The organism is Pelobacter seleniigenes DSM 18267 (genome assembly GCF_000711225.1).
Lineage (GTDB): Bacteria > Desulfobacterota > Desulfuromonadia > Desulfuromonadales > Geopsychrobacteraceae > Seleniibacterium > Seleniibacterium seleniigenes.
The window spans coordinates 689,377-746,522 of sequence record NZ_JOMG01000004.1; the positions used below are offsets into that span (position 1 = coordinate 689,377).

Annotated in this window: 59 protein-coding genes and 1 pseudogene (2 of these 60 only partly in view); 54 read left to right on the forward strand and 6 right to left on the reverse strand. The window is 62.1% G+C overall.

The genetic code is table 11. The annotated features are described in order from the left end of the window. The 3 genes in view from N909_RS0120130 to N909_RS0120140 are tightly spaced (at most 34 nt apart) and all read right to left on the reverse strand, a layout consistent with a single transcriptional unit that may run on beyond the window. Window positions 1-1,206: the 5' portion of a recombinase family protein gene (locus N909_RS0120130; protein WP_029917930.1), read on the reverse strand. 381 nt of this gene lie to the left of the window's left edge; 1,206 of the gene's 1,587 nt are visible here — the first part of the coding sequence; its start codon is at window positions 1,204-1,206; the stop codon falls past the left edge of the window. Beyond that, window positions 1,199-1,723, reverse strand: a complete 525-nt coding sequence (locus N909_RS0120135) for a DUF2924 domain-containing protein (RefSeq protein WP_029917931.1) — start codon at window positions 1,721-1,723, stop codon at window positions 1,199-1,201. The genes N909_RS0120130 and N909_RS0120135 overlap by 8 nt, the downstream gene beginning before the upstream one ends. Window positions 1,724-1,757: 34 nt before the next feature. Beyond that, a complete protein-coding gene (locus N909_RS0120140) occupies window positions 1,758-2,000 on the reverse strand; it encodes a hypothetical protein (protein ID WP_029917932.1) in 243 nt (80 codons plus the stop codon). 296 nt (window positions 2,001-2,296) lie between these two features. Here N909_RS0120140 and N909_RS0120145 point away from each other — a divergent pair, with 296 nt between their 5' ends. From N909_RS0120145 to N909_RS0120215, 15 genes are all read left to right on the forward strand, one after another. After that, window positions 2,297-2,530, forward strand: coding sequence for a LexA family protein (locus N909_RS0120145; protein WP_029917933.1), 234 nt, complete (start codon window positions 2,297-2,299; stop codon window positions 2,528-2,530). A 33-nt stretch (window positions 2,531-2,563) separates the two neighbouring features. Beyond that, entirely contained in the window at window positions 2,564-3,352 is a 789-nt protein-coding gene (locus N909_RS0120150) for a hypothetical protein (protein WP_029917934.1), read from the forward strand. Beyond that, complete coding sequence (locus tag N909_RS0120155) at window positions 3,342-5,444, forward strand: 7-cyano-7-deazaguanine synthase (RefSeq protein ID WP_029917935.1); 2,103 nt, start codon at window positions 3,342-3,344, stop codon at window positions 5,442-5,444. The genes N909_RS0120150 and N909_RS0120155 overlap by 11 nt, the downstream gene beginning before the upstream one ends. Before the next feature lie 173 nt (window positions 5,445-5,617). Further along, entirely contained in the window at window positions 5,618-5,944 is a 327-nt protein-coding gene (locus N909_RS0120160) for a hypothetical protein (RefSeq protein WP_028577538.1), read from the forward strand. Window positions 5,945-6,139: 195 nt separating this feature from the next. Continuing rightward, window positions 6,140-6,724, forward strand: coding sequence for a sigma-70 family RNA polymerase sigma factor (locus N909_RS0120165; protein WP_029917936.1), 585 nt, complete (start codon window positions 6,140-6,142; stop codon window positions 6,722-6,724). Between the two features lie 104 nt (window positions 6,725-6,828). Further along, window positions 6,829-7,164, forward strand: coding sequence for a hypothetical protein (locus tag N909_RS0120170; protein ID WP_029917937.1), 336 nt, complete (start codon window positions 6,829-6,831; stop codon window positions 7,162-7,164). After that, window positions 7,161-8,177 (forward strand): PD-(D/E)XK nuclease family protein, encoded by a 1,017-nt coding sequence (locus N909_RS0120175; protein ID WP_029917938.1) that lies wholly within the window; start codon window positions 7,161-7,163, stop codon window positions 8,175-8,177. Before N909_RS0120170 ends, N909_RS0120175 begins: the two co-directional genes overlap by 4 nt. 26 nt (window positions 8,178-8,203) lie before the next feature. Beyond that, window positions 8,204-8,974, forward strand: a complete 771-nt coding sequence (locus tag N909_RS0120180; RefSeq protein WP_022661692.1) for an ATP-binding protein — start codon at window positions 8,204-8,206, stop codon at window positions 8,972-8,974. 12 nt (window positions 8,975-8,986) lie between these two features. Beyond that, window positions 8,987-9,460, forward strand: coding sequence for a DUF669 domain-containing protein (locus N909_RS0120185; protein WP_011367844.1), 474 nt, complete (start codon window positions 8,987-8,989; stop codon window positions 9,458-9,460). Then, the gene (locus N909_RS0120190; protein ID WP_029917939.1) at window positions 9,460-9,942 is read left to right on the forward strand and encodes an ERCC4 domain-containing protein; all 483 of its coding nucleotides are present in this window, start codon (window positions 9,460-9,462) and stop codon (window positions 9,940-9,942) included. The genes N909_RS0120185 and N909_RS0120190 overlap by 1 nt, the downstream gene beginning before the upstream one ends. Continuing rightward, the gene (recD2, locus tag N909_RS0120195) at window positions 9,894-12,122 is read left to right on the forward strand and encodes an SF1B family DNA helicase RecD2 (protein WP_029917940.1); all 2,229 of its coding nucleotides are present in this window, start codon (window positions 9,894-9,896) and stop codon (window positions 12,120-12,122) included. Before N909_RS0120190 ends, recD2 begins: the two co-directional genes overlap by 49 nt. Further along, on the forward strand, window positions 12,119-15,433 hold the full coding sequence (locus N909_RS0120200) for a CHC2 zinc finger domain-containing protein (RefSeq protein WP_029917941.1): 3,315 nt from the start codon (window positions 12,119-12,121) through the stop codon (window positions 15,431-15,433). The genes recD2 and N909_RS0120200 overlap by 4 nt, the downstream gene beginning before the upstream one ends. A 488-nt stretch (window positions 15,434-15,921) precedes the next feature. Continuing rightward, entirely contained in the window at window positions 15,922-16,692 is a 771-nt protein-coding gene (locus N909_RS0120205) for a hypothetical protein (RefSeq protein ID WP_013219079.1), read from the forward strand. Window positions 16,693-16,695: 3 nt separating this feature from the next. After that, window positions 16,696-16,974, forward strand: coding sequence for a hypothetical protein (locus N909_RS0120210; RefSeq protein ID WP_029917942.1), 279 nt, complete (start codon window positions 16,696-16,698; stop codon window positions 16,972-16,974). Window positions 16,975-17,064: 90 nt separating this feature from the next. Continuing rightward, a complete protein-coding gene (locus N909_RS0120215) occupies window positions 17,065-17,565 on the forward strand; it encodes a hypothetical protein (protein ID WP_029917943.1) in 501 nt (166 codons plus the stop codon). 600 nt (window positions 17,566-18,165) lie between these two features. Here the strand turns inward: N909_RS0120215 and N909_RS0120220 are convergent. Genes N909_RS0120220 through N909_RS0120230 form a run of 3 tightly spaced genes read right to left on the reverse strand, consistent with a single transcriptional unit; the run spans window position 18,166 to window position 19,663 of the window. Next, window positions 18,166-19,080, reverse strand: coding sequence for a tyrosine-type recombinase/integrase (locus N909_RS0120220; RefSeq protein WP_029917944.1), 915 nt, complete (start codon window positions 19,078-19,080; stop codon window positions 18,166-18,168). Continuing rightward, window positions 19,061-19,435 (reverse strand): hypothetical protein, encoded by a 375-nt coding sequence (locus N909_RS0120225; protein ID WP_029917945.1) that lies wholly within the window; start codon window positions 19,433-19,435, stop codon window positions 19,061-19,063. The genes N909_RS0120220 and N909_RS0120225 overlap by 20 nt, the downstream gene beginning before the upstream one ends. A gap of 33 nt (window positions 19,436-19,468) precedes the next feature. After that, window positions 19,469-19,663, reverse strand: coding sequence for a hypothetical protein (locus N909_RS0120230; RefSeq protein ID WP_011367833.1), 195 nt, complete (start codon window positions 19,661-19,663; stop codon window positions 19,469-19,471). Between the two features lie 82 nt (window positions 19,664-19,745). Here N909_RS0120230 and N909_RS0120235 point away from each other — a divergent pair, with 82 nt between their 5' ends. The 39 genes and pseudogenes from N909_RS0120235 to N909_RS0120425 form a co-directional block, all read left to right on the forward strand. Further along, a complete protein-coding gene (locus N909_RS0120235) occupies window positions 19,746-20,075 on the forward strand; it encodes a hypothetical protein (protein WP_245613644.1) in 330 nt (109 codons plus the stop codon). Then, window positions 20,072-20,350 carry a hypothetical protein gene (locus N909_RS0120240; protein ID WP_029917947.1) on the forward strand — a complete coding sequence of 93 codons (279 nt, stop codon included), beginning with the start codon at window positions 20,072-20,074 and terminating at the stop codon, window positions 20,348-20,350. Before N909_RS0120235 ends, N909_RS0120240 begins: the two co-directional genes overlap by 4 nt. Next, a complete protein-coding gene (locus N909_RS0120245; protein ID WP_029917948.1) occupies window positions 20,350-21,873 on the forward strand; it encodes a terminase large subunit domain-containing protein in 1,524 nt (507 codons plus the stop codon). The genes N909_RS0120240 and N909_RS0120245 overlap by 1 nt, the downstream gene beginning before the upstream one ends. 114 nt (window positions 21,874-21,987) lie before the next feature. Continuing rightward, entirely contained in the window at window positions 21,988-23,496 is a 1,509-nt protein-coding gene (locus N909_RS0120250) for a phage portal protein family protein (protein WP_029917949.1), read from the forward strand. Continuing rightward, the gene (locus N909_RS0120255) at window positions 23,496-28,085 is read left to right on the forward strand and encodes a minor capsid protein (protein ID WP_029917950.1); all 4,590 of its coding nucleotides are present in this window, start codon (window positions 23,496-23,498) and stop codon (window positions 28,083-28,085) included. The genes N909_RS0120250 and N909_RS0120255 overlap by 1 nt, the downstream gene beginning before the upstream one ends. After that, window positions 28,082-28,594, forward strand: a complete 513-nt coding sequence (locus N909_RS0120260) for a hypothetical protein (RefSeq protein WP_029917951.1) — start codon at window positions 28,082-28,084, stop codon at window positions 28,592-28,594. Before N909_RS0120255 ends, N909_RS0120260 begins: the two co-directional genes overlap by 4 nt. Further along, window positions 28,591-28,944: a hypothetical protein gene (locus N909_RS0120265; RefSeq protein ID WP_029917952.1), complete on the forward strand. Its 354-nt coding sequence runs from the start codon at window positions 28,591-28,593 to the stop codon at window positions 28,942-28,944. Before N909_RS0120260 ends, N909_RS0120265 begins: the two co-directional genes overlap by 4 nt. 103 nt (window positions 28,945-29,047) lie before the next feature. Then, window positions 29,048-31,444 carry a DNA adenine methylase gene (locus N909_RS0120270; RefSeq protein WP_029917953.1) on the forward strand — a complete coding sequence of 799 codons (2,397 nt, stop codon included), beginning with the start codon at window positions 29,048-29,050 and terminating at the stop codon, window positions 31,442-31,444. A 12-nt stretch (window positions 31,445-31,456) separates the two neighbouring features. Continuing rightward, window positions 31,457-31,819, forward strand: coding sequence for a hypothetical protein (locus N909_RS0120275; protein WP_027182227.1), 363 nt, complete (start codon window positions 31,457-31,459; stop codon window positions 31,817-31,819). 18 nt (window positions 31,820-31,837) lie between these two features. Then, the gene (locus N909_RS0120280) at window positions 31,838-32,701 is read left to right on the forward strand and encodes an HK97-fold major capsid protein (RefSeq protein WP_022992997.1); all 864 of its coding nucleotides are present in this window, start codon (window positions 31,838-31,840) and stop codon (window positions 32,699-32,701) included. Window positions 32,702-32,719: 18 nt separating this feature from the next. Continuing rightward, entirely contained in the window at window positions 32,720-33,079 is a 360-nt protein-coding gene (locus N909_RS0120285; protein ID WP_013258624.1) for a hypothetical protein, read from the forward strand. Then, the gene (locus N909_RS0120290; RefSeq protein WP_029917954.1) at window positions 33,066-33,530 is read left to right on the forward strand and encodes a hypothetical protein; all 465 of its coding nucleotides are present in this window, start codon (window positions 33,066-33,068) and stop codon (window positions 33,528-33,530) included. Before N909_RS0120285 ends, N909_RS0120290 begins: the two co-directional genes overlap by 14 nt. Beyond that, window positions 33,517-33,876, forward strand: a complete 360-nt coding sequence (locus N909_RS0120295; protein WP_029917955.1) for a hypothetical protein — start codon at window positions 33,517-33,519, stop codon at window positions 33,874-33,876. The genes N909_RS0120290 and N909_RS0120295 overlap by 14 nt, the downstream gene beginning before the upstream one ends. Beyond that, window positions 33,866-34,351 carry a phage virion morphogenesis protein gene (locus N909_RS0120300; protein ID WP_029917956.1) on the forward strand — a complete coding sequence of 162 codons (486 nt, stop codon included), beginning with the start codon at window positions 33,866-33,868 and terminating at the stop codon, window positions 34,349-34,351. Before N909_RS0120295 ends, N909_RS0120300 begins: the two co-directional genes overlap by 11 nt. 59 nt (window positions 34,352-34,410) lie before the next feature. Continuing rightward, window positions 34,411-34,959 (forward strand): hypothetical protein, encoded by a 549-nt coding sequence (locus N909_RS0120305; RefSeq protein ID WP_029917957.1) that lies wholly within the window; start codon window positions 34,411-34,413, stop codon window positions 34,957-34,959. Window positions 34,960-34,971: 12 nt separating this feature from the next. Beyond that, window positions 34,972-35,229, forward strand: a complete 258-nt coding sequence (locus N909_RS0120310) for a hypothetical protein (RefSeq protein ID WP_028320587.1) — start codon at window positions 34,972-34,974, stop codon at window positions 35,227-35,229. 2 nt (window positions 35,230-35,231) lie between these two features. After that, window positions 35,232-36,761, forward strand: coding sequence for a phage tail sheath C-terminal domain-containing protein (locus tag N909_RS0120315; RefSeq protein WP_029917958.1), 1,530 nt, complete (start codon window positions 35,232-35,234; stop codon window positions 36,759-36,761). A gap of 15 nt (window positions 36,762-36,776) precedes the next feature. Beyond that, entirely contained in the window at window positions 36,777-37,238 is a 462-nt protein-coding gene (locus tag N909_RS0120320) for a phage tail protein (protein ID WP_011366977.1), read from the forward strand. Window positions 37,239-37,253: 15 nt separating this feature from the next. Then, window positions 37,254-37,931, forward strand: a complete 678-nt coding sequence (locus tag N909_RS0120325; RefSeq protein ID WP_029917959.1) for a T4 family baseplate hub assembly chaperone — start codon at window positions 37,254-37,256, stop codon at window positions 37,929-37,931. A gap of 329 nt (window positions 37,932-38,260) precedes the next feature. Continuing rightward, window positions 38,261-39,274, forward strand: a pseudogene (locus N909_RS26595) (phage tail tape measure protein); the annotation flags it as partial. Between the two features lie 2,444 nt (window positions 39,275-41,718). Beyond that, window positions 41,719-42,030: a DUF7768 domain-containing protein gene (locus tag N909_RS0120335; RefSeq protein ID WP_013219048.1), complete on the forward strand. Its 312-nt coding sequence runs from the start codon at window positions 41,719-41,721 to the stop codon at window positions 42,028-42,030. Window positions 42,031-42,033: 3 nt separating this feature from the next. Further along, a complete protein-coding gene (locus N909_RS0120340; protein ID WP_011366981.1) occupies window positions 42,034-42,504 on the forward strand; it encodes a CIS tube protein in 471 nt (156 codons plus the stop codon). Continuing rightward, the gene (locus N909_RS0120345; RefSeq protein ID WP_029917961.1) at window positions 42,501-42,791 is read left to right on the forward strand and encodes a LysM peptidoglycan-binding domain-containing protein; all 291 of its coding nucleotides are present in this window, start codon (window positions 42,501-42,503) and stop codon (window positions 42,789-42,791) included. The genes N909_RS0120340 and N909_RS0120345 overlap by 4 nt, the downstream gene beginning before the upstream one ends. A 66-nt stretch (window positions 42,792-42,857) precedes the next feature. After that, on the forward strand, window positions 42,858-44,141 hold the full coding sequence (locus N909_RS0120350; protein WP_029917962.1) for a phage late control D family protein: 1,284 nt from the start codon (window positions 42,858-42,860) through the stop codon (window positions 44,139-44,141). Beyond that, window positions 44,134-44,508 (forward strand): YcbK family protein, encoded by a 375-nt coding sequence (locus N909_RS0120355; protein ID WP_022993007.1) that lies wholly within the window; start codon window positions 44,134-44,136, stop codon window positions 44,506-44,508. The genes N909_RS0120350 and N909_RS0120355 overlap by 8 nt, the downstream gene beginning before the upstream one ends. Next, window positions 44,505-44,924 (forward strand): DUF1353 domain-containing protein, encoded by a 420-nt coding sequence (locus tag N909_RS0120360; RefSeq protein WP_029917963.1) that lies wholly within the window; start codon window positions 44,505-44,507, stop codon window positions 44,922-44,924. The genes N909_RS0120355 and N909_RS0120360 overlap by 4 nt, the downstream gene beginning before the upstream one ends. Further along, the gene (locus N909_RS0120365; RefSeq protein ID WP_011700611.1) at window positions 44,917-45,966 is read left to right on the forward strand and encodes a phage baseplate assembly protein V; all 1,050 of its coding nucleotides are present in this window, start codon (window positions 44,917-44,919) and stop codon (window positions 45,964-45,966) included. Before N909_RS0120360 ends, N909_RS0120365 begins: the two co-directional genes overlap by 8 nt. Window positions 45,967-45,978: 12 nt before the next feature. Beyond that, window positions 45,979-46,353 carry a hypothetical protein gene (locus N909_RS0120370; RefSeq protein WP_015721232.1) on the forward strand — a complete coding sequence of 125 codons (375 nt, stop codon included), beginning with the start codon at window positions 45,979-45,981 and terminating at the stop codon, window positions 46,351-46,353. Next, the gene (locus N909_RS0120375; RefSeq protein ID WP_011366988.1) at window positions 46,350-46,613 is read left to right on the forward strand and encodes a PAAR domain-containing protein; all 264 of its coding nucleotides are present in this window, start codon (window positions 46,350-46,352) and stop codon (window positions 46,611-46,613) included. Before N909_RS0120370 ends, N909_RS0120375 begins: the two co-directional genes overlap by 4 nt. Window positions 46,614-46,623: 10 nt before the next feature. After that, window positions 46,624-46,932, forward strand: a complete 309-nt coding sequence (locus N909_RS0120380; RefSeq protein WP_029917964.1) for a hypothetical protein — start codon at window positions 46,624-46,626, stop codon at window positions 46,930-46,932. Further along, window positions 46,929-47,939 (forward strand): hypothetical protein, encoded by a 1,011-nt coding sequence (locus N909_RS0120385; RefSeq protein WP_029917965.1) that lies wholly within the window; start codon window positions 46,929-46,931, stop codon window positions 47,937-47,939. Before N909_RS0120380 ends, N909_RS0120385 begins: the two co-directional genes overlap by 4 nt. A 12-nt stretch (window positions 47,940-47,951) precedes the next feature. Continuing rightward, window positions 47,952-48,842 (forward strand): hypothetical protein, encoded by an 891-nt coding sequence (locus N909_RS0120390; protein ID WP_029917966.1) that lies wholly within the window; start codon window positions 47,952-47,954, stop codon window positions 48,840-48,842. Continuing rightward, window positions 48,842-49,759 carry a GPW/gp25 family protein gene (locus tag N909_RS0120395; protein WP_029917967.1) on the forward strand — a complete coding sequence of 306 codons (918 nt, stop codon included), beginning with the start codon at window positions 48,842-48,844 and terminating at the stop codon, window positions 49,757-49,759. The genes N909_RS0120390 and N909_RS0120395 overlap by 1 nt, the downstream gene beginning before the upstream one ends. Window positions 49,760-49,858: 99 nt before the next feature. Then, a complete protein-coding gene (locus N909_RS0120400) occupies window positions 49,859-51,268 on the forward strand; it encodes a baseplate J/gp47 family protein (protein WP_029917968.1) in 1,410 nt (469 codons plus the stop codon). After that, on the forward strand, window positions 51,268-52,842 hold the full coding sequence (locus N909_RS0120405) for a phage tail protein (protein WP_029917969.1): 1,575 nt from the start codon (window positions 51,268-51,270) through the stop codon (window positions 52,840-52,842). The genes N909_RS0120400 and N909_RS0120405 overlap by 1 nt, the downstream gene beginning before the upstream one ends. A 10-nt stretch (window positions 52,843-52,852) precedes the next feature. Further along, window positions 52,853-53,446 carry a hypothetical protein gene (locus N909_RS0120410; protein ID WP_029917970.1) on the forward strand — a complete coding sequence of 198 codons (594 nt, stop codon included), beginning with the start codon at window positions 52,853-52,855 and terminating at the stop codon, window positions 53,444-53,446. 9 nt (window positions 53,447-53,455) lie between these two features. Next, a complete protein-coding gene (locus tag N909_RS26225; RefSeq protein WP_245613645.1) occupies window positions 53,456-53,959 on the forward strand; it encodes a hypothetical protein in 504 nt (167 codons plus the stop codon). Window positions 53,960-53,971: 12 nt separating this feature from the next. Next, window positions 53,972-54,505, forward strand: coding sequence for a hypothetical protein (locus N909_RS0120420; RefSeq protein WP_029917972.1), 534 nt, complete (start codon window positions 53,972-53,974; stop codon window positions 54,503-54,505). 15 nt (window positions 54,506-54,520) lie between these two features. Then, window positions 54,521-57,146, forward strand: the 5' portion of a protein-coding gene (locus tag N909_RS0120425) for a DUF4815 domain-containing protein (protein ID WP_029917973.1). The gene runs 923 nt beyond the window's last position; 2,626 of the gene's 3,549 nt are visible here — the first part of the coding sequence; the start codon lies at window positions 54,521-54,523; its stop codon lies off the right edge, out of view.

Below are 57,146 nucleotides of genomic sequence, written 5' to 3' on the forward strand. Positions count from 1 at the left end.
CTCCATCTCGAGCTGGGCTTTCTGCTTGAACAGACGCTCCCGCTCCGCCTGCTCGATGTCCCGGGCGGCGAAGTAGGTTTTGGCCACCAGCGTCGGTGTGCGGAACACCGCGCTCAACTGCTCGACCACGGCCTGCTCGATGTCCCCGGCGGGAATTCGTTTGAGGGGACACCGGCTCACGGTCCGCTTGCTGTCCTTCTGGCAGATGTAATAGGTGTAGTGGCGGCCGTTCTTGCGGGCGTAGGTCGGTCCCATCGAGCATCCGCAGTGGCCGCAGCGGATGACGCCTTTCAGCGGGGCGACCATTTTGGTTCTGGCCATGGATACCTTGACCGGTTTGTTGTCCTCCAGGATGGCCTGCACCTTGTCCCAGGTCGCCCGGTCGATGATCCCTTCGTGCTCGCCGGGGTAACTGCGGTCCTTGTGGGCGATCTCGCCGATATAGATCCGGTTGTTGAGCAGCCGGTAGATATGGGCGGTGTTCCATTCGGAGCCCTCACGGACTTTGCCTTTCTTGGTGGTCCAGGCCTTGGTGCGGTAACCCTGTTCGTTCAGCTCCTGGCCCAGCTTCTTGGCCGAGCCGATCTGGATAAAGCGGCGGAAGATGTACTGCACCGTCTTGGCCTCATCGGGGTTGACCAGCAGCTTCTTATTATCCCGGTCAACGTCGTATCCGAAGATGGGCACGCCGCCGCAGTATTTCCCCCGGCGCTTGGCGGCCGCCACCTTGTCCCGGATACGCTCGGCAATGACCTCCCGCTCGTACTGGGCGAAGGTGATCAGGATGCCGAGAAACATTCGGCCGGTGGGGTCGGTGGTGCTGAAGTGCTGGGTGACCGAGACGAAGCTGACGCCCTTCTCGTTGAAGAGGTCGATCATCTTCATGAAGTCCAGCAGCGAGCGGGACAGTCGGTCGACCTTGTAGACCACGATCACATCAATCTTCCCGGCGTCGATGTCCGCCAGCAGTCGGCGCAGCCCCGGGCGCTCCATGTTCCCACCCGAGAAACCACCATCGTCGTAGCGATCCGGCAGAGCCGTCCAGCCACGCATTCTCTGGGCTTCGATATAGTGTTCCGCCGATTCCCGTTGCGCATCCAACGAGTTGAATTCCTGTTCGAGCCCTTCCTCGTGGCTCTTGCGGGTGTAGATGGCACAGCGCAGGGTCTTGTTCTTTCCCGGCGCGACATTGCTGTTATCAAGCATCCGACCCTCCCTCGGCTTTTCTGCCGTAAACCTTCTTCAGCCCGAAAAAGACCTTGCCGTTCCACCTGGTCCCGGTGATCTCTCTGGCCACCGCGCTGAGCGACCGGAAGGTGCGGCCTTCGAACTCATAGCCATCGGCAAGGACAGTCACCTCATAGCGCCGGTCGTTCCAGACTCGCACCAGTCTGGTTCCGGGCAGGATCGCCTCGTTCGATTTCCGCTCTTCTGGAATGCGTCGATTGACCGTGGCGACCGGGTCCTCCTTGGCGGCCTGCTGGAGATGGACCTTGGCCTGCTCGGACAGCCCGCCGTAGAAAAGCTCCTGGATGCGATAAGCCAGCCGCTTGATGAGGAATTGCTTCTTGTACTGGGGCGGCTCTTCACCATAGAGGTCGAGCCATTTTTCCCGGAGCTGCTCCAGGGACATGGATTGCAGCAGGGCCATCTGCCGAAGAACCGAGTTTCGGGTTCGGTCCTGGTTCTTGCCGCCGGTGGCGGCGTTCTGTAACTCATTCATTTTCAACTCCTTATTTTGGTTTCCGGACGAGTTGTCATGAATGAATGCTCTGTTCCGGCAATGAATCAAGTCCTTCTCCGAGCACAGGGGAAGAATCTTCGAAAACATCTAACTCATTGCCCACAAATGCTTTTTTGGCCTTTCGGCGCAGGACCGCCGTGGCCAGAATCGAGGCGGCTGACTGGAGCCTCGCCTCACCCGACAGGCGGCCGGGTTTGCCGTTTTCGCCAAGGTCATCAAGCCCCGGCCCATCATTCATTTCCTGTACATCCAACATCGAACACCTCCGGTGGGACCGGGGGGCTGGATGGTGTGAATGCCAGAAAACGGTGGCGGTCGGGATGCGCGTTCGATGGCACCCACAACCGCCTCAGCTCCGCCTCTGGTCGGTTATCTGGTTGTGCCCGGCTTTAACCGGACTTGCGTTCGTTACTTACCGGAGGGACGTGCAAGATGACGGAATCAGATGAAAAGTCCTGTTTTTTTGATTGACCTGATATTCATCAGGTCGTATATTTTTTAACCATAAGATGGGCCTAATCCGCTCAGTGGCCATGACACGGAGCAATCGCCATGGGAAAGAAAAAGTTATCGGAAATAACCGACCCGCAGGCCAGGACGCTGATGGTCATTTGCCAAATCATCGATGAAAAGGGGTTGCCGCCAACGGTGAAAGAATTGTCGGAAGTCCTCGGTATCAGTCACGCGAGCGCCCACGAGCAGATCGCTCAACTGGTCCGTAAAGGCTATTTGAAGAAAGAAGCTCGTAAGGCCCGAAGCATCGTCGTCATCAGGAGGCCCGAATAACGATGCAGGGTCGCGAACAATAAGGAGATCGACATGGGGCACGTCAGACTTGGGAGCCTTCCAAGGTCGAGGGCATGGAAAGAGGTGGTCGGCCTGATCACGGCCGGTGCCGACGTGTCCCAGATCGCAAACGCCACAATACGGGCGGCTGACAAGGCCTTCTCATTTGTGCTCAACGATGAGGGGTTTACCGAGGCGGTATGGCTGATGACCCAGCTTGCCATTGCTGCCAAGAAGGACAACTTCAACGATCACCTTCAGTCGGTTGGCATCAATCTGCCGCAGGACACCTCATTGCCCGACGTTGCCGCCGCTGTTGCAGAGGCAATGGATCGGAAGATTGAGTCCAACGGTAGCCGCTCTGACTTGGGTGAGATGTCGCAGCGGGCCTTGGTTGGAGCATTGGTCGAACACATCTCTCCCAAGTTGCCCTCCTTGTTCGCACCAGACGCCAGCGACGTCCAGGCCGCATTGGCGTCGCTCGGAAAAAAGCGGGAGTTCGGCGAGCTGTCCCGCACGTTCTTCGCCAAGCTGACCAACGAGAGCATGAACTACTTCCTGTCAAAAACGCTGGCGACCCATCTGGGCGAAGGCCAGCGCTTTGCCACCATGAATGAAATGGGACAATTCGAGAAAGCCCTGACCACGCACTGCAAAGAAGCATCCCTGATCGTCGAACAGTTTTCGGCGGATTGGTTTTCCAAGCACAAATACGAAGAAGGCGGTGACATCTCCCGGGAGTCGTCCAACGGCTTCGCCTCCTATGCGCTGAAGAAAATGAAGGACGAATTGAAAGAAGGAGCGCGAGCCGATGCAAGATAAGCGTTACATCATCTGCGGAAACGCACCGACCAGCGGAATCGAGGAGAACCCGGAGCGGGATTTGCGCCTGCGTTTGTGGGGCAAGGATGGGCCGGACAAGATCACCCTACGCATCGAGGACATCCACAAAAAGATGAGCAAGGACGTGCCGGATTCCTTCCAGGATCTGCTCGAAATTGCCACCTACGTGTACAGCGCCGACCAGGCCATTCCCCGTGGGGCCGATGACGTTGATTCCTTTGGTCACGGTTGGCGGAGAAATCTGCATTTCATCATTCCGGTCCGGAACCCGGACTTCTGGAATGGAGAGGAGATTCAGCAGGCCCTGTGCTCGACGCTTGGGTTCCTGTCTGATGACAGCTATCACTTCGGATTCACCAAGCTGAAAGAGGCTCAGGCATTCCAGGGCTATCTGGACTTCAACGATGACGGGCGTCTTCTCGGTTATCCGGAACAGGTGGTGATGTTTTCAGGCGGGCTGGATTCGCTGGCCGGAGCTATCGACGAGGTGTTGAACGAAAAACACCGGGTCGTCCTGGTGACCCACAAGTCAACCCCGAAGCTCAACAAGCGCCACCGCCGCCTGGAAAAGATGATCGCCGACAAGGCCGGGGAAAACGCGCCGCTCCACATAGGCGTTCGCGTCAACAAGAACAAGGGGCTGAACTACGAGTACACCCAGCGCAGCCGCTCCTTCCTCTATGTGTCCATCGGGGCGACCATCGCAAAAATGATCAACCTGAAGAGCGTCCGCTTCTACGAGAACGGCGTCATCAGTCTGAATTTGCCGGTCTGTGCCCAGGTCGTCGGCGGCCGGGCAACGCGCACCACCCATCCCAGGGTAATCCGAGGCTTCCAGGAAATCATCAGCCTGGTGGCTGGCGAACCATTCACGATTGAAAATCCCTACATCTGGAAGACCAAGGCTGATGTCGTCGGGGTCATTACCAAAGCCGGGTGCCAGGAGATGATCGCGGCATCGACCACCTGCACGCACACCTGGGAGATGACCAATCACCATACCCACTGCGGCACCTGCTCGCAGTGCATCGACCGGCGCTTTGCTGTGATCGCTGCCAAGGCTGATCAGCATGACCCTGTTGATGCCTACAAAGCCGACATCTTCACCCAAAGCCGAAGCAAGGACGAGGACAAGATCATGGCGGCCGCGTACCTGGAGCGTGCCAACCAGGTCCGTGATCAGGATGATATCACCCAGTTTATCGCTCGATTCAGCGAGGTGAGTCGGGTCTTCCGCTACCTGAACGGGAACCCCGGAAGCGTGGCCCAGAAGGTCTATGACCTTTACAAGCGCCATGCCAAGGAGGTCTGCGAAGCGATGGACACCATGGTCGCCCGCAACATCACGGCCATCCGCCAGCGCACCTTGCCGGGAGACTGCTTGCTTCGGACGGTCTATGAATCGGGATCGGTGATCTCAGTCCCAGCCATTCCGGTCGAGCAGAAGCAGCCGGACAACTACTTCAGGAAGCGCGGGGGTGTCTGGGCCGCACGCTTTAACGGTAACGCCGAGGTGCTCGTGACGGGTGTCGACAAAGGAGCCGAGTACATCAACTTCCTCCTGGCACGACCGAACAAGGAAACCTCGGTCTACGAGATCGTCTGCGGGTTTGCCATCGATAGCTGCAACGCGGTCCTGAACTCCAATGAAACCGACGAAGGTTTTCAGGTCACCCAGGGGGTTCCGTTGGGTGATACCGGCTTCGTTGCAGACCGCAAGGCCGTCGAGCAATACCGGGAGACGGCTCACGAGCTTCTCCGAGAGATAGAAGAAGCCCGGGCAGAAAACAACGATGCCGAGATTCAGCGACTTGAAGACGAAATGACAAAGATCACCGCCGCAATCAATGAGGCGGTTGGTCTGGGTGGCAAACTCCGGAAATCCAACGACAAGCGGAAGAACATCCGTGACGCCTTCCGGAACGCCGTGAACCGAGCCATCAAGTATCTGGAGAAGTATGACAAGCCGCTGGCCGCCCACCTGAAGGAGTCCATCAAGTGCGGCAACGAACCGGTCTACCGGACCGAAGAGGAGATCGTTTGGGAGGTCCGCCCGATAGTCAACGAATGACCCGGGACCACCCAGGAAGAAAAAACTAAAAAAAATTTCCGCTACGCCAAATGTAGCCATTGCGACGCCGGATGTAGCGCCTTCCCCAATGAAGGCGCGATCCGGCGTTTTTTATTGGTCAGCACAGGGTTGGCCACCGGGCGTGCCAGAACTTCCGAACAAGGAGACTGGCAGTGGCACAAGTCAATAAAGCACACCTCACCCCACCGAAGCGGCGACTCATCGAGTTGATGCAGGACATCAACTTCGGCCGCATCACCAACATTCCGGTCCGCGACGGCGAGCCGGAACTCACCCCTGACACGGTCATTGAGCGCGAGATCAAGCTGGCTGGACAGAGCGGTCCCCGGCCCGAGCGCGACCAGGATGACTTCATTCTCAAGCAAGAGGTCGTGGCGCTGCTGGAGCACCTCGCGCAGATGGGCAGCGGAAAAGTCTGCCTGCTCGAGATCAAGCACGGTCTCCCGTTCCTGATGCGCATCGAGGAACGAGCAGCCTGAACACGTAACGACCTGAACCCTTAGACACTGGACAACAAGCTGGACGCATGGCGGAGGCTGTTGTGGGTGTCGCCGAGCCGAATACGGCAATTGGCGGCGTACCTGCGACCCCTTCGCCCACGCGACAGCTTTGTCCTGTGATCTGGCCCGTGCCGACACCCACGCGGACCTCCTCCTCGCTCCGAGGAGGCCCCGATGGTTTCTCAGAATTCTTACGACGGCATCGACAAGTATGCCGCCGACCTCATTCGGCACAAAGCACGTCAACTCGTAGGCAAGGCCGGATTCACCGAGGACGACAGACCCGACCTCGAACAGGAACTGATGATCGATCTGCTGCAGCGGATGCGGCATTTCAATCCCGCCAAGGCCAAGAAGACCACCTTCATGGCCCGGATCGTCGAGCGTCACATCTCCACCATTCTGGAGGCCCGGTTCGCCCAATGCCGGGACTGGCGGCTCTGCCAAACATCACTCAACGAACCCCTCGACAACGGTGAGGGCGACACCACCGAGCGGATCGACTTCCTGGATAGCGAAGGCTCTCTGAGCGGCGGCACCCGCGAAACAAGAGAGCGCCTCGCCCATGAGATCCGCATGGATCTCGGCCAGGCTATCGCCTCGCTGCCGGAAGAGCTCCGGGATCTGTGCTTGCGCCTGCACGACAGCACAATGGCCGAAGTCGCCCGAGAGATGGGCATTCCCAGAACCACCCTCTACGACCGGCTGAGCAAGCTCCGGGACGCGTTCCGCGAGGCCGGGCTTGAGGACTACCTGTGATCTCCGACGCATCGGCTCCGCCTCCGGTAAGTAAGCACCGTGCCGCATGGTGCGGCTATCCGGGGCCTCGGAAATCAGAACCTGAACAAAAGAGGAGTTCAACCATGACTCACGACACCTACAAGTACCGTTTTGACGAGTCGGTCCCGGCCCAGGAACTGGAAGACACTTTCATGCTGGCGATGCTGGCCGTCGAAAGCCTGCATGGCCGTTCCCGTGTGCGGATGGAGAGCCGGTTCAATTTGGACAAGGCCCGCCGCACCTGCGTGATCGACGCCTCCACCGATGTCGGCAGCGACCTTGCCCGCATCTTCACTGGCTTCGCCACCAAGGAATACGGCGAACGCTCGGTCCTGATCGAACGATCCCAGCCGTCGGGTTGCGCCTGTGCCTCCAAGCATCGCGCAGCGCCCGCCGCCGAAGCGGGGGTGGCGGTATGAGCGAGCTGATGACCACCACCTATTCCATGTGGCGGCTGTTCCGCAACTGCCGCATGGCCTGCAAGTGGCGCTACATCGATGAGCTGGTGCCGCTCGAGCGCGACCCCAATCTGGCCTTCGGCTCGGTCATTCACGACTGCCTGGAGTGCTGGCACGGCGAGCGGGATCTGGCCAAGGTACTCGACCACATCGACCGTACCTATCCGAACCGGGCGCAGGACGATCATCAACAGGCCGACTGGCATCTCGCCCGGGCCATGATGAGCGCCTATGCGGAACACTACCCGGCCGAAGCGTTCGAGGTCGTCGCGCTCGAGAAAACCTTCGAAGGTCCCATCGTCAACCCGGCGACCGGGGCGACCTCGCGCAGTTTCATTCTCGCCGGGAAGGTGGACGGCATCGTCCTTCAGGATGGCCAGTATTTCCTGCTGGAACACAAAACCGCCTCGCAGATCGACGCCAGCTACCTGGAGCGGCTGTGGACCGATTTCCAGATCATCCTCTACGCCTGGTACCTGGAGCAGACCCTCGGCATCACGGTCAGCGGCATCATCTACAACGTCCTGGTCAAGGCCAAGTTGCGCCAGGGCAAGGGTGAGACCGAAGCCGAATTCGAGGCCCGCCGGGCGGAGCTGATCGCCAAGTCGAAAACCGGCAAGAGCAGCGCCAAGCGCAAGCTGCCGGAGGACGACGACACCTTCCAGCAGCGGCTCCAGGAAAAGTACCTCGAGGTGGGCATGTTCCATCGCGAGGTGCTCTACATCTCCCGCGACCAGTTCGAGGAACTGCGGGCGGAGCTGTGGGAACTCTCCAAGGCCATGCTCGACGCCCGTCGGCGCAACACCTTCTACCGCAACACCAGCTACTGCTTCCAGTACGGAAGGCCCTGCGCCTACTTCCAGCTCTGCCGCTCGGGCGGCAACCCCAACGTCATCGAAAACCATTTCCAACGGATCGCCCCGCACGAAGAGCTGCGGGACGGAGCCGGTGAAGACGCCGCTCCGGTGTTTTGAAATCCCAACCATAAGGAGACGAAGCCATGCTTCCCAAGACCAAAAGCAAACCCAAACACACGCTCTCGGACCTCACCGCCCTGGTGTACGGCCCGAGCAAGATTGGCAAGAGCACCTGGTGCTCCAAGGCCGATGACGCACTGTTCCTGGCGACCGAGCCGGGCCTGAACGCCCTGGAGGTGTTCCAGACCCCGATCACCTGCTGGGACGACCTTCTGCAGGCCTGCGCCGAAATCGCCGAGGGCAAGCACGAGTTCAAGACCATTGTCGTCGACACGGTGGATAACGCCTACAAGATGTGCTCGGACTACGTCTGCAAGAAATTCAAGATCGAGCACGAATCCGACCTGGGCTACGGCAAGGGCTACGCGCTGATCAACAACGAGTTCCAGCGCGTCATCAACAAGCTCGCCTTTCTGCCCTACGGGCTGATCCTGATTTCCCACTCCCAAGAGCGGGACATCGAGACCCGGACCGGCAAACACACCCGCATCGTGCCGACGCTGCCGGAAAAGGCGCGGAAGCTGGTCACCGGTCTGGTGGACCTGATCCTGTTCTGCGACCTGGACATGAAAACCGGCGAGGACGGCAAGCCTGTATGGCAGCGCGTGATGCGCACCAAGCCCAGTCCCAACTACGACGCCGGTGACCGTACCGGTCGACTCCCCGAAGTCATCCCCCTCGATTTTTCGAGCTTCATGAAAGCGTTCAACAACACGGCAGCCGGAGCTGCGGCGAGTGCCGCCCGGCCGAAGCCGGAGCCGACCGCGAGTGCGGCGGCGAAACCTCAACAGTAAGGAGATCCGACCATGGAACACTACGAAAACCAATCCAACAGCAACCTCGACCTGGCGCAGTTCGACGACGCCTTCGAAACCGCCGAAGTCGAGGAACGCGAGTTCGAGGCCGTTCCCGACGGCAAGTACCAGGTCAACGTCGACCGGGTCGAACTGACCCGCGCCCAGACCTCGGGCAATCCCATGCTCAAGTGGACCCTGCGCATTCTCGCGCCGACCCACAAGGGGCGTCTGCTCTGGCGCAACAACGTCATGGCCAGCAACGAGAACATCAAGTGGCTCAAGCAGGACCTCTACACCTGCGGGCTGCAGCTTCAGAAGCTCTCCGACCTGCCGGGCCACCTCGAGCAGCTTCTCAACATCAAGCTGGAGGTGACCAAGCGCACTCGCGGTGAAAACGAGAACATCTACTTCAACCGTCGCATTGTCATGGCCGACGATGCCGGGGCTCCCGGCGCGGCGATGGATGACATGATCCCGTTCTGATGATGGACCGGATCACCGTTGTCGTCGACACCCGCGAACAGGAGCCCTACAGCTTCGATAGCGACAAGGTTTCGGCGGTTCGCAAGGCGTTGCCCGCCGGTGATTATTCACTGGTCGGCCTCGAGGAACGGTTGGCAGTGGAGCGCAAATCCCTGACGGATTTCGTCTCCACCGTCATCCGGGGGCGAAAGCGGTTTCACCGCGAGTTGGAAAAGCTCTCCGCCTACGAATCCGCCTGCGTGGTTGTCGAATGCAACTTTCGCGATCTGGTCGATGGCCGCTACCGCAGCGATGCCCACCCGCATGCGCTGATCGGAACGGTCGCCTCCATCGTCGTCGACTTCGGTGTCCCCGTCTACTTCTGCTCGGACCGGCAGGCCGCCTGCCGTTTTGTCGAGGAGTACCTGACACGTTTTCACCGGAGGATCGCGAGATGCCAAAAAGAAATGAGAGTAACCCGGCGCGACTCCGGGGAAGAATAGAGCGCGTATACTATGCCGGACCCAAGTTCTCCGCAGGCCGACTGCTCACCCCGACCGGTGAGGAAGTCCAGTTCGCGGGCAATTTGTTCGCCCGGGAAAATCAGCCTGTGGTCCTGCTCGGGTCGTGGGCCACCCATCCCAAATACGGCCGTCAGTTCAAGGTCGACGGGATGGAGCACGACCTCGAACTCGATCCGGAGGGGCTGATCCACTATCTGGCCAACCATCCGGAGATCAAGGGCATTGGTCCGGCCAAGGCCAGATTGATCGTCGAGAGTTTCGGTGAGGCCTTTGAAGAAACCCTTCTGAATGACCCCGAGCGTATCGCGCTCAAAGCCCGGCTGCCCTTGGATGCTGCCCGGCGGCTGCGTGACGAATGGTTGAAGAACCGCAGCGTCAACACTGTCATGGCCTGGCTGTCGGCATTCGGTCTGACCCATCATCAGGTCACCACCCTGGTCGAAAGACTCGGCGGCAACTGCCTCGATATACTGAAGGAAGACCCGTACATCCTCATTCGGGAGATCCGGGGATTCGGCTTCAAGAAGGTCGACAAGATCGCCCGCAAGCTTGGCACCCCCAAGGACCACACCCCTCGTATCCGCGCTGGGTTGAATTTCTGCGTCCGTGAAGCCCTGGACAATGGTCACTGCTGGATCGAATACGAGGATCTGGTGGATCAGGCCAACCTGCTGCTGGTCATGGATGCCTTGGACAGCCGGGTCCGTATCGAGAGCGCCCTCGACGCGCTCATCGAAGAACAGGCGCTTTCCTGCGATTCCCACGGCGGACGTTTCGTGGTCGCTCTGCCGGAGATCGTCCGCATGGAGCGGGAGCTGGCCTCGTTGTTCAGCCAGGCCGAAACACCGAATCCTCATTTCCAGTCCGTCAAGAAGCTCGATGCCCTGATTCGGCGCTGCGCATCAACGCTGAACGAGAAGCAGCTCGAAGCGGTGCGCTCGGCCCTCCAGCACAGCATCAGCCTGATTTCGGGTGGAGCCGGTTCGGGCAAGAGCTACACCATTTCGGTCATCAACACCATCTGCGAGGAGAGCGATCTGGAGGTCGTGCTCGCCGCGCCGACCGGCAAGGCGGCCAAGCGCCTGGAGGAAGTCAGCGGTCGCAGCGGCACCACCATCCACCGTCTGCTCGGCTATGACGGCAAGGGTTTCTCCCGCAGCAAGGAGAACCCCATCGATGCCGATGTCCTGGTGGTCGACGAGTTTTCGATGGTCGATGTGCCCCTGGCATGGCACTTGTTCGAGGCGGTCGATCTGTCGCGGACCACGGTGCTGCTGGTCGGGGACCACAACCAGCTTCCGCCGGTGGGACCAGGGAACATCCTGCGCGATCTGATCCAGACACGCGCCATCCCCACGGTCATCCTCGACAAGGTCGTGCGTCAGGCTGGTGTCCTCAAGGAGAACTGCACCGCCGTTCTCAAGGGCGAGGTGCGCAAGACCAGCGAGGCGTCGGTGGGCGGATGCCGGGATTGGTATCTGGTGGATCAGTTCACAGACCCGATGGCGGCACGCTCGTTCCTGCTGGAGTTGTTTCAGGAGCGGCTCGATGCCCTGGGTTTCGACATCATCAAGGACGTGCAGGTGCTGACGCCGACCCACAAGGGGCCGCTCGGCACCAAGGAATTGAACGAGGAACTGCAGCGGCTCATCCAGCGCAAGCTCTGGAACACCGAAGTGCCGCCGGTCGCCATGGGACGCCGCGCACCGTTTCTCAAGCACGACAAGGTCATCCAGACCCGGAACAATTACGACCTGAACGTGATGAACGGTGCCATCGGCTATGTGGTCGATGTTCTCGCGAACGGCACCCTGGTCATCGACTTCGACGGCATGCCGGTGGAACTGGAGAAAGGGTCGCCCGACCTGCAAGATCTGCAGCTCGCCTATGCGCTCACCATCCACAAAACCCAGGGTTCCGAGTTCCCCTGTGCCGTGGTGGTGGTTCACAAGGCGCATTCCTTCATGCACCACCGCAATCTGCTCTACACCGGGGTGACCCGCGCCCGGCGCACCGCCATTGTCCTGGGTGACCATTGGGGCATTCAGAACTGCGCCAAGCGGTGCCAGGTGGATGACCGCCGGACCTTTCTGCCCCTGTTCCTGGACGCCGCCCAACACGCGGAAGCCGATTTCGCCCGTGTCGCGGAGGCCGAATGAGCATGGGCGGAACGGATAACGTCAGGGAGTATTACCGGCTCGTCACCGAGATGGACATCGGTGACGTGGCCCGGGAACTCCTGCCGGGACGGATCACCCAGGAGACCGGCCAGCGCTTGATGTGCGACTGCCCCAACCATCAGAGCCAGTCGCGTCTATCGCTTCATGTGATGCTCGACAAACAGGGCTGGTACTGCTTCGGCTGCGGGGTCGGCGGCGATGTGCTGCAGCTCGTGGAGTTCATTCAGACGGGCTCGGTCACCGCCGGTCAATCCGGTCCGATGCCGGACAGCCACCGCCAAGCCCGGGACTATCTCGCCAAGAAGGCGGGCTTGCCGCCGCTGTCGCGTTATGGCCTGAGCCAGGAGCGTCTGGCTCAGACAGAGGCGGACCGCGCCTTCGAGTTGCGGGTCAAGGACGCGTTAACCGCGCTGGCCAGGCTTTACCACGCCAGGCTCAAGGAGTCGCCGGAGGTCCTCGATTGGCTGAAATCCAAATATGCCCTGAGCGAGGAGACCATCGACGATCTCCTGATCGGCTATGCGGACAATGCGTCCGGCGCGGTCGCCCAATTGACCGGAGGCGAGGATGGTTTCTTCAAGCGTGAGCTTGCCGCGACCGGCGCTTTCAAGCCCACGAGCCAGGACGGCCTGACGCCATTCTTCGAGCGCCGGATCGTCTTTCCATACTGGAGCCGTGGCCGGGTGGTGTTTATGATCGGCCGCAAGACGCCATGGACCCCGGATGTGGGCTGGGAGCAAGGGAAATACAAGAAGCTGCCGGTTCACGACGAACACCAGCGGCCCTACGTCGCCGACTTCATCAACAACGCACTGCTGTTCAACGAGGACTGCCTGCTGGCCAGGCCCGGCAAGGTAATCATCACCGAGGGGGTGACCGATTGCCTGGCGTTGATGCAATTGGGCTTGCCCACCGTATCGCCGGTCACCGTCCGCATTCGGGCAGCCGATTGGGAGCGCCTGATCCCCAAGCTGCGCGGCGTCGAAACCGTCTACATCTGCCAGGACAACGAACTTTCCCAGGCCGGTCTCAAAGGGGCGCTGCAAACTGCTCGTACCTTGGCCGAACACAAGATCGACACCCGCCTGGTGACGCTGCCCTTGTCGGAGACACAGATCTCGGCCCGGCAGGAGCTGACCGAACGCTTCGGCCTGACGGCGAGCGTGGGGCCGAAGGAGCTGGCCAAGCTGCTGGCGGGACGGCCCGCCGAAGAGATTCAGGCGGCCGAGGCGCTTCTCGCCACCGCCAAGATCGACGTCAACGATTACATTGCCGCCGGGCATACCCGGGAGGATTTCGAACGTCTGCTCGCCGAAGCCAGCACGCCCATCGAGTTCGGCGTGCGCTCGCTGCCCGAGGGCGCTGAAGAGGAGGAACGCAACCGCCTACTCGAACCGATCCTGGGGGAGATTTCCGAGCAGTCGCCGCTGGAACAGGCCCGCCTGCTGAAGCTGGTGCAGGAGCGCATCGGTGGTGGCGTTTCGATGGCCACCCTCAAAGAGCAGATCCGCGCCATTCAGAAGGACCGCAAGGTCGAGTTCCGTAACGAAAAGAAGAAGGCCAAGCGGATGTCCGGCGCGATGCCCGGATCGTGCCGCGCCCGGGTCGACGAGGTGCTAATCGACACGGAACTGGAGAACGGCGCTCCCGACTACACCTTGGCCGCCGAGGCTGCCTACGACTGGTTCACCGCCAACGGTGCCCAGTTCTTTCACACCCTGCAGGGCGAGCCTTTCATGTATTTCGACAACGCCATCTACTGGATGGATTCACCGGACCGGGGTCGCAAGCGCCATTACGCGGCCATGCTCTACAAGCACACGGGCATGGTGCCGACATCCAACGGCGGACGGACATTTTTCGAGGTACTGCCCAGCCTGGCCATGATCCGTGGCCAGGTGCGCGACCATTTTTCCTGGCTGCACACCGATGTGGCTTCCTACACCGTCTATTTCAATCTGAACAATCCGGAGCACGAGATCGCCAAGATCACCCCGGACGAGATCCAGATCATGAAGAACGGCGGCAACGAGGACGGCATCATCCTGGATGGCTCGCGGAAGATGAAACCGCTGAAATTCCTGCCCGACGCCGACCTCGAAGAGGCGGACCGGCTCCTGGTCGATCTGCTGGTGGGCAACATGACCTGTCCGCAGGGGGATCGCTTTCTCATCCTTTCCTGGCTCTCCTGCTTCCTGCTGATCGACTTTGCCGGAACGCGGCCCATGACCCGCTTCGAGGGCTCGGCCGGATCGGGCAAGACCACCGCCAGCAAGATCACGTCGACATTGCTTTACGGCGAGCCCCAGCACAAGAAGGCCACCGACGCGGCGAACTACACCGATGGCTCACAGAACCCGCTCATCGTCCTCGACAACATCGAGGTCAAGCAGATGACCGAGGATCTGACCACTTTCATGCTGACCAGCATCACAGGCATCGCTAAGGAGAAACGGAAGAGCGGCACCGACAGCGAGACCATCACCGAGCGGACCAAGTGTCTGCTGAACACCACCGGCATCGAGCCGCTGTGCGGGGAACTTTCGGAGATCCTGTCGAGGTCCTTTGTCATCAACTTCGACCTCGCCAACCAGGCCAGCGACTGCTTTCTGGAATCGGAGGTTATCTCCGCCATCCAGCAAAACCGGGATCTGATCATCTCGGCCATCATGAAGCGGACCAGCCATGTGCTGGCAATGATCCGGGAGGGAGCCCAGAAACAGGTCATGCGCCTGCTACACCGAACCATGCCGACTCATGGCAAGCGCCGGTGCAACGACTATCTCAGCCTGATGTATCTGATGATGCTGGCCGGGTCCGAGGAACACGAGGTGACCACCGGACTCGAGGATCTGAGCCCGCTGTTTATCGAGCAGATTCATTCCATCAACGACACCAGCCAGGAGATGGCGCGGGAGTCGAACCCCATCGCCACGGCACTGGTGTCGCTCTTCCACGCCTACCGAAACGCGGTGGAGCTGGACGAGAAGGCCCGCTACAGCGAGGACGACCGGGCAAACCACGTGGTGGGATTCATCGAACGCTACCAGGTGAGGTTCGAGAACGAAACCACCATGGAGCCGGTGTCAGCGGGACGACTGCTCGCGGCGCTGCGCAGGGTCGGCCGGGAATTCAACCTCGAGTTCGAATACAAGAAGCCCGCCCAGCTCGGTCGGCGCATCAGCAACGACCTGGACGTCATCCGGGACGCCGGGTTCGACATCGACCGGCAGCGCAACGCTCACACCAAGAATTTCGAGTACCGGATCGTCAAGACCGCCAATCTCTGATTCCACCCCATACTGACGTAATCATCCAGGACGCTCTCGGGCGTCCTTTTCTTTTGCGGTGGTGCGGTGAACACCGCTGTCCCTTGCGGTGGATGACCACCGCACGCCAAACCCTTACCAGACAAGGCCTTCATGGCCTTTGCGGTGGATGCGGTGGTAAATCCAGAGGTCTCACCCCCTATGGGCTGAAATATTTTTTTGACTCACCAACCCGGCGTCCCCCGCCAGAGAAATTCCGGCCCAGTGTGAGAGACATTCCCCAAACACCACCGCAATCACCGCACTCTATCTTCTCTTTCTTCATAACTATCGAAAAACAATAAACAAACAACGAACAACCCCCTGCGGTGGGACGAGAAAACCTTCCACCGCACGACCACCGCAGCCACCGCAGATATCCACCGCAGCAGGAGGTCTCCGACGGTTTCAGGGCTGCTCCGGTAAGTAACGGGAAAAGCGATTAACCCGTATTTCTGGAGCCTGAAGCCATGAGCCTTCTGAAAACCATGATCAAGCACACCGCCGTAGGGCAGGACGCCTCGGCCGGATGTGAAACCCCATCATTACCACCGCAACCACCGCAGCCCGCCATCTATGTCTCCACCGGGCTCGACGTTCACGAGATCGAGGACGCCCGCGACTGGCCTGAAGACAAGGAGGTCAACGGCACGCTGTGTCGCCGTTTGTCGCCTGAATACTTTGCCTGGCTACGTTCCCGCATGGTCACCGCCCAAGCCGCGCACAAGGCCGGAAAGCTCCCCGTGGATGCCTGGAACACCCTACGGCAGCGATTCAACGCCCTGCAGGAGCTGGCCATCCGGGAGTTCGGCAAGGAACGCCTTCAAGAGGTCCTGCAGTCCTTTTCCCAGAAGAACTATCGGCCACCCGCGCTTCGTCCCGAGCCCCAGGAGAAACCCGTCGAAGTTCCCAAAAAGGACTGGATTTATCCCGGGAACCAAGCTTGGAAATGTAAGCAGCCGGTGACTTCCCAGGCTGTCGCCAAGGTCGACGTCATCAGTGAGGAGGCCATGGCCAAGGGTTGGTCCGAGGCACGCCTCTATCAGAACCAGGGCCGGTTCCGGTTTCCCTGCGGCGAGGACTACGGCCTGGTCTGCTTCGTCGATGGCGATCAGGAGATTGGCGAGGTCACCGAGCGTTTTATCGAAATTATCCACGGGCCGAAGTCCGGGCGTCCCAGCACGCTGCGGTTCTACAACCCGGACGTGCCGCAGCCGTGGATGAAGAAAGTGGAGGATTGAGCCGTGAAGAAAAAGAAACGCTACGCCAATGCCAAGGATGTTCTGCCCGAGGAACTGTTCGAGCAGATCCAGAAGCACTACACCGGAATTCTCTGGGTCCCTGCACCGAGCCGCTTCTACAAGGAACGCCGGGACCTGGTGCTTGCCCTTCATCTGCAGGGGATCAGCAGCCAGGAGATCTCCAACCTCGCAGGTGTGACCACCCGCCGGGTCAACCAGATCATCGCCGCCGAACGAAAACAGGACCGGGACCGACAGTTGGCCGCCGCTTCCGGTAAGTAACCCTGAACCGGCGGGAGCGCGTTTGGAGGCTAAATCGGCCTCCCGCCCCGCATCCCGGCTTGGGAAAACAATATTCGGCAGGATTTCCACGTGGCACTGAACAAACCGGACAAAGAGACGCTGGACCGATGGCACCGCAACGAGGGCAAGACCGAACCGCCCCGGCGCGGGCCTGGTGCGCCCGAGGGCAACCAGAACCGGCTACGTCACGGCATCTTCGCCGACCGCTGCCTGACGCCGGAAGAGAAGGTCATGTTCGACGCCATCATCGACCGCCTGAACCAGGACTTCGAGTTCAACAAGTCCAGCGACTTCCTGCAGGTGGAGCTGGTGGGCGTCTACTCGGTGAAGCTGGTCCGCGCCCAGATCGAGGGGAACACGGACGCCGCCGAAAAGCTCGACCGGATGATCCGCTGCCACATGAAGGATCTCAAGACCACCAAGATCGCCCGTGAGGGTGAGGAGCCGAAAGGCCCGCAGACCTCTCCGGCGGAATGGGCGGCGGCGCTGCTCGAGAAGGTGGCCGAGGCCGCCAACGCCCCGGCCACGAAAACCTCCGGCCGCAAGAAACACGGAAAGAATTGCGGATAACACCATGGAGGGCTTTTCCGATGACCCCGGCACACGGCGACTTGCGGCAGACAGCTTCACCAGGAATTGCGGATAAGACGTGTTCCTTGCACTTTCGGAATCGGCATTCTCAGGCTGCTGATCATCATTTCCACTCCTCGATTTCTTCCTGCAGCTCTCGATATCCGCTTGGCATGTGTGCGCATAAGCCGAGCCGCATAAGCCAAGTAGATATTGGCCTGTTCACGCCGGAGCTCTCTCACACAACCCAAGTAAATATTGGCATATCGTGCCCCAGGCAGAACCGGCCAAGCCCCGCAAACAGCCATTCCTTCGGCAACGGCCCTCGCACATGCCAAGCAGATATTGCCATGTGTGTTCCGCGCCCGGAGCGCACAAGCCAAGCAGTTATAGCGATGTGCCGCCGAAAGACAGCGAAGGAGAAATTCCGGTCAATCGATATTTCCCGCTCTGTCCGGGAGGCAGCGGGCCATCGTCATGATCATTCATCATCGGCGGATGTGTTCTTCTGCGGGCACTGTCATTCACTGTCTTCGACACTGTCTTCCCCAACGAAAACAGGAGCAGCCGAGGCCGCTCCCATCGTCGGGTCCGGAAGGATCAGAGGCGTTCGAGGGCTTCCTCGAGCTGACCGTCCACGAGGTGGGTGTAGATCTGGGTGGTGGACACGTCCCGGTGCCCCAAGGCCCGCTGCACCACGAGTAGGTCGTTGGTCGCGCCGTAGAGGTGGGTGGCGAAGGTATGCCGCATCCCGTGCGGCGTCAGTTCCTTTTCGATCCCGGCTTTCCGCAGCCAGTGAGCGAGCCGGTTGGCTATCTGCCGCTGGCAGAGTCTGCCGTCCCGGTTCGACAGGAACAAGGCTTCCATTTCCGGACGGCCGTGTCGGCGGCGCTCGGCCAAGTAACGGCGCAGCAATGTGCGGAGGTCGGTCTTGATGAACTTGACCTGCGGTACATTCCCCTTGGCCCGCACCCGCAGATGTTTGGCGTCGAGGTCGATGTCATCCATGTCGAGCGCGGCTAGCTCGCCAAGCCTGATCCCGGTGCCCAGTAGCACCTCGATCATGGCGCGGTCGCGCAGCGCGGAGAAATCGGTCCGCCCCTTGAGTTCCTTGAGCAGTCGTTTCTTTTCGGCGGCGGTCAGGAACACCGGCAGCTTTCTCGGCAGCCGATGCATGCGGATAGACCGGGCCGGATTGTCATCGACCACGCCTGCCTCGGCGGCCCAGGCGAAAAAGGCTCGCACCGCCGCCTTCATCCGATGGAGCGAGGCCGCCGAGCGTGGGCCGCGCTCACTCTCGGTGACCGCCCCGGCGGAGAACACCTGGTCGAGGAGCCCGGCCGTGACCGCCCGACAGACGATACCCGGGGCCAGCTCCCCGGCCACGCGGGCCACCAGGGCGAGGTCCCGGCGGTATGCGGCTATGGTCGCCGGGGAGCGTCCTTCGGCCGATAGGCGGGCACAGAACGCCTCTATCGCGCCCGTCAGGTCGAGGTCAGCCGTTCGGTTGCTCATCGCTGGACTCCTTCACCCGGCTGTGGCCCATGGGTGTGCTCTTGGGCAGCGGCAGCTCCTCGATGCGCCCAGATTCCCTGGCCCAGACCATCATCATGCGGAACACCCGGACGGTCTTGGCGACGGTGCGTTCAGCCCGCTCCTTGCCGTCGGGGAGTTTGAGCAGCAGGTCGGACTTGTAGAACTTTCCGACCTGGGGAAGCCGGATCTCGGTGAGCTGGCGATCCGCCCCGAAGAAGGCCTCAACCACGTCGAGGTCCTTCCGGTAGGTGTAGAGGGTCCGCTCTTTCTTTCCGGATTCCCGCAGGTAGCCGATGAAAGCCTCGGCGGCTTGATGCACGGTGCATTCGGTCATGTCGATGTCTCCTTTGTCGGTGGCCCGGTGTGTTCAGGACAGGAACTCGTCCAGCTCCCGCAGCAGTTCCTCGACGTGACCGAGGGAGCCGACGCTCGCCCAGGTGATGTCCGGCTGCTTCGCGTCCGCTTCGAGCTTGCCGCGAATGCCCTCTATCAGCCGGGTGATGTTCTCCTGCTTTTCTCGGTACGCCTTGAGTGCCTGCTGGCGGTTTCTGTCGTAGGTCATGGCCTGCCTCCGGTTCCGTTTTCGTGGATGCGGGACCATCCCGCGTCACATCCAATGACGCTTCTATTTCGTTGGAAATCAAGTGTTTGCAGAAATCTTTCTGCATGTACCCCAAACCCATAACCCAAAGGAGATCAACATGTTGAAGAAGACCCTCGAATGGACCATCCCACTGGCCCTGGCCGGAATCATGACCGGCTGCGCCACCTACCGGCCACCGGCCCAGATCCAGTCGGCGGTGGCCACCGTCAACCGCCACACGCCCGAGTATGTGACCGAGGCCAACAAGGCGCTGCGCGAGGTTGGTCACCCGGACGCCGAGCGCCTGACCGGAGTCGGTCTGCGCCTGCAGACCGCCGTGGACGCCCTTGACCAGTGGGCCAACGGCTCGAACCAGGAGGCAGGCCAATGAAAGAGATCCTTCAGGAAAACAGCGATGCCGTTCGCCAGGCCGGTGAAGCCCTGATTGAAATCGGCACCGAACTGGCGGCGGGACGGATCGAGAACGCCCTCGGCCGTCTGGAAGCGGCCCAGCAGCAGTACCGGGCCTGGGCAGAGTTGGACCAGGCCATCATCGACATTCAGGAGGCTGTCCACGACCGGAAGAACACCCTGGCCGTGCAGCAGATCCTGACGGAACTGGTGGGCACCATCCTCGGCAGCGCCTTGAGGACGGGAATGCACTGATGGCGGTAACCGACAAGGAGCGCAAACTTGCGGCGACCCTGAGCGATCCCGTGTTGTGGGGGCAAGCCTACCTCTACAACCGGGATGGCTCAGGCCGCGACTACTGGCCGCATCAGGTGGAGGACCTGCGCTGCCCGGCCAAGAACATCATCCACCTCGACGGCCGGGACGTGGGCAAGTCCATCGTGCTCTCGACCGACGCGCTCCATTACGCCTTCACCACCCGAGGCGGCCAGGGCCTCATCGCGGCTCCGCACCAGGGGCACCTCGATACCATCATCGAAGAGATCGAGTTCCAGCTCGACACCAACCCGGATCTGATGAACAGCATTGCCCTGACCAAGTACGGCAAGCCCAAGATCCACCGCAAACCCTACTTCCGGCTGGAGTTCACCAACGGTTCGGTGCTCTATTTCCGCCCGGCCGGGGCCTATGGCGACGCCTTCCGGTCCTTGCACGTGGGCCGCGTCTGGGTCGATGAAGGAGCCTGGCTGACCGAACGGGCTTGGAAGGCGCTGCGCCAGTGCCTCAAGGCCGGGGGGACGCTACGCATCTACTCAACGCCCAACGGCCTGCGCGACACCACCTATTACCGGCTCACATCATCGGATCAGTTCCATGTGTTCCGCTGGCCGTCCTGGCTCAATCCCCTGTGGACCGAGGATCGCGAGGCCGAATTGCTGGAGTTCTACGGCGGCCGTGACAGCTCCGGTTGGCAGCACGAGGTGGCCGGTGAACACGGTAAGCCATCCTATGGGGCATTCAATGTCGAGCAGTTCAACCTCTGTCGGCAGGAACTGCTGGAGTACCAGAAGATCGTCATCACCGATTCTGAGATGCGCGACTGCGACACCGAGGAAGCGGCCCATGACCGGCTGGAGATGCTGCTTAACCTCACGCCCCGCAGCGGTCAGTTCTGGGTCGGCGGCGACCTGGGCTACACCAACGATCCCACCGAGATTGTCGTATTCCAGGAGTTGGAGATCGGCGAGCGGACGCTGCTGAAGATGATCCTGCGCGTTCATCTCGAACACGTTTCCTATCCGCACATCGCCCAGATCATCGCGCTGCTGGAGCGTTACTACACCCCGGCGGGCATCGGCGTGGACAACGGCGGCAACGGCCTGGCCGTGGTCCAGGAGCTGCTCACCCTGGACAAGTACAAGGGGCTGGAGCTGGAAGGCAGGCTCAAGGGATACGACTTCGGCGGCATGACCCGGCTGGCGGTCCGCGACGGCAAGGAAGTCAAGAAGCGGACCAAGGAACTGATGACCAGCCTCATCAACGGAGCCCTGCAGCGCAAGCAGCTCATTTTCCCCTCGGACGATCTGGAGGTGGAAGACCAGTTCACCACCCACACCTACACCCTGCGGGACGGCAAGATCATCTATTCCAAGGGCAACGACCACATCATCGACGCGGTGCGCTGCGCCATGCTGATCCGGGAGGAAGGCAACCTCGACCCGGTCGGTGAAGAGGTGGTCTCGCTCAAGCCGGTGCTCACCAATCCGGTCTTCATCTGACCGCATCCTCCGACGCTTTCCACCCCGCTCCGGTAAGTAACGGGCATCGAGCCGGATTCGGCCCACACGGGCCGGATGTGCGGCTGTCATGGCCGAAACTACCGAGAGGATCACGTGGAAAGCACCGCCCATCAGGACGAACAACCCGAAAGCCTGGACACCACCGGCTTTGTCATCGCGCCGCTGGCCGCTGCGGCCGCGCTCGACTCGGCAGCCTTCAGCAAGGTCAACGCCGCCGAGGCGATTCCTGCCACCTGGGAAGAACGCGCCCGCAAGGCATGGGAATACTATGTCGAGGAGCCGCTGGTGAAGAACTGCGTCAACTCCTGGCGCACCTTCGCCGTGGGCGACGAGATCAAGATCACCAGCGATGACGAGACCCTCAAGGAACAGGCCCTGGAGGCCGCCTGGCGGCTGAACGTCTCGCAGTTCATCAAGGACATGGTTCTTCAGCTCCTGGTGAAAGGCGACGCCATCGGCTTCAAACGCTTCACCAAGTCCGGTCAGGACATCGAGGAGCTGGTCTGCGTCAACCCGGTTTCGGTCAAGGTCAAATACGCCCAGGGCGAGCTGATCGAGGCCCGGCAATTTCCCGAGGACACACCGGGCGGCGGCGAATCCATTCCGCTGCCCGTCGAGCAGGTGGTCCACCTCAAATGGGACGCACCGGCCTTCTCGCCCCGGGGCAACTCCCTTGTGCTTCCCGCTTTTCAAGCCATCGAACTGCTGCGCGACTACCGCCGGGCCGAACAGGCCATCGCCAAGCGCTGGGCCACGCCGTTCCGCCTGCTCAAGGTGGGCGGCGCGTTCGGCCAGAAGATGGTGATGCCGGACCAGCGGATGCTCGAACAGGTCCGCGACATGGTCAACAAGATGGACATGAAAAGCGGCCTGGTGGTCCCGTTCTACGTCAATGTCGAAACCCACGGCACCGACGGACAGGTCCTCAACGTCGAGGACAAGGTCAAGGAGGTGAAAGAAGACATCGTGGTGGCCCTGGGGCTGTCACGCTCGCTGGTGACCGGCGATGGTCCGAATTTCGCCACTGCCTCAGTGAGCATGCAGAAGATGATGGTCATGATCCGCGAGATCAAACAGGCCGCTCGCAAGCTCCTCGACTGGGTGTTCGACGACTGGATGGAACTGAACGGCCACGGCGACAAGAGCATCCAGTTCATCTTCAACGACCTCGACCCCAGCGACGCGGTCGATTTCAAGAAGCTCCTCATCGAACTCTACGACCGCAAACTCATTAGCCGCTCCAGCCTCCAGCTCAAGATGGACCTGGACCCGGACATTGAGGCCGCCAACCGCGAGACCGAACGCAAACAGATCGACCTGATGGACGAGAAACAGGTGAAGCCGGTGGTGGACATGGTCGTCTCCGGCATCCTCAGCGTGCCTCGTGCTCGGAAGATGCTCGGGATTCCGGCCGAGGACGATGAACCCACGGCGGAGGCGGCATTAGTCTGGTCGGGCGACCTGGAGTCCACCGGCATTGCTGCCGTGTGCGACGAGTGCAGCCACTTCATTGCTGACACCAACCACTGCCGGGTCCACAACAGCGAGCGCACCTTCGACGCCCCGGCCTGTCGTTTCATCGACCGCCGGGAGCCCCGCTGATGCCGTCGGACCTCAAGCAGCGCATCCAAGCGGCCACCCTGAAGAGTCTGACGGCCCGCAACCGCTACAACGACCAGGTCACGGCCCAGCTTACCCAGGCGCTGAAACAGGCCGAAGACGAGGTCGCCCGCGCCATTCTCCAGTACCGCTCCCTCGGCTCCCTGCCGGACAACAAGCTCGCCGCCCTCAAGGGGCTGGAAAAGCTCCAGCTCGAACTCGACGACACCATGAAACGACTCAAGCGGGAGCAGACCCTGGTCTTTCGCAAGACGACCAAGGACTCCTTCAAGCACGGCATCCAGCAGGGAATCGGAGAGCTCGCCGACGCTGCGCTGCCGTTCTACGCCGACCTCAAACCCGAAGGCATCGACAAGTTGGCCACCAAGGTGTTCACCATCGTCGACACCAACGCCCTCGACTTCATGGCGCAGTACAACCTCACACTCGCCGGTGACGTCCACCGCGAACTCGCAGACGGCATCAAGCGCACCATCCTGAACGGCGTCGCCACGGGCAAGGGAGCCGACGACATCGTCCGGGACATGGGCAAGGTGATCATCGACAAGGACTCCTTTCGCCAGGCCGGAAGCCGGGTGTTCAGCAAGGCGCAGTACCGCATGGAGATGATCGCCCGCACCGAGGTCCTCCGCGCCCACAACATGGGAAGGCTCAAGTTCCACGAGCGGGTCGGCATCCAGAAGCTGGAATGGCTGGCCATGGAGGATGAACGGATGTGCCCGGTCTGCGGTGGCCTGGACGGCAAGACCTTTCTAATCGACAAGTTCCCCCAGCAACCCGCGCATCCGCACTGCCGCTGCACCAACATCGTGGCGTGGCCGATGACCGTCTGCGGCAGCGAGATGGCCGCCAAGGCCGCCGCACAGGCATCGCAGGGGGACGCCTGCATTCTCCCGCCCCACGTGCTGGAAGGCATGGCCGACGCCCAGGCCAAGGAGAACGCCAAGCTCAAAAGCGCCTTTGAAAACGGCGACATTGCCGACCTCGGCTCGCTGACGGTTAAACAGCTCCAGACCCTGGCGAAACAGAACGGCGTGGCCATTGCCCGGACCAAGGCCGATTTCATCAAGCTGCTCGACCTGGCCGAACCCGGGATCGATCACGGTGACCTGGCCGGAGCGGCGCTCAGCGCCAAGCTCAAGGAACACAAGATCGGCCTGCTGCGGACCAAGGAAGAACTGGTCGAGCTGCTCGGACTGAAACAGGCGGAACTCAAACAGGCCAAGCTGCTCGCAGCCCAGATGGCGAAGATCCCTCCCGCCGAGGGGCTGGATGGCATGACCGCCCAGCAGCTCAAGGAGATGGCGAAGGAGAACGGCATCTCCCTCAACATGACCAAGCAGGAGACCATCGAGCTGCTGGACAAGCTGGAGCCCGGCGTGGATCACAGCGGCCTGATGGGCAAGGAACTCGCGGCGGCCAAACAGAAGCACGGCATCGGCATCCTCAAGAACAAGCAGCAGCTCGTCGAGGCGCTGCAGAAGAAGGCTGGTGCCGACATGGCCGAGTCGGTCAAGAAAAAGGCGGTCGACGAGGCCAAGCAGAAGCTGATCCTGAAACAGAAAACGGCCCTCGAGGACGCCGCCAAGGCCGTCGTCGTTCCCGACACGCCGAGCGGCTACAAGGATTTCCTCGACGCGATTGCCAAGGCGGAACAGGCGGTTTCTGGCGGCACCGATTTGCCCCAGGAACTGCTTGCGGCTCACAGCAAGGAAATCGCCCTCAAGAAACAGCTCTTCCAAGATCAGGTCGGCAAACTGAAATCGGCGGAGCTCAAGACGCTCGCCAAGGAGACCAAGGTCCAGTATTGGCAGTGGGCCAACAAAGACGAACTGACCACGCTCTTCACCGAGACCGACCCGGCGAAAATCAAAGCGGTTCAGGCCAGCATCGACACCAAGCACGCCGCCTGGGCCGAAAAGCATGGCGGCAAAAAGAAAACCGCACCGGCCAAGCCCGCCACACCGAAGAAAGAGCCACCGAAACCGGCTCCGCAGCCGATGCCGGTCAAGCCGCCCGAGCCCAAGATCGGCAAGAAAGGCGCAGAGTTCGCCACCGTCGATACCGCGTGGCAGCAGAAGGGTCTGCCTTCGAAGTTCAAGAAAACCGGCAAGGCCGCTGTCGGCGGCGCACATGAAAAGGAGTTCTGGACCGATGAAAACGGCGACAAATGGCTGTTCAAGCCTCATGGCCGCAAGGACGATGAGTTCATCGCCTTCGGAGAGGAAGCCGCTTACAAGATCGGCCGCTTGATCGACCCCCATTCCATCGAGGTGCGCACCATCCAATTGAACGGCCGCACCGGCTCCATCCAGAAATGGCGCACCGATCTGCGGGAAGACTTCGATTTTCGCAACATCCTGCCCCAGGATCTGACCACCATCGAACTGGAGCAGATCCAGCGCGAGCATGTGGTCGACTGGCTGATCGCCAATCACGACGGACATTCCAAGCAGTTCATTCGTGCCCGGGACGGTCGCGTCTACGGCATCGACAAAGGCCAGGCCTTCAAGTTTCTGGGCCAGGACAAGCTCTCGCTCGACTATCACCCCAACGGCGTCTGCGGCGAGGAAGAGCCGTTTTACAACAAGGTCTTCCGGGCGGCCAAGGAAGGGAAGGTACGGGTCGATCCGAACGCGACCCTTCGCTACATCCAGGAGGTCGAAAAGATCGCCGACGAGGATTACCTCGATCTGTTGCGACCCTACGCCGAGGGACGGTTCGCCAAGAACCCGGCCGGGCTGCGGCATTTCTACGATCAGGCCCTGGAGCGGAAACACAATCTCCGGCGGGACTTCGAGGGTTATTACGCCGATGTGCTGGGGGATCGGGGGTTCCGTTTCGACAAGCTGAGTACCGCCACCGGCAAGAAAAAGCTGCTCTCCTCAACAGAGGAAGCCCTGGTCGAGGAGGCCCGCAAGCTCGGCTGGCAGGGCAAGACGCTGCCCTTCGACAGCGGCGACGTGGAAGACCAGAACGCGCTGATCTTCACCGAGAGCTTCAAGGGGAAGAAGCGCACCGTGGTCAAGATGAAGATCCGGCCGGATACCGACCGCCGCATCGACGAGGTGCTGCGCAGGTATGTGCAGACGGCGGCCGGTGAAAAGGGACAGCCGCTGGTCGAAGACAGCTTCTTTCCGACGATTCTGGACGCCGTCAAAAACGTCAACTTCCACGTGGGCGACGGCAAGTACAACCGGACCAAGATCGACAAGGCCCTGCGCCTGCGCAAGAAACTGGAGACCCTGCAGAAGAGCGCCGACCCCAAGGTCAAGGAGATGGCGGACCACTATCTGAAATGGGTGAAGGAGATTGAGGAGTCCGTCGATTGGGACCGGGCCACCAATGGCGTTTTCGAACAGTATCTGCCCAAGATCGACGCGCAGAAACCCAAGGAGAAACCGCCGTTTAAGGTGGAGCGCGGCAAGGTGACCCACACCAAGCGCAGGATCGGTTCCGGCACCATCACTGTAGAGGCCGACGACATCGACAATCGGGCGCTGTTCAATCACAACTCCCGCATGCAGGACGGACACCAGTACACCGTCACCTTCGAGGACGGCACCCGGGTCCGCTATCGCCCCTGGTCGGACACCAACCTCTATGCCCAGCGCGGCGAGCTGGAAATGATCCTGGAAGGCGACGCCACCCCCGGACGGGTCGAGGCGATGCTGGAAAAGCTCGAACAGCTCGGCATCGATACCCGGGTGGCCACGGCGGAAAACGCCGAGCAGATGTATCTCGAAAAGCTCGCCTACATCCGCAAGACCGACAAGAGCGCCGACTTCAAACGGCTGCAGAAATCCCTCGACGACCGCAACGCCACCACCACCGAGCGGGTTCAGGCTCTGCGCGGCTATTGGCAAAAGGAACTGGGTGTCCAGGACATCACCCAGCTTTCCGGGTACAACCCGCTGGGCGAATACCAGGCGGGCTTTCTGGACCGCGACGCCAAGGGCGGATACCGGCACCAGTTCCGGTTCGACATCACCGAGGAGGACCTTGAAAAACAGATGAAGGGCTACTCGCTGGTCCACGATCTGACCAACGGCGAGAGCATGTCCGGCTTTATCGACTCGATCATGGAAAACAACGGAGCCATGGTCAGCACGGTCGAGAAGATGCGCATGGGCGTGGCTCCGGGCGGAATGTCCCCGGTGGCCGACATGCAGACCGGTGGTGCGAGCTATTTCTTCACCCGAATCAAGAAGCAACCGGCCAGCGACGCCTCACCGGCCCTCTACTTCAAGAAACAGATGCTGCGGCGCATGGACGCCATCAGCTATGACCATGACGCCTACGGCAAGGTGATCGACGACTACGTGCAGCGCAACCGGGGAGCCAGCATCGATGATTGGAAGCGGTTCTCGCAACGCCATGGCAACGAAACCATCTTCAAATACTCGGTGACGCTGCTGGACAACATCGAGTTCATCGTGGCCAGAAGCGACAACGAACGCCGGGAGATCATCCAGAGTTTCACCCGGCGTGGCATCAAGAAACTGCCCGACGGGCGCAAGGTGGAGGACATCGTCCATACCTCGCAAAGCTGGAGCAAACGCAAACAATGACCATGAAGGACTTTATCGAACAGGAGAAACGGCGGCTGCAGGAATCGCTGCACTGGTTCAACAGCCGGGGCAGCCGCATGGCGGTCAGAGAATCCGGGGATCTCTTTCTGGACACCCTGGTGGACAGCTTCACCGTCACCCGGATCGCCCCCCATTTCGACGCCGCTGGAAACCATCTGCGCACCGATTTCTGGCTGTTGTGGAAGGCGCTCGGTTACGACGAGGGCTTCCAGCACGCCCACACCATCAAGGTGGTGGATGTCCGGGTCGAAGATACCCTGACGGACGAACATGACGACACGGAGGTCGAAGGCTGGCTGATTGTCGATATGACCGACGACCTGGGCCGCATTCACCATGTCGAAATGATCGAGCCGGTCTCGGAGCCCGAACTCGCGGCGGACTGGCAATGCTGGATCGCCTACCGCCAGAAAAACGCCGAAAGATTCCACCGGCTCGACGCCCAGCTTCTGACCGAGCATCTCCGGATCGCGGAGGACTGGTCATGAAACTGCGCTATATGATCGACTCAATAATGGCCGACCGGCAAGCCACCGTGCCGGAATACGTGCCCGTGGGCGTCTGGGTTCAGGGACCGGGTCCCGGTCTGGATGTGGAGATGTACTACCTCGACCGGGGACCGAACGGGCTTGCCGACCGCAAGGATGAGGCTGCCTGGGTGGTCAACCGTCTGGTCGAGGCCGGGGCCACCTCGCTTCCGGCGGATTTTCTCGAATACCACCGGCTGTCCCGCTCTCCCTACGACGGGGTCTTTTCCGAGATCACCGAGACCGACGAATACCCCTCCATCGACGCCTGCGGCAAGGTCGTTCTGGCCCGGCTGAATCCCGCCCGCTGAAATTCGCCGTCACCCTCCGACACATCGCCGACGCTTCCGGTAAGTAACCGCTGAACGCTCCCCGCAGGTCGCGGAGAGCACAGCAAACTGACCGGAGACGTTGATGGAACTGTTCGCCACAGACCTGGAAAGGCTGGCGTTTCTACTGGAGGCCGATGCGGCGCTGACTCTCGATCCCGACACGCTCGGGTCAGAGGCTGCCGAACAGTCCGCTCCTGAAGAGCTCCCTCCCGAGAAGCGCCCCAAGTACATCACCAACTACATCGGCAGTAAGCAGAAGCTCGTCGACTGGATCTGGAAGCATACCCCGGAGGGCACTGGCACGGTGCTGGATGCCTTTTCGGGGTCTGCGGTCGTGGCCTACATGTACAAGACCAAGGGCCTCCAGGTCATCGCCAACGACCGGCTCCGCTACTGCCACCATGCCGCCAAGGCGATCATCGAGAACAACTCGGTTCGCCTGAGCGAGGACGAGATCGAGGCACTCCTGGCCGACAACGCCAAGGCGGGCAGCTTCGTTCAGGACAACTTCAAGGGCATTTTCTTCGCCAAGGGCGTCCATGCGCTGATCGACACCATCCGCGCCAACTGCGACAAGCTCTCCGGCTTCAAGAAAGACATCGCCCTGTTCGGCCTCGGCAAAACCTGCATGAGCGGCAAGGGTGGCTTCGGCCACTTCTCGTCGTCCACCGATTATGGCCGCCGCCAAGACACCCCCGACGAGTTCAAGGATCGCTTGCGCAAGAACCTGCAGCGCATCAACGCCCTGGTTTTCGACAACGACAAGGAGAACAAGGCATACCGGCAGGACATCAACGACCTGCTGCCGAAAGCCAAGGCGGATCTGGCCTACTTCGATCCGCCCTACGCCACCGAATTTTCGACCACCAACTACGAGCGGGCCTACCACTTCGTGGAGGGGCTCATGACCTATTGGGAAGGGCTCGAAATCAAGGCCGACACCAAGGTCAAGTATTACGAGACCGACCACAAGACCGTCACCAAGGCCAATGCCAGCGAGTTCTTCCAGACCTTTCTCGGCAACGCCAAGCACATCCCGCACTGGCTGATCTCCTACCGCGATCACGCCTATCCCAACGAGCAGGAGATGAAGCGGATCATCGGCTCCTTCGGAAAGCAGAGCCGGATGAAATCCAAGGATCACCACTACGCCATAACCTCAAAGCACGGCGAGGCTTCCAACGCCAAGGAGCGTCTGTTCGTCTGCGCTCCCGGGGCCAAGGCCAGCGCCGAGCGGGAGGAAAAACCCGTTCCGATGGCCGCCGCCGCGAACTTCCACACCAGCATTCCAGTGGACATCCGGCTGGGCGATGGTGAACGCCTCGCGACCGAGGCTATGGATGTCGGCTCGGCGGGCGACCCCCAGTTCAGCTTCGTGCTCTGCCGCACCGGGACCAACAAGAACGGCGACCACTTCACCGCCGAGGAGTTGTCCGGTCGGCACATGACGGCCGTGAACAAGAAGGTCGATCTGCAGCATTCGCAGGAGTTCAACGACATCGTCGGTGGCATCGTCGCCGCCGACTACCTGGAGGACGACAACGGCGGCCGCGTGGAATGCGTCGGCGAGCTGTACGTCCACGACACCCCAGCCGCCCGGCTGGCCTACAAGCTGATGAAGCGCGGGATCATCTCCCAGGTTTCCATGGAATGCGACTACCAGGAGGGCGAATGCTCGGTCTGCCACAAGCGATTCCAGAACAAGGCCGACTACTGCACCCACCTGCGCAAATTCAAGGGCCGTGATTTCAACGGCCAACCCGTTTTCGAGATTCTGCACGGCGTCACTTTCACCGGACTGGGACTGCTCGACCGCAAAGGCGCGGACGAGAACGCCAGGATTCTGCAGGTGGCGTCCCTTCAGAGCCAGCCCGACCAATCCCAACCCGAAGGAGATTCCACGATGGAAGAGAAAACCAAACCTACCGATGAACCGGCCGTCGAAGCGGCCAAGAAGAAACCGGCCCAACAGGAAGGCGATCCTGCCCGCGTTTCCGACCTGGAAAAGGAAAACCGGCAGCTCAAGGCCCAGGTGGCCGAACTGCAGAAGCGCGTCCAGGAACTGGAAGCCGAACAAAAGGCGGCCGCTTGCCGCTCCCGCGCCAAGAAGCTGCTCACCCGGCTGGAGAAGCAGGGGCTCTCCTTTGCGTCCGATGAGGACCGGGAAGCCGAGCTGAAACGACTGGCCGAACTGTCCGACGAAGCCTTCGCCGCCACCGAGGCCGCTTACGAGCGCCTGCCCAAATCGGCCAAGGCGGACAAGGACAAGGAAGAGAAACCCGCTGACAGCGACCAGGGCGGCAAGCCCGCCGCCAAGGCATCGACGGAAACCCCGCTGCGCAGCGACGCCGGTGTCAGGCCCCACGATGTGGACGACCGCAAGGTGTCGCTCGAGGACCGTCTGCGCGACGGGTTCATGGCCGCTTACCGCAACCGTGTCGGCGAGGACTCTCCCGAACACTTGCAAATCAACGCATAAGGAGGAAACACCATGTCATTCATCAATCCGTGTCACCGCAGCCTCGCCTATGGCGACGGCCACATCCAGGGCGACGGCCAGCTCGGCCAGGTGGTCCGCGTGGTCGGCGACGACCTGTTCGCCGTCAACACCGATCCCACCAAACGCTCCTTCGGCATCCTGATCAAGGATTACGCCGGTGGCGAAATGCCCGGCATCTACTGCGACGGCGGCGTTTACGAGACCGACGCCTTCGAAGGGACCGTCGTCGCCGGAGACGACCTGAAAGTTTCGGCGAGCGGTCGCCTGACCAACGGCGTCGCGGCCGGAGAGCACGTCGTCGCCCACGCCATTTCTGTACAGAGCGGCGTCCTCAAATTCCGCCTGCTCGTCTAACCCAAGGAGCCAACGCACATGAAAACCAATCAGTTGAAGATCCATTCGCAGGAATACATGGAAACCATGGCGCGGCTCATGAGCGAGGCTCTCGAGTCGCCCGAAGGCATGCGGGCGCTTGCCGCCGCCATCGCCGCGCCCATCGAACAAGAGATCAAGCGCAAGGAGATCTCCTCGCTGCTGCTCACCAAGCACACGTTGCCCAAGGGCGAACGTCCGGTCTACCAGAAGAAACCGACCGTCAAAGCCCACTGGATCAGCAAGGACGGCGACGCCCAGGAGCAGGAGGTGGGCAAGGACGAGGTCGAGTTCCCCACCAACCGCATCCACTCCAACCCGATGGTGGACGTTTCTGTCCTCAAAAACGGCAACATCGGCACGCTGATGGACATTCAGACCAGCGCCGCCGACGCCATCCGCAAGGAGATGGACCGACGCACCATCTCGGTGCTCTCCTCGGCCATCCCGGCGGCCAACACCATCGAGGTCACCGGCGATCTGCTCACCGAGGATGCACTGAACGAGGCCATCTCGATCATCGAGGACCTGGAGCTGTCGGTGAAGTACATCGTCATGCGCGGCCGCCGTTTCAACGACATGCGCGGCTGGAACCTCGATCCCCAGACCAAGCTCGAGCTGCGCCAGAAGGGTGTCATCAAGAACTACGGCACCGGCGGCATTCTGTTGACCGCCTCCATGCCGCTGGACGAGATCATCATCGTCCCGGATGAAGAGGTCGGAAAGATGCCGGTGCGCGAAAACCTGAAGACGGAGTCCATCGATCAGAAGACCCGCTTCAAGACCGGCTGGCTGGTGTGGTCCGAGATCGGTCAGGGCATTACTCGCCCCGACATCATGGCCAAGGTCAAACTGGTTCCGTAATCCGGGAGGTGATGTGACATGAATCGAATCAAGAACATCCGTCCCGGCGTTCTGGTGATCCCCGACGCCGGGTTGAAGCTCAAACCCGGTCAGGTGGTCGAGGTGGAACGCCTTACCAAGCAGATCCAGGCGGCTCTCAAGAACGGCCGCCTGGCCATGGCCGACAAACCGAAGCAGGAACCGCTCGCCCCTCCAGAGCCCGACCAGGACGCGGAACCGGTGGACCTGAGCAAACTCTCCGCCACCGACGCCATCTCCAGGGTCAACGAGGAAGCCAATCCGGAAACCCTCAAAGGCTACATGGACACCGAGAAACGCCGCACGGTGATCGACGCGCTCAAGAGCCGTCTGGAGGGTCTGCAAGGTGCTGCTGAGTAACCTCATCGCCGACCTGCGGCTTGACCTGTCCGATCCGGGCGCATCTCTCTTCGAGGATCAGACTCTGGAGAGGTGCGTCCGGAAGGCCGTTTTCCGGGTCGGCCGTGACCTCGACCAATCGCTGACGATCACGGCCGGAGAGATTACCCCCGATCCCACCGGCGAGGTCCGCGAGCTTTTGGTGATCATGGCGCAGATCCACGCCTGCCAGGTCATGCGTTCGGCCACCGCCAACGCCTTCTCCTTTTCCAGCGGCGACAAGCGGGTGGACAAAACCGGCCAGCCCGGCCACTGGGCCAAGCTCGAGGCCGATCTGCTCGCCGACTACCGCCAGCGGCTCACCGAGCTGCGTCCGGCCACCCAGCTCGATCAGGAAGCCTACATCCTGACTCCGAGCGGCCTTACGCCGGTCATCTACGAACAAGGGATCGATCTCGATGTTGTTGAATGAGCGGGAACGCGCCGAAGCCGTGGCCGACGTCGCCCGGCTGATCCTCTCCTCCGGCCAGACCGCACGCATCCTGCGCGTGGTTCCCGGCGAGCGGCTCTACGGCACCGACGATGCCGAATACGCGGAAGTCGCTGTCATCCCCCTCGAGCTGAACGAAACCCCGCCGGAGGAGCTGAGCGGCAAGATCGACGCGCTCGCCTGCGTTCTTCCGGATGCCGATGTCCGGGGGGAAGACCGTTTGGCCGCAGACCGGGAAACCTATCGCATACAGAGTGTGGAAGAAGAACACTTTTTCGGGGCCGTCACTCACAAGAACCTGCAACTGGTGAAGCTCAATGGGCGTTAGGCGGACCGGTGACTGGGACAAGGCCCGCGCCAAGCTGACCACCGGCATGGGGCCGCGCCTGGCCACGGTCCTGCGTCAGGCCACGATCCGCAACGCCCTTTTTCTGGTGCGCGAGATCCAGCGGGGGATTCGCTCCCAGGCCCCGGGCGGACAGGCCTTCGTGAAACTCGCCGAGAGCACCATCGAGCGCAAAGGTTCCAGCAAGGCGCTCATCGACACCGGCTTTCTCGTCAACGCCATCACCCAGAAGATCATGGCCGACAAGGCGTTCGTCGGCCTGCTGCGCGGCACCGTCAACAAGGACGGGGAAGACATGGTGAACATCGGTGCCGTCATGGAGTACGGAGCCACCATCAAACATCCGAACGGCGCGACCATCGTCATCCCCGCTAGACCCTTTCTGCATCCGGTGATGGAGAAGTACCGCAAGCAGATCCTCCAGAACTATCGCGAGGCGATCCGCTCCGCGCTTTGAGCCTCCGACACATCGCCAGCGCTTCCGGTAAGTAACCAGGCAGAAAACGGAGGCGTCCCTTGAGCACGATACAGACCGTCACAGAAACACTGATCCGCCTGGCCAAGCAGGCCATCCACCCGGACACCGTGCTGGTGTTCCCGGATGACCTGTTCGAGGTCCAGCGCACCCCCAGCGTCATCCTCCAGGGGCCGAAGCTGACGGAAGACCGTTTCCGCCGCAGCCAGAGCCGCCTATTCGAGAAGAATGTCGCGGAGCTGAGTTTCGAGGAGAGCCGGTTTCCCCGGCTCTATCACCTCGATTTCGACCTGGTGGTGACCGTGGACCGGGAAGCCGAACTGCTCGGTTTTCACGAGTCGGTATCGCGGTTTCTCCAGCTTCACCCGGAGATCGCCATCACCGACCAGGGCAGCCTGAACCTCACCGAACTGGTTCCTCTGGGCGGTCTGGCCCGGGTGAACCTCTCCAACCTCCGGCAGAGCTCCGGACGCATCCGCATCGAATCCTGCCCGGTGTACGACGGCGACCTGCGCGACGGTCGGCTGATCCGGGACCGGACCTTCCAGTTTCACGGCGACGTGACAGAGCAACGAACAATTCAACCGTAAAGGAGAACAACCGTGATCGAGATCAGAAACCTGCAGTTCCAACCCCTGACGTTCAACCTCTCCGGCCAGGGAACCCTCCACCTCGGGCCGCGAGAGCGCAAGAGCATCGCCCGCAAGGACCTCTCCGCCGAGATCAAGACCGCCGGAAAACGCGGACTGGTACGCATCACCGACCTGACCGGCGGCGCGGAACCTGAGCCGGAAAAGCCCACGACGACCGAGGACGCCGGAACCGATGAGGCCAAGACCACCAGCAAGCGGAGGAAATAACCATGCCGACCTATCTATCGCCCGGGATTTACACCCGGGAAACGGACTTCAGTTTCTATGTGAAGCAGATCTCGACCTCGTCGGCCGCCATGGTCGGGGTGGCCGAGAAAGGCCCGATCAACAAGCCCGTGCTGGTGACGAGCTGGGAACAGTTCATCAACCGTTTCGGCTCTTATATCAACGAGAGCTATCTGGCCTACGCCGCCCGGGCATTTTTCGACAACGGCGGCTCGGTCCTCTATGTCACCCGCATCGCCCATCTGACCGACCCCACCGACCGGGACACCCTGACGGCGCTCAAGGCATCCGTCGTCCTGCAGAACCGGGAGGCCACGCCTGCCGATACCCTGCGGATCGAGGCCGTGAACGAAGGCGTCTGGGGCGACCGGCTCTCCGTCTCCATCGAGGACGGCTCCCTTGACCCGGCCAACCATTTCAACCTGGTGGTCCGGCACAAAGGCGATGTGGTCGAGGTGTTCAAGGATCTGAGCATGGACGAGGCGCTGCCGAACCATGTGGAGCTGGCGATCAACGACCGCTCGGATTTCATCCTCGTCCAGGATCTGGCCGCAGCAACGGGAACGCCCGGCGACCGTCCGGCCTTGGGCGTGTTCACGCTCAGCGGCGGCGACAACGGGCTGACCGATCTGGCCGATGCGGATTTCATCGGCGATCCCTCGCAGCATACCGGCCTCTATGGCTTTGACGAGATCGACGCCCTGAACCTGCTGATGGTCCCCGGCGTCACCACGGTGCCGGTGATCAACGCCGGAATCGCCTATGCCGAGGGGCGCAAGGATCTGCTGTTCATCGCCGACACGCCCATGCACCTGGAGCCGCTCGAAGCGGTCGACTTCCGCAAGGGACAAGGGATGTACAGCCACGCGGCATTCAACTCCTCCTACGCGGCGCTCTACTACCCCTGGCTGGAGATCAGCGACCCGGTCAACTCGCGCAAGAAGCTGGTGCCGCCCTGCGGCGCGGTGGCGGGCTGCATCGCCCGCAGCGACCAGAAGACCAACGTCTGGAACGCGCCCGCCGGTATCGACCGGGGCCGCATCTTCAACACGCTCTCCCTGGCCTACAAGACCAGCCGTGGCGAGCGCGATGTGCTCTATCCGGAAGGGATCAACGTCATCGCCGTTTTCCCCGACACCGGCATCAACATCTGGGGCCAGAAGACACTGCAGAGCCAGCCCTCGGCCGTGGACCGCATCAACGTCCGCCGCCTGATGATGTTCATGGAGGAAGCCATCTCGGAATCCTCCCGCTTCGTGGTGTTCGAGCCGAACCATCCCCAGACCTGGCGTGCCCTCGGTCGCCTGATCAATCCCTTCCTGCAGGACATCAAGGACAAGGGCGGCCTCTACGACTTCGCCTTCCAGTGCGACGAGGAGACCAACACCCCGGCGGTCATCGACCGCAACGAAATGGTGGCCCGCGTGTTCGTCAAGCCAACCAAGACGGCGGAGTTCATCGAGCTGAACTTCATCCTGACCAGCACCGGCGCGGACTTCAAAGAAATCATCTAACGGGAGAACACGGCTATGAGAAGCGGAAACATGCCCAAGAGCCTTTACCAGAACTGGCAGTTCGCCATCGAAGTAAACGGCTTCGACGTGGCCCTGTTCCACAAGGGACAGGAGCCAAAAACCGAATTCGAGGAAGTGGCCTTTGCCCCGGCCGGTTCGATGTTCGACCAAAAGGTGGCGGGCCGGGTCAAGTTCGAGGACATCACCCTCGAAAAGGGAAACCTTCAGGACGGCTCCGACGAGGCGGCCCGCGAATGGATCAAGAAACAGGTGGACGTGAACGCAGTCACCGGCGGCCTTCCGGCCGACTACATGCGCGACATCGACGTTGTCCGCTACGACCGCACCGGCAACGAGACCCGCCGTTGGACCCTGCACGGGGCCTGGGTGAAGGCGCTCGAATACGACGAGCTCGAAGGCGGCAACACCGAGAACACCATCGAGAAGCTCACTATCTGCTTCCAATACTGGACCTAAACCGGAGGATCGACCATGTACAGCTTTGAACTGCCAAGCGGCACTGAACTCGAGCTCCGGGAAATGACCGGGGCCGAGGAAGAACTGCTCACCAACCAGCGCCTGATCCGCTCCGGAGAGGCGATCAACCAGGTGCTCCGCAACTGTTTCGTCCGGCTGGGCGAGAAGACCGATCCCGATCTCGCCGAGGTGATGAACCTGCTCTCGGGTGACCGGCTGTTCGCCCTGGTCCGCCTGCGCCAGATTTCCCTCGGTGACGAGGTGGAACTGGAGCTGAGCTGCCCGAACAGCGCCTGCCGCATGACTAACTTCGTGACCGTCAATCTCGAGGATCTCAAGGTCACCCCCTACGGCGAGGAGCGCGAGTTCGTCTTCAAGCTGCCCGGCTCGAAGAAAGCCGTCCGCTTCGGATATCTCGACGGCCACAAGGAAAAGCGCCTGGCCAGCCTGCGCGAGCCCAACATCTCCTCGGCCATGCTCATCCGCATTCTCGACATCGACGGCAAGGCTCCTTCCAAGAAGAGCCTGGCGGAAATGTCGATGCGCGACCGCAACGCGCTGCGGCAGGAGATGTCGCGGGTCGACGCGGGAATCGACACCTCGGTCGAAACCGAATGCGATGGCTGCGGCACCAAGATCCGCACCCGTCTGGAGGCAGAACCGGCTTTTTTGTTCCCCGGAGTTCGCTTGTAAGCGACGCATTCTTTCTCGCTTACGGCGGACTGCACTGGGGCTGGTCGGAAACCCGCTCGCTGCCGCTCAGGGTCCGGCGTCAGTTCGTCGAGGCCCTCGAGCGGCAGCTTGATTTTGAACGTGAGCAAACGGAACGGCGATAGATGAACGGCGATCTCGGACTGGGCATAGTGGTATCGATGAAGGATGCGTTCTCGCAGAACGCGCAGCGCATCCGTGGCTCCATGATGGACCTCGATTCCACCGTGGCGGATGCCAGCGAGCGGATGACCCGCAACCTGGACCGCATCCAGCAAGGCACCATGATGCTGGGGGCGGGACTGGCCTTGATGGCGGTGCCCGCCGCCCTGGTCGCCTCCACCGCCGCGACCCAGAAAGCCCTGGGCGAGCTGGCGTCCCTCGGCGTGCAGGACCTCCGGGCCATCGAGGACGCCGCAGAATCCTTCACCAACCAGTGGTCCGGTGCCGACAAGGCGGCGTTCATCACCGCCACCTACGATGTGAAATCGGCCCTGTCCAACCTCAGCGACGAGGCGGTGGGCGTCTTCACCTCCATGGCCGCCATGACCGCCAAGGCGACCAAGGCCACCACCCAGGAGATGGTCGGCTCCTTCACCACGGCCTACGGGATCTTCAAGCCCATCATGGCCGACATGAACGACATGGAATGGGCGACCGCCTTTTCCGGAGCCATGGCGCAGACCGTGGCCTCGTTCAAGACCAACGGCACACAGATGGCCGACGCCATCAAGAACATCGGCGCGGTGGCGGCCGCGAGCAATATTCCGCTGAACGAGCAGCTCGCCGTACTCGGCCAGCTCCAGACCACCATGCCCGGCTCCGAGGCGGGCACGCTGTACAAGGCGTTCATCATGAAGGCGGCCGAGGCCGGGGACGAGCTGGGCCTGTCCTTCACCGACACCAGTGGCCGTCTCAAGGGCGTGGTTCCCATTCTGCAGGAGATCAAGCGCCAGTTCCCCGATCTCTCCAACGCCGCCGCCCAGGTGAAGCTGAAGAAGGCCTTCGGCTCCGACGAGGCGGTCAAGTTCCTGCTGCAGATGTCGGCGGGTATGGAGAGCCTCGAAGGCAATATCCAGTCGGTGGGCCGGGCCATGAAGACCGGCACGGCGGTCACCGAACAGATGGCCGACGCCATGAACCAGGACATCGGAGCCCGGTTCCTGCTCCTACGCCAGCAGGTGGCCAACCTCAGCGAAATCCTGGGACGCACTCTGCTACCGGTGGTGACGCCGGTGATCAACGGCGTCTCCCGCTTCATTCTGTTTCTGCAACGCATGGCCAAATCGATGCCGGGCGTGACCCGGGTGGTCCTGGGGCTGTCCATGGCCCTCGGCACCATTCTGGTCGTGGCCGGAGCCGTCACCGCCGCCGTGGGTATGGTGGGACTCATGCTGCCCGCCATCAAGGCCGGGTTCGTGGCCATCAGCGCCGCGCTCGCCGGAGTGGGTTCGGCGGTCGCGACCTATTTTCTGCCTGTTACCGCCATCATCGCGGGCATGATCCTCTCTGTGTATCTCCTCAAACGCGCCTGGGAAACCAACTTCGGCGGCATCCAGGATGTCATCACCGGGGCCTGGAACAAGGTCTCGCTGGTCTTCCGGGGGATCAGGGAGCTGGTGGGCTCGCTCAGCGGCGGCGTCGGACAGATGTCGGCTGAACTGGCCCAGAAGCTCGAATCCGCCGGACTGCTGGGCTTCGTGGTCACCGTCTTCAAAGCCTATTACCGCGTTCGTGAGGCACTGGCTGGATTGTGGGGCGCTTTTTCCCATGCCTTTGGCCGCATCCGCGCCATCCTCGAACCGACCGTCCGCACCCTGATGAGCGCCTATGCGGCGCTGGCCAGTGCGGTCTTTTCGGTGGTGGAGATCTTCGGCGTGGCCGCCAGCGCTACCGACGGGTCGTCCTGGCGCACCTTCGGCACGATTATCGGCACCGTCGCCGGTGTGCTTCTGCAGGGGCTGGCATTCGCGCTGAAGATCGTGGCCTGGAACCTGTCGCTCATTGTCAGAGCCCTGGCGGTGGTGGCGCGCAGCGTGGTCTGGGTCGGCAAGGTCATCGTCGGGTCTCTGGTCGGAGCGGCCAAGTTCATCTACAAGTTCCTGTTGCCCGTGCGCATGATCGGCGAGGCCTTCATGGCCGCCGGGAAGATCATCTATTCCGTCTGGCAGGTGCTGACCGGTGACATTTCCCTGCTGGACGGTCTCAATGCCATTGGCGGCGCGGTCTACGATTTTCTCGCCACCCCGTTCCGCTGGGCGCGGGATGTGGTGGTCGGTGTCTGGAATTTCATTTCCGGCATCTTCACCTCCATCGGCAGCCTGGTGGCCGATGCCGCTGGACAGATCGGCCAGGCGATTCTGAATCTGCCGATCATCAGCACCCTGCGGGATATGTTTGCCACCGTGCGCTCCTTCTTCGCCGGGGATACCACCTTTTTCGAGGCGGGCAAGAAGCTACTGATCACCCTGGGCGAAGGGATCTGGTCGGCGGTGACCTATCCCTTCACCATGCTTAAGAACGCCTTGGGCAAGCTTCGCAATCTGCTGCCTTTCTCCGACGCCCGCGAGGGACCGCTCGCCAGCCTGGCCGCCTCCGGCTCCGCGCTGCTCAAGACCCTCGCCGATGGCATGAGCCTTACCCAGACGCTGCCCGCGAAAGTGTTCGGCTTCGCCGCTCACGGGATTCTCTCGGCCGCTGCGGGAGCCTGGCAGCAGGTCAAAACGGCGGGCGGAAACCTCATGGACGCCGCCTCGGCTCCTTTCCGGATGGCCGGAAAACTCTGGGATGGGTTGACCTCCGGCGCACAAACCGTCGCTGCCAAGGCCGGTGCCATCTTCGGCGGTCTCAAACAATCCCTGTTTGGCAACACGCCCGAGCTGGCGATCAAGCCGCCCCAGGTCAATGCCTGGGACGCGCTGGCCACGGGAGCCGTCAATCTCCGCGACCGGATCGTTGCCACGCTGTCTGCCGTCCCCGGGGCTGTGGGCCGAATCTTTGCCAGTGCCGGTACCGAAGGGCAATCCCTCTGGCAAAGGCTTTCCAGCGGCGCGAGCGCGGGCATTCAGGCGATCAAGGATCGCAGCGCCGGGATTGCCAACGGTTTGCTCTCCTCCGTTCGCGCCATGCAGGGAGTCCAGACCCCGATTCCGCAGGTGGCCGAGCAGAAGCAACCGCTCGGAGCTGCGCCGCCCGCCGAATCGATTGGGCAACGCATCATAGAAAGCGTGCTCAGTCTCGTGCCGCGTCTGGACGAACGTCTGGTGCCCAAGGCCCTGAGCGCCATGCTGATGCTCCAGCCGGTCATGGCCACGGCCGCGCCACCCCCGCAACCGATGAACGGCACCGTGCAGACCGTCGCGGCGGCCGTCGAGCCGGTAAGTAAGAGCTACATCCAGCCGTTTGCGGTGGAACCGGCACCGGAAATCGGAAGTGCCTCTCCGGCTCCGGCCGGGATTGAATGGCCCAAGACGGCCGCGCCGACTCCGATAGCGAAGCCCCTGCAATCCGGACCCGCCGAGACGGTGCCTTCCGAACGGTTGATTACTCCGGCCCGCACCGCTCTCGCGACACCCCTGCGTGGAGAGGAAGCCGGTCCGGGTCTGCGCGAGCTGCTGGAATCGCTGCTCTCACGCCTCGATGGTCTGGCCGACCGCCCGGTGGAACTGAGCGTGACCACCAACATCGATGGCCGGAAGGTGGCCGAGGCCGTCTACAAGGATCTTCGCGAGCGGAAGATCAGAAACTACGAAACCCTGTGAGAGGACCGATGAAACGCATCTTTGTCTGCAGCCCGTTCGCGGGTGACATAGCCCGAAACGTGAAGGTCGCCGAGGCTCTTTGCCGACGGGTCATGAGAAACGGTCACGCGCCGTTCGCGCCGCACCTGTTGTATCCAACCTTTACCGATGACAGCGTCCCCGAGCAGCGGGAGACGGGCATCGCCTGCGGTCTGGCCTACATGGAATGTTGCGACGAGGTGTGGGCGTTCACCGGCAACGGCATTTCCAGCGGCATGCGGCTGGAACTCGACCGGGCCGGACAACTGGGCAAGCCGATCATCGAGATCGCCGAGGTGTAAGGAATGGCCTGGGATCAACAGCCCATCAAGGGATATCTGGTGGACGCCGACACGGGGGAGCGGCTCGAATTCCAGTACAACCCCAACTCCATCAGCGACGAGAAGTCGACCGACTACGCGACGATCAAGATCCCCGGCATGAGCCATCCGCGCTACCAGTACGTCGCCGGGGAACCGCGCCGGATCGCCTTCAAGGTCGAGCTGTTCAAGGGGCCGGTGAAGCAGAAGGTCGACTGGCTCCGCTCGCTGCAATATCCGGAGCACGCCGGAACCATGCTCAAGAACGCACCGCACCGCGTACTGCTCATTTTCGGCGATCTCTACCCCGGCGTGACCTGCATCGTCCGGCAGGTGAAGGCGCGTTTCTTCGGCCTGTTCGACCGGGACAACCTGCTGCCGCAACGGGCCGAGGTGGACATCGTACTCGAGGAATATGTGGACCGTTCCATCAACTGGTCGGAGGTGCGCTCATGATCGGCCGCAATTCCCGATACGCCCGCTGCATTCTTTACCGGGACAGCGACGGCACATCCCTCGGCATGCGCCAGCGCATCGACACCACCCCCAGACACGACGACCGCCTGCACATCGTGGTCGAGGGCGACCGTCTGGATCTGCTCGCGCACCGCTATCTGGGTGACGCCAGGCTCTGGTGGATCATCTGCGACTACAACGACCTCTTTTTCCCGTTGGCGCTCGAGCCGGGTCTGGCGCTGCGCATTCCCTCCCGCGAACACGTCCAGATGCGCCTGCTCGACTGAAGCGTCCGACACCTCGCCATGCCTTCCGGTAAGTAAGCAGGGAACTGCGAACCGCCGGAGATACGCATGGATCTGGATACCTTCAAGCCGACATTTCTGATTCAGATCGAGGGGCAAGACCTCTCGAAGGACATCACCCAGGAGATCACCTCGTTCGTCTTCACCGACAACGAGGAGGAGTTGGATGTCCTCGAACTGTCGGTGACCGACCGCAACCTGCAGTTCGTCGACGATCCGCTGTTCCAGGAAGGCAACGAGATCGTGGCCCGCTTCGGCTACGTGGGGAACCTTTCTCCGCGCAAGAAAGCGGTCATCAAGGACATCGATTACGACTTCCCGGAAAACGGCGATCCGACCATCCGCATCAAAGCCTACGACAAGGGCTTCAAACTCGCGGGCAAGGAGAACCAGAAGGTTTGGCAGAAACCCGCTCCCGGCATCCTCTATTCGGAAATCGCCGAACAAGTCGCCGCCGCCAACGGGCTCACGCCGGTGGTCACGGCCACCAAGGGGACCCATCTCCGCGTCACCCAGAGCAACATCTCGGACGCCCAGTTCCTCAAGGAGCTGGCGGAAAAGGCCCGCGACCGCGATGGCGACGGCTTGAGCGGCTATGTCTTCTACATCCAGGATGACGAACTCCATTTCCATCCCCGCGAGCTCGACCAGACGCCGCTTCTGACCCTCGAATATTTCACCGACACCAAGGGCCTGCTGCGCTCGTTCCGCCCCAGCACCCAATCCCAGGGAGCCAAGGGCGCGGGTGTAGAGACCAAGACGGTCGGCGTCGACCCGCGCAAGAAGGACGTGGTCGAGCACAAGGCCAACAACGCCACCACGCCCGAGCGGACGGCCCTGGGCAAGCAGACCTATCTGGTCGACGGCAACACCGGCGAAGGCAGCTTCAAGGAACAGGAGACGGGGCAGATCGTGCCCAGCTTCGACCGTTCCGAAGGCTTTCACGAAGAGCCGCGCCAGGAGCCCGCCCAGGACAGCGCCGAAGGCAAGTTCCGCGAGGCCGAGCTGCGCCAGGTCGAGGCGGACGCCGCCACCATCGGCATTCCCCAGCTTCGCGCTAAGAAGAACGTCGAGATCAAGGGCGTGGGACGGAAGTTTTCCGGCATCTACTACTGCCACTCGGTGCGCCACAGCATCAGCGGCGCAGGCTATCTCTGCGAACTCAAACTCAAGAAGAACGCCCTCGGCAAGGGAGCGGGCGACAAGTCCGCCGAGTCCCAGGGCAAACCCAACGACAAGGAGGCCCCGCCTACGCCGCAAAACGAGCCGCCAGCCATGGTGACCATCGACGCGGATTCCGGCGCGGTCACACAAGGAGGCGGCAATGGGTGATCTCAGCAAGAATTTCAACCGTTCGGAATTCGCCTGCAAGGGCAAAAACTGCTGCGGCCATTCGGCTGCGGTCCATCCCGACCTGGTCGACGCCCTGCAGACGCTGCGCGACCGCATCGGCAAACCGCTGTCCATCACCAGCGGCTTTCGCTGCAACCGGCACAACAAGGCGGTAGGCGGCGCGGAGCAGAGTTTTCACACGCTGGGCATGGCGGCGGACGTGAGCTGTCCCGCTGGCGTTTCGCCTGAAGAACTGGCGGTCATCGCCGAGGAGATCCCTCTCTTCCGCGAGGGCGGCATCGGGGTCTACGCCTCCTGGGTCCATCTCGATGTGCGCCAGTCGGGCAAGGCGAGGTGGCGGTCATGAGCGCCGAAACCAAGACCCTGTTTTCCGGCACCGCGCTGGGTCTCTCCGGACCGCTTCGGGTGGAAATTCTGCCCAATGGAATGACCGCGAGGCTGACCCAGCCGTTCCGTGTCCGCACCGGCGCTGGCCGCATCATCGAAGTGCCCGCCGGGTTCGAGACCGACTTCGCCTCGGTGCCGCGCCTGTTCTGGCGCGTGGTGCCGCCTTGGGGACGATATTCCCCGGCGGCCGTCGTTCACGACTACCTCTACCACACCGGCAAGGTCTCGCGGCTTGGGGCCGACCGCCTCTTTCTCGAACTGATGGCGGCCCTGGGCGTGCCCCTGTGGAAACGCCAGATCATGTATTGGGCGGTTCGCCTGGGCGGTTGGCTGGCCTGGGACGCCAGTCGAAAACGGGAGGCGGAGCATGCTTGAAACCCGCGACCGTCAATCCGAGGAGCGCTACCGCAACCGCTGGTATGGCAAGTACCGGGCCTTCGTGCGCGACAACAACGATCCCGAACGCCTTGGCCGGGTCCGCCTGGAAATCCCCGCCGTGCTCGGTAGCGGGCGGGAGAACTGGTCCGAATGGGCCGCGCCCTGTTTCCCCTACGGCGGCAACGACGACACCGGCATGTTCCTGGTCCCCGAGGAAGGTGCCTCGGTCTGGGCAGAGTTCGAGGGCGGCGTCGTCCAGTATCCGATCTGGACCGGGGTCTGGCTGGCCAAGAGCAATCCCGGCGAACAGCCCGAGGAATCCAAGCGCACCTGCGCGAATGCCTTCTGTCATGACTGCGAGGACAAGGTCGAGCATCAGGCCAACCGGCACGACGATCTCGAACACAAGAAGTACCACGGCCATCCGCCGTATTACTGTCCACGCCTGAAGGTCCTGCTCAAGACCGAAACCGGCCACACCATCCTGGCCGATGACCGCGACGGCGACGAGCTGCTGCGGATCATCGACCGCGCCGGACAGATCCTCACCATGGAAGGGAAGGTGAAGCCGGAGATGCAGAGCGGCAACGCCCTGCGGCGCGGCACGAAGGACGCCGAGAAAGGTGACCAGCTCGACATCGCCTCGCAGATCGTCGGCTCCCGCGCCCGCATCCAGCTCACCGACCTCTGCCGCCAGCAGGTGATCCTCGAAGCCTGGCAGGACAAGGAGAAGGTCCACATCCTCTCGTGCGACAAGGGCCGCTCCCGCTGGCAGAAGATCCTCATCGATACCACCAAGGGTCGGGAGAAGGTTCACATCTGGGGACTCAACGGTACTCAGGAAATCCTCGTCGATTCCACCGCCGCCGCCGAACAGATCCGCCTCACCGACAAGGCCGGTCAGGTGGTGCGCATGAACGCAGCGCCCGGCCAGGAGAGCATCAGCGCCACCGACAAGTCCGGCAGCCTCGTGTTTATGGATGGGGTGGCCGGAAACATCATCATTCGCTCGACGAACACTGTCTTGATCAACACCTGAAGGAAGCATCGCATGGGAGAAAGAACAACAACGCCCTCCGGACTCTCGGCCAGCGAGGAATTGCTGGCCCGGACCTTCGATCATTGGCGGGAGGAATTCCGCAGCATCCTCGAAAGCCACCGCCGGGAAATCCAGGACCGCCTCGAGAAGATCGAGCGTGAAATCGAGAAGAAATCGGACAAGGAAAACGTCGAGGTGCTGGTCCGCTCGATCTATTCCGATCTGCACCGGCACGCCGAGGAGATCGACCGGCTGCACGCCAGGGTCGGCTCCAAGATGGGGACCGAGACCATGTGGAAGATCGTCGGCCTGGTGCTGACCATCGGCAGCACCATCGGCGGACTCGTCGGCTTTCTGATCCATCTTTTGCTGAAGGTGAACCCATGAGTTCCCAGGCGCGACTCGGCGACATCAGCAGTCACGGCGGCGTCATCATCACCGGGGCCAGTCGGACGCTGGACAACGGCATGCCGGTGGCCCGCATGGGGGATCTGCACGTCTGTCCCATCCCGGGGCATGGCGTGACGCCCATCGTGACCGGCAGCTTCGACACCATCACCGAAGGATTGCCCAATGCCCGCATCGGCGACATCACCGCCTGCGGAGCCATCATCGTGACCGGCAGTCCCGACACCATCGACAACTGAGGGGGACGCCATGAACAATCTCGAACAGCCGCAGGAACCGCACTACTGGGATGTCTTCCCGAAGTTGATCCGGGTCTCGCGATCCTCATTCGTTCAGCGCATTCCGCTCTCGATCCGGGGTCTGCCCGAAGCGCCGGTGTTCGAATCGTCCAATCCCGACGTGGTCAGTGTCGATGAAGACGGCAATGTCGAATGCGGCTTCGTTCCCGGAGCGGCCATGATTCTGGTCTGGGATTCGCCCGAGCGGCTCAGCCTGAGGCACGTTCAGGTCGAGGTCTATGGCGGCGGCGTCTCCGCACCGGTGGAGGTCCCTTCATGACGGATGCCCCGCCAACCTTTAGCCACTGGGAGGTACAGCCTCGCTCCATCCGCCTCTCCGCTGGCGAGTTCGAGCAACGGATTCCGCTCTCCCTGCGCGGCGACGTGGACGCTCCGGTCTTTGCCACCAGCAATCCGGAGGTCGCGGAGATCGGGCCGGACGGTGTCATTCGCTGCGGCTGGACCATCGGCAACGCCGTGCTCATGGTCTGGCGATCCTCGGCCCGGGACAGCCTTCGCCATGTTCTGCTGGAGGTCCGCGATCCGTCCTGGTTCGCCGACCACCCGGACTTTGCCAGTGGAGCCACGGTCTTCCTCAGCGGCATGGTGGTCAACGCCCTCAACACCAGCGGCGTCGGCAACGCGCTGATCGAATTCCGCCGCTCGGAAACCGGCCCGACGGCGTTCCAGACCTTCGCCAACGCCTATGGCGGGTTCGAGCTGTCCGTACCCGAGGGGTTCTATTACGTGGAGGTCACCGCGCCGGGATACATCGCCTGGCACGGCTGGGTGAACGCTGACCCCAACACCTCCGGCGACATCCAGATCGTTCTCTCGCCCGAGCTCGACGGCCAGGTCGCCCGCATCGTGTTGCAGTGGGGCCTCAACCCCCGGGACCTCGATTCCCATCTCACCGGACCGACGCCATCGGGCGGCCGCTTCCATGTGTTCTATTCCCACACCATCGAAAACGAGGCGGCGGAATTGGACGTGGACGACACCAGTTCCTACGGGCCGGAGACCATCACCATCCATCGGCTCATCCCCGGCATCTACCGCTACGCGGTCCACGACTACACCAACCGCAACGCCAATCCGAGCTCCGGCCTGGCGCAGTCCGGAGCATCGGTGAAAGTGTTCTTGAGCGATGGCCGTGAGCAGACCTTCAACGTTCCCAACGCCCCCGGCACGGTCTGGACCGTGTTCGAAATCGACGGCGCGACCGGAACGGTGACGCCGATCAGCGCCATGAGCTATCAATCCCAACCCGCCAATGTCGGCATGTAATGGAGGTTATCCATGATTTCCGAAGAACCCTCCGACTTGCAGGCCACCATCGAACAGACCGATTCCGGCGAGCAGCAGTATGTGCTGCGGGCGCTCTGCGATCACCTGTCTGGCATTCGTGAGGAGCTTTCCGGCATCCGCACACTGCTGGAGGCCGGTCACGCCGCCTCGGAGGCGATGCGCGGCCAGGCCCAGGCCTATCTGGAAGCCCAGCAGGCCAGGACGCAGGAGTATCTGGATCAGGTACAGGTCGAGCCGGAGCCCGATTTCTATCCCTTCGTCGAACTGCCTGCGGGCACCGAACCCCGGGATCTGCCGGACGGCAACCGGCTCTTCACCTTGCCCGACGGCATGATCCTGCGGACCACTGACGATCAGCGAATCTGCGTCATCGACGCCGGGGAGCAGCAGGTCGTCACCCCCGGACCCGGCACGGCCGTCGAGGTCGCCCCGGGACGCCTTTACACCCTGGTCGAGTCCTATCTGAGCGCGACCCGGGAGGCAGCCGGTATCAGCGGACTGCCCGCCGGGATCGATCCGACCGCCATGGGCGCGGAACGCTTCGCGGTGGATCTACCCGAGGGCATCCGTCTCGACGTCGATCACCGGGAGCGGTTCATCACCCTGATCAACCCGGCCGGACCAATCGACATCATCGGCATCGGCCGCATCGAGGGCATCGGCGAAACCATCGCCGTCCGTCTGCTTTCCGGGGGAGCCAAGGGATTCCAGTGCGGCCAGTCCGGCCACGGCGGGCTGATCGAGGCGAACGGAACCATTCACCTGGGGCTCAAGAGCGGCCTGGATCTGGTGATCCGTTTCCAGGGAGAAGCTATCGACGACGACACTTCGGAAAATGGCTGCTCGGGACAGTGCGGCATCGACTGCGAGGAGCGTACCTGATGAGCTATGACTTTCTCGGCAAGGGATTGCGCTACCCGTTCCGGTTTCAGTCGGTATCCGGCGGCACCCAGGTCTCGACCGCCACCTCGCGTGAGAACGAACACATCCGCGAAAGCATCCTGCAGATCCTCGGCACCCGGATCGGCGAACGGTTCATGAATCCGGAGTTCGGCTCCAGGCTGAAGGATCTGGTGTTCGAACAGAACGACGAGGTGCTCAAGGGCCTGCTGCGCCATTACGTGATCGACGCCATCAAGCGCTGGGAAAAGCGGGTGATCATCACGGAGGTGCGCTTCGACGACCGGCCGCTGAACATCGACGGCAACCTGCTGCTGGTACATATCGCCTACCGGGTGATCCAGAGCCAGGTGGACGGCAACCTGGTCTATCCCTTCTACAGAGAAGACCCGAACAATCCCGCGCCCAGCTATCCCCAACCGGAACCCGAGCCGGAACCGCCGCCGGTGCGCAGCGTGCGCCTGTCGCCGGACGTGCGCTCGCTGTTCAATCTGCTCTGGTTCGACGCGGCCGAGATGAGCCACGATCCGGAGGATTCCTTCATCTGGCCAGCCGGGGAATACGAAGTCGCCTTCATCGAGGGAGCCTTTCAGGACCGCAACGGCAAATGGATCGTCAGCGATCCGGGTGACAATCACGGCCATTACCTGACGTTCGAGGGAGCGCCTGAAACGGAAGCGCCCCAGAGCGATCACGCCCTCTATCTGGCCGCGAGCGGTCTGGGCTTCGACACCCAGAGTCAGGCGGAAGACAACGCCGCTGGCACCGCTCACCGGATCACCACGTCGGAGCCTGGCCGCATCGGCCTGTTCTATTTCGAGGGCAAGAAGGAATCCCACTACCTCAACAACACCTCCGGACAGCCCAATCCCGTCTGGCAACTGCGCGGCCCGCTCTGAGGCATTCCGCCTCCGACACATCCAGGCCCCTTCCGGTAAGTAACCGGCGTGGCGAGAGCTTCAGGCGCTCTCGCATAACCGCCGAAAACCGGAGAGACCATGGGCCGCGCAAGCATCGGATACATCAACAAGGATTACGAATCGATCCGCCAGGAGCTGTTGGCGAAGATCCCGCAGCTCACCGACCGCTGGACCGATTTCAACCACTCCGATCTCGGCGTCGTCCTGCTCGATCTGTTCTGCGGCGTGGGCGACATGCTGGCCTACTACCTGGACGCCCAGGCGGCGGAGGCTTTCCTGCCCACGGCCCGCCAGCGGCAGAACGTCATCAACCTCTGCAAGCTCATCGGCTACCGGCTGGATTCACCGGTGGCCTCCACCACCACGCTGCGTTTTCGGCTCTCCTCTCCGCTTGGCAAGGATTTGACCATTCCGGCGGGTACGGCCTGCCGCACCTTGCTGAATGACGGCGAGGCGGATTTCGAGACGGTCGAGGACGGCCTGATCCCGCGAGGCGTGCTCTCGGTGGACATCCCGGGTCGGCAAGGCGTGCGCCGCACCGAGACCTTCACTTCCACGGGGCTGCCATTCCAGCGCATCCGCCTGACCGGCGACGTCATCGCCCAGGGCACCATCACCGTTACGGTGGGGGACGACGCCTGGAGCGAGGTCGATCATTTCCAGGACAGCCTGGCCGACAGCCGTCATTTCATGGCCGACCTGGATGCCCTCGACATCTCTACCCTGATTTTCGGCGACGGGCAAAGCGGCGCTGTACCCACTCAGGGAAGTGCCATCACGGTCAGCTATCTGCAGACCATCGGAGACCAGGGCAATCTCGGTCCGAACCGGATCACCCAACTGCTGAGCCCGGTCTACCTCGACGGCGGCCAGGTCTCCCTGACCGTCACCAATCCTGTGCCCGCCACTGGCGGCGCTTCGCGGGAAGCCCTCGAACATGCCCGCCGACAGGCACCGGCGGAGCTGCGCAGTCTCTGGAAGGCCGTCACTCTGGAGGATTACCAGGCGCTGGCCGAAGGTTACCCCGGCGTCGCCAAGGCCAAGGTGCTCGACACCAATGCCTGCCAGAACATTCGCTATTACAACGTCCAACTGGCCATCGCTCCCAACGGCGGCGGAATGCCCTCGGCGCTGCTCAAGCGGGAACTCGCGAAGTTTCTCGAACGCCGCAAGGTCATCACGGTCGAGATCAACCTGTTTGACCCGATCTACCGCCCCGTTTCCATCGACGCCGAGGTCTACATCTGGCCCGGTGAACCGCTGGAAAACGTGCACAGCCGCATCGAAGCCGCGCTCTCCGATTTCTTTTCCTTCGACCAAGTCTCTTTCGGCCAGACCATTCACTTCTCCGACCTGGTGGCCCTGATCGACGGCGTGCGCGGGGTCAGCCATATGCACCTCTACGCGCCGCAGCAGGACATCGAGCTGCGCCACGGTGAAATCCCGATTCTCGGCACCGTCAACCTCGATCTGCGGAGGGCCGGTTGATGTCGGATTGGTTCAAGGACAATCTGCTCGGCCTGCTGCCGCCGCTTTACGAGCACAACGACGAGGCCGGTGACCTGCGCACCTTTCTGAGCCTACCCGCCGGAACGCTCGACGAGCTCAAGCAGGCTATCGACGACTTCCCGACCATCTTCGACGTCGATCACTGCGACGAACGCTTTCTGCCGCTGCTGGCGAGACTGGTCGGCCTCGAAGTGGACGGCACCTGTTCGCCGGACTGCCAGCGCCGCCGCGTGCGGGAGGCGGTCGAAATCTATCGCCGCAAGGGCACCATCCCGGCCATCGAACGCGCCTTTGACGCGCTTGGTTGGCAGGGGGAACTGCAGGAGACCTTCCGCTCGGCTCTTCGTCTCAATGCCCGTTCCAGACTCAGCAAAGCCAAGCTGCCCGGGCTGGTGTTCAGCCTCGGCGTGTTTCGCGTGCTGTGTCTCAACCAGACCGAGGGGTTGCGCGACGCCCTGGTGTTTCACCACCCGGCGGGCACGCGCTGTTTCTGGCTCCAGTTCCTCCTGGAATGGATCGAAGGCGGCGCGATGCTGGACTTCGGGCATGCCAACGCGGTGCGCCGGATCGTATTGGCGTTTCTCGACGAAACCTTCGTCCTCGGACGTTCCTCGCTCGGTTCCTGTCGTCACCTGACCAACAAACAGAGGGCCTGGGAGCTGCTGCAGCTCACCAGCACCACGGAGATGATCCCGGAGATCGACCGGGCCGCCGTGAAGGTCTCCCGTTTTCACAGCCGCCAGAACCGGATGCGCCTGAACCACAAGGCCCTCAACGATTGGCGGCTGCCGTACACCCGCATCGGCGAGGATCGGGTTTCCTTCTGTACGCCCATCTACACCGGCCGCGATTTCGAAGGGGATGTGCTGGAGAGCGGTTTCGGGCTGGGCGAGAGCCATCTCAACCGCAAGCCGCTGACCCATGGCGAGACCGCGCTGCGCTACTGCTTCCGGCAGAAGGATTTCTTTTTTGACACGCAGGCGGAACCGGTCGAACGGGCGGAGGCCAAGTACGACCTGCGCCTGCCCCTAGAATCCCGGCACCGCCTCTGCTTCCAGCTTGGCCGCGCCAGGCTCAACGAAGGTCTCGATCTCACAGCCAACCAGGGCGGCATCAGCAATCTGCTGCTCGCCTCCACCGCTGGCTGCGACGCGGACGTCACCTTGGCCGTCGACCGGATCGACCGATGGCGGCGGAGAGGGCCTGTGTTCCGGCTCAACGCGAACACCCTGAACACCCGGTATCTGAGCAATGCGAATCTGACCGGCGAACGGGCTTCGCTTGAAGTCTACGTGGACACGGGCTCTCTCCAGCGCCATCGGGTCGAGACCATGAAGCTGGGCGCAAGCCCGCTCAATACCACCGGCCTGCGCCTTTCCGTGGATCGGACCCGCCCCATGCGCGTCAGCCGCATGCGCCTCAACCAGGCCGGATTCCGCTGGTCGCGGCCTTCCTACCGCTGGCTGTTCCGTCAGCAGGATCTGCACGCGCCGACGCAGGCCGGGTTCGAGGCCGCCACCAACAACTATCGCGCCACCCAGTGGCCCACCTGAAGGAGAACCCATGGCGATACATCTCTATCTTGACGAAGGGCTGACCCAGCAGATTTCCGAGGGGGATTTCAGCCGCCCCGAGGCCGAGAGCTACAACGGCACCGACGGCGACATCAAGGATCGGCAACTCTACGTCGCCAACGAGCAGACGAGCCTCGCCTCCGCCATCGATGCTGCGCAGACATCCATCGCCCTGGTCGAACCGCGCTTTGCCGACGGCGAACTCATCATCATCGACGGGGAGCAGATGCTCGTCGAAAGCGGCGGCGGCACCGCCAATCTCACCGTGCAGCGGGGCGTGGCCAACACCGCTCCGGTCGCGCACAACGCCGGAACGACCGTCTATTCCGGCTACGACTACACCGGACTGGTGATCGATCCCATCGACGAAACCGGCACCGACGAATCGGTCTGGTACCGCCTGGCCCTGACCCAGGCCGAACTCGACACCGCCACCCAGGGCGCACCGCTCAACCTCGGTGACAAGGCCTTCCCGCAGACGCTGTCTTTCTGGCGGCGCTGTACCGTGCTCCCGGGCACCCCGGTGCAAAACAAACTCGACATCAAGCTGCGCCTGACCGGCACGGAAAACCCGATTCTCTGAGGCACATAGATGACTGGCATCACGGTTGATATCGATATTTCCGCAAGGGTGACCCGGCCTTGGGCAAGGGACCTGGACACCCGTCAGGTGCTCCTGGGCTCAATCCTGGTGGATACGGATACCGCCAACCGGGTGGTTCGCGCTTTCGAAGCTGACGTGGATGCGGCGTGCCGTATCCATCGGCCCGTTGAAGTCATGGCGCTGACGCAGGCGGTCGTCCTCTCCGAAATCACCAAGCTGCTCGCCACCAGCCAGGCCATCCACAACCGCCTGAACCGGAGCGCCGACCTGTGGCTCGTCGTCCATGGCCGTCTGGGCGTCGATGTTGACGCGGCGGTGCGGGTGACGCGCCCCTGGCTGCGGAGTATCGACACCAGCGTCCGGACATCCGGCGCACACATCAGCCGCTCCGACACCGTTCAGCGCATCGCGATCCCGGCCGGGCTGCTGGCCGACACGCGCCAGATCCTGTTCGCGGTGCTCATCGATCAAGACCACGAAATTCAGACCTAAAGGAGAACAGCAATGGCACTGGGACTCATCGTCAAAACCGGCCGGATACTGACGGCCAAACTCCTCCTCGGCCAGGCCGTGGACGGCATCACCCACTGCGCCATCGGCGACGGGGACGCCAGCTTCACCGACCCGCAAAATCCGCCCGCGCCGGACATCGGCCAGACCGGGCTCAGAAACGAACGCGCCCGCAAGCGCTACTACAAGCGGACCTTCCTCAAGGAGGACGCCGAAGGGGCGCTGCTGGTCAACGGCGTGCGCTATCTCGAAACCGGCGAGGAGACCAACACCATCGGCGTCTTCTTCCGCTTCGACGAGGCCGAGGCCAACGGCATCACCATCCGCGAATACGGCTTCTTCGGCGGCGACGTGCAGTACGTGGAAAGCGTCACCGGGGATCTCGCCATGGGCGGCGTGTTCCATCAGGACCCCAACCCGACCGGCGAGGTGCTGCGCCCGGGCTACCTGTACGAGGTGAAGAACATTCCCGACTTCAACAAGATTTCCGACACCCGCGTGGAGCTGGTCGGGATCATCAAGATCTAACTGGAGGATTCAAACATGAGCATCTCACGCGAGACATTCGACCCGACCAAGAACTACAAGCGCATCCGCTACCATCAGGATCGCGACCTGCTGGATTCCGAACTCAACGAGCAGCAGGACATTATCAACCTGGAGCGGCGCAAGATCGCCGACATCCTGTTCAAGGAAGGCTCCATCATTATGGGCCTCGAGGTCAGCGCGGCCGCCAACGTCCTGACCCTGGCCCCGGGCGTGGTCTACATCGACGGCCATCTCGAACAGGTGAGCGGCGCGACCCTGACCTATGATCCGGCCACCACCAGCGGGGCCGATTACGTTTACGTGGAGCTACTGAAGTACAACTACGGCTACACCCAGGACCCGGCCCTGATCAATCCGGCCACCGGCGAGCCGACCGCCGAACGGGAAAAATGGGTTCTCTCCCTCAAGGCGACGGACACCAGCGGCCAGACACTGCCCAACAACGTGGCCGAGCGCCGGGTGATCCCGATCTACAAGTTCGACCGCGAGAGCGGCGATGTCACGCCCACGGTGCAGGAGAAGTCCAACCTCTACCTGCGGGATCTGCTGGGCACTCTGCCGGGCAGCCGGATCACCGTCTCCTCGATCACCGAGGACCAGCTCTCCTTCGCCGCCGCCGAGGGGCTCAATTCCCTGATTCAGAATCTGGCCGAGCGCACCTTCGACCAGGCCGGAAGCTATCTGGTGCGGGGTTTCGACACCTTCATCGGCGGCGTCGACGACGACAGTGTGGAGGCGATCACCAACGCCGGACGCGCCTACATCCAGGGCTTCCGCCATCAGCGCGATCTGCCCACCTCGACCCTGGTGCCCAAATCCATCGCCACCAAGTCGGTGCGCGGGGAGCAGAAGACCTTCGACATCAACAAGCGCCGCTATCCGGTCAACTCCACGCCGCTCAAGGAGACGACCCAGGTGGAAGCCATCGTCGAGATCACCCGCAACGTCACTCGCGGCTCGGTGGGCGGCGGCGAAGACCTGCTCGATCCCAATCCCGTGGTGGACATCCTCGAGGTCAGCCAGGGGGCGACCATCTTCCAGGAGGGCGTGGACTGGCAGCAGTCAGGCAACCATGTCGACTGGCTCGGCTCCGGCAACGAACCGGCTATCGGCACCACCTACACGGTGCGCTGGACCTACACCAAGCAGATGGTCAAGGGCACCGACTACGTGGACAGCGGCTGGTTCGGACAGGCCAACCATCCGGCGGCCGGAAACTATTTCTATCTGGTGACCGCCTACAACGCCACCGGCGAGACGGCCTTCAACGCCGCTGCGGTCGTTGCCCGGGCCACTGCCGCCGGTGAGATGAACAAGCTCTCCTGGCTGCCGGTCAGCGGCGCGACCGGCTATCGCGTCTACCGGGCCGCCACCAACGGCGCACGCACAGACTACAAGCGCTTGATGGAGCTGGGCAGCGAGGCGCTCTCCTACATCGACGACGGCGTCGAGGAGATCGGCACCGCTTCGCCTCCGGCCACCAACACGGCCGGGCTCACCATGTCGCCGGTCCAGCTCGAGCTGGGCAACCTCAACGTGATCAACTTCGGGCGAGGCAGCCTTGGCGACCAGCCGGTGAACGGTTCCAACTGCAGCCTGGACTACGACTATTACCTCGGCCGCCGCGACATCGTTTACGCCACCACCACCGAGATCAAGCGTCTGGAAGGGGCTCCGGCGGATTTCCCGAAGCTGCCCATCGTCCCGGAGAACGCCCTGGGGCTGTGCAGCATCAACTGTCCCCCCAACTCCACCGACATGGAGATCCGCAACTTCGGCCTGACCCGCATCACCATGGACCAGATCCACGACATCATCCAGGACGTCGAGGACCTGAAGTACAACGACGCCCAGTACCAGATGAATAACGAGCTGCAGAATCGGGACGCCCAGACCAAGAAAGGCATCTACTCGGACGACTTCTCGAACACCGCCCAGTCGGACATCTACCACGCCGAATGGGACGCCCGGGTCAACGAGATCGCCCGCTTCGTCGCGCCGGACCGCATTCCGCACTCCACCGTGCTCTCGGTCGATCAGGCGGGCAGCAACGCCAGCTTCTTCGGCAGTCTGGCGCTGCTACCGGGCAACGAGACCGTGCTCGTTGAACAGAACGACTGGTCCGAAGAGCGCAACATCAACCCCTACGCCGTGTTCGACAAGCCCCCGGCCATGCTGCAGATCACGCCCAACCTCGGGCGGCGCGGCCAGACCGGCATCGCCGTCACCGGCATCAACTTCACCCCGAGCAAGTCCGGCATCGTGCTGCGCTGCGACGGCCAGGTGATGGCCAGCAACCTGATCAGCGACGAGGCCGGTCGGGTCAGCGCCTCCTTCACCATTCCGACCAACGCCCGCAACGGCAACCGCATCGTGGAGATGGCCGACGGCGTCTACTCGGCCCGGGCCAGCCTGCAGATCAACGATCCGCTGGTCATCACCCGCATCGAGCGCATCATCGAGAACCGCATCATCCGCGTGCCCGTGGTGCAGGTGGTCTGGCGCACCCAGACCATCTTCGTGCCCCGCGATCCGCTGGCCCAGACCTTCAGCTTCACCCAAAACCAGGTGATCTCCAGCATCGGACTGCAGTTCACCGCTAGGGACCCGAGCATCCCGG

Bases quoted from the DNA above. Each gene is read 5' to 3' on its own strand.
- N909_RS0120135 (WP_029917931.1), bottom strand. From the start codon at position 1,723: ATGAATGAGTTACAGAACGCCGCCACCGGCGGCAAGAACCAGGACCGA.
- N909_RS0120140 (WP_029917932.1), bottom strand. From the start codon at position 2,000: ATGTTGGATGTACAGGAAATGAATGATGGGCCGGGGCTTGATGACCTT.
- N909_RS0120145 (WP_029917933.1), top strand. From the start codon at position 2,297: ATGGGAAAGAAAAAGTTATCGGAAATAACCGACCCGCAGGCCAGGACG.
- N909_RS0120150 (WP_029917934.1), top strand. From the start codon at position 2,564: ATGGGGCACGTCAGACTTGGGAGCCTTCCAAGGTCGAGGGCATGGAAA.
- N909_RS0120155 (WP_029917935.1), top strand. From the start codon at position 3,342: ATGCAAGATAAGCGTTACATCATCTGCGGAAACGCACCGACCAGCGGA.
- N909_RS0120165 (WP_029917936.1), top strand. From the start codon at position 6,140: ATGGTTTCTCAGAATTCTTACGACGGCATCGACAAGTATGCCGCCGAC.
- N909_RS0120170 (WP_029917937.1), top strand. From the start codon at position 6,829: ATGACTCACGACACCTACAAGTACCGTTTTGACGAGTCGGTCCCGGCC.
- N909_RS0120175 (WP_029917938.1), top strand. From the start codon at position 7,161: ATGAGCGAGCTGATGACCACCACCTATTCCATGTGGCGGCTGTTCCGC.
- N909_RS0120180 (WP_022661692.1), top strand. From the start codon at position 8,204: ATGCTTCCCAAGACCAAAAGCAAACCCAAACACACGCTCTCGGACCTC.
- N909_RS0120185 (WP_011367844.1), top strand. From the start codon at position 8,987: ATGGAACACTACGAAAACCAATCCAACAGCAACCTCGACCTGGCGCAG.
- N909_RS0120190 (WP_029917939.1), top strand. From the start codon at position 9,460: ATGATGGACCGGATCACCGTTGTCGTCGACACCCGCGAACAGGAGCCC.
- recD2 (WP_029917940.1), top strand. From the start codon at position 9,894: ATGCCAAAAAGAAATGAGAGTAACCCGGCGCGACTCCGGGGAAGAATA.
- N909_RS0120200 (WP_029917941.1), top strand. From the start codon at position 12,119: ATGAGCATGGGCGGAACGGATAACGTCAGGGAGTATTACCGGCTCGTC.
- N909_RS0120205 (WP_013219079.1), top strand. From the start codon at position 15,922: ATGAGCCTTCTGAAAACCATGATCAAGCACACCGCCGTAGGGCAGGAC.
- N909_RS0120220 (WP_029917944.1), bottom strand. From the start codon at position 19,080: ATGAGCAACCGAACGGCTGACCTCGACCTGACGGGCGCGATAGAGGCG.
- N909_RS0120225 (WP_029917945.1), bottom strand. From the start codon at position 19,435: ATGACCGAATGCACCGTGCATCAAGCCGCCGAGGCTTTCATCGGCTAC.
- N909_RS0120230 (WP_011367833.1), bottom strand. From the start codon at position 19,663: ATGACCTACGACAGAAACCGCCAGCAGGCACTCAAGGCGTACCGAGAA.
- N909_RS0120240 (WP_029917947.1), top strand. From the start codon at position 20,072: ATGAAAGAGATCCTTCAGGAAAACAGCGATGCCGTTCGCCAGGCCGGT.
- N909_RS0120245 (WP_029917948.1), top strand. From the start codon at position 20,350: ATGGCGGTAACCGACAAGGAGCGCAAACTTGCGGCGACCCTGAGCGAT.
- N909_RS0120255 (WP_029917950.1), top strand. From the start codon at position 23,496: ATGCCGTCGGACCTCAAGCAGCGCATCCAAGCGGCCACCCTGAAGAGT.
- N909_RS0120260 (WP_029917951.1), top strand. From the start codon at position 28,082: ATGACCATGAAGGACTTTATCGAACAGGAGAAACGGCGGCTGCAGGAA.
- N909_RS0120265 (WP_029917952.1), top strand. From the start codon at position 28,591: ATGAAACTGCGCTATATGATCGACTCAATAATGGCCGACCGGCAAGCC.
- N909_RS0120270 (WP_029917953.1), top strand. From the start codon at position 29,048: ATGGAACTGTTCGCCACAGACCTGGAAAGGCTGGCGTTTCTACTGGAG.
- N909_RS0120275 (WP_027182227.1), top strand. From the start codon at position 31,457: ATGTCATTCATCAATCCGTGTCACCGCAGCCTCGCCTATGGCGACGGC.
- N909_RS0120280 (WP_022992997.1), top strand. From the start codon at position 31,838: ATGAAAACCAATCAGTTGAAGATCCATTCGCAGGAATACATGGAAACC.
- N909_RS0120285 (WP_013258624.1), top strand. From the start codon at position 32,720: ATGAATCGAATCAAGAACATCCGTCCCGGCGTTCTGGTGATCCCCGAC.
- N909_RS0120295 (WP_029917955.1), top strand. From the start codon at position 33,517: ATGTTGTTGAATGAGCGGGAACGCGCCGAAGCCGTGGCCGACGTCGCC.
- N909_RS0120300 (WP_029917956.1), top strand. From the start codon at position 33,866: ATGGGCGTTAGGCGGACCGGTGACTGGGACAAGGCCCGCGCCAAGCTG.
- N909_RS0120315 (WP_029917958.1), top strand. From the start codon at position 35,232: ATGCCGACCTATCTATCGCCCGGGATTTACACCCGGGAAACGGACTTC.
- N909_RS0120320 (WP_011366977.1), top strand. From the start codon at position 36,777: ATGAGAAGCGGAAACATGCCCAAGAGCCTTTACCAGAACTGGCAGTTC.
- N909_RS0120325 (WP_029917959.1), top strand. From the start codon at position 37,254: ATGTACAGCTTTGAACTGCCAAGCGGCACTGAACTCGAGCTCCGGGAA.
- N909_RS0120335 (WP_013219048.1), top strand. From the start codon at position 41,719: ATGAAACGCATCTTTGTCTGCAGCCCGTTCGCGGGTGACATAGCCCGA.
- N909_RS0120340 (WP_011366981.1), top strand. From the start codon at position 42,034: ATGGCCTGGGATCAACAGCCCATCAAGGGATATCTGGTGGACGCCGAC.
- N909_RS0120345 (WP_029917961.1), top strand. From the start codon at position 42,501: ATGATCGGCCGCAATTCCCGATACGCCCGCTGCATTCTTTACCGGGAC.
- N909_RS0120350 (WP_029917962.1), top strand. From the start codon at position 42,858: ATGGATCTGGATACCTTCAAGCCGACATTTCTGATTCAGATCGAGGGG.
- N909_RS0120355 (WP_022993007.1), top strand. From the start codon at position 44,134: ATGGGTGATCTCAGCAAGAATTTCAACCGTTCGGAATTCGCCTGCAAG.
- N909_RS0120360 (WP_029917963.1), top strand. From the start codon at position 44,505: ATGAGCGCCGAAACCAAGACCCTGTTTTCCGGCACCGCGCTGGGTCTC.
- N909_RS0120365 (WP_011700611.1), top strand. From the start codon at position 44,917: ATGCTTGAAACCCGCGACCGTCAATCCGAGGAGCGCTACCGCAACCGC.
- N909_RS0120370 (WP_015721232.1), top strand. From the start codon at position 45,979: ATGGGAGAAAGAACAACAACGCCCTCCGGACTCTCGGCCAGCGAGGAA.
- N909_RS0120375 (WP_011366988.1), top strand. From the start codon at position 46,350: ATGAGTTCCCAGGCGCGACTCGGCGACATCAGCAGTCACGGCGGCGTC.
- N909_RS0120380 (WP_029917964.1), top strand. From the start codon at position 46,624: ATGAACAATCTCGAACAGCCGCAGGAACCGCACTACTGGGATGTCTTC.
- N909_RS0120385 (WP_029917965.1), top strand. From the start codon at position 46,929: ATGACGGATGCCCCGCCAACCTTTAGCCACTGGGAGGTACAGCCTCGC.
- N909_RS0120390 (WP_029917966.1), top strand. From the start codon at position 47,952: ATGATTTCCGAAGAACCCTCCGACTTGCAGGCCACCATCGAACAGACC.
- N909_RS0120395 (WP_029917967.1), top strand. From the start codon at position 48,842: ATGAGCTATGACTTTCTCGGCAAGGGATTGCGCTACCCGTTCCGGTTT.
- N909_RS0120400 (WP_029917968.1), top strand. From the start codon at position 49,859: ATGGGCCGCGCAAGCATCGGATACATCAACAAGGATTACGAATCGATC.
- N909_RS0120405 (WP_029917969.1), top strand. From the start codon at position 51,268: ATGTCGGATTGGTTCAAGGACAATCTGCTCGGCCTGCTGCCGCCGCTT.
- N909_RS0120410 (WP_029917970.1), top strand. From the start codon at position 52,853: ATGGCGATACATCTCTATCTTGACGAAGGGCTGACCCAGCAGATTTCC.
- N909_RS26225 (WP_245613645.1), top strand. From the start codon at position 53,456: ATGACTGGCATCACGGTTGATATCGATATTTCCGCAAGGGTGACCCGG.
- N909_RS0120420 (WP_029917972.1), top strand. From the start codon at position 53,972: ATGGCACTGGGACTCATCGTCAAAACCGGCCGGATACTGACGGCCAAA.